Origin of the sequence: Paenibacillus sabinae T27 (genome assembly GCF_000612505.1) — a bacterium.
Lineage (GTDB): Bacteria > Bacillota > Bacilli > Paenibacillales > Paenibacillaceae > Paenibacillus_AQ > Paenibacillus_AQ sabinae.
In genome coordinates this window covers 4,965,686-5,023,356 of the sequence record NZ_CP004078.1, presented here as the reverse complement: position 1 = coordinate 5,023,356, position 57,671 = coordinate 4,965,686, and the positions used below count along the sequence as shown (strand labels likewise).

The 57,671-nt window shown below is 52.5% G+C and carries 47 protein-coding genes and 1 pseudogene (2 of these 48 running past the window's edge); 31 read left to right on the top strand and 17 right to left on the bottom strand.

Going from position 1 to position 57,671, the window contains the following annotated elements; translation table 11 throughout:
- The 5 genes and pseudogenes from PSAB_RS23140 to PSAB_RS26405 all read left to right on the top strand — a co-directional run.
- On the top strand, positions 1-154 hold the end of the coding sequence (locus tag PSAB_RS23140) for a MetQ/NlpA family ABC transporter substrate-binding protein (RefSeq protein ID WP_025336934.1). Its footprint begins 701 nt before the window's first position; the window shows 154 of its 855 coding nt (coding positions 702-855); the start codon falls outside the window, past its left edge; it ends in the stop codon at positions 152-154.
- A gap of 22 nt (positions 155-176) precedes the next feature.
- Positions 177-545 carry a glycoside hydrolase family protein gene (locus PSAB_RS25610; RefSeq protein ID WP_084266598.1) on the top strand — a complete coding sequence of 123 codons (369 nt, stop codon included), beginning with the start codon at positions 177-179 and terminating at the stop codon, positions 543-545.
- Positions 546-663: 118 nt separating this feature from the next.
- A complete protein-coding gene (locus tag PSAB_RS23135) occupies positions 664-2,016 on the top strand; it encodes an RNA-guided endonuclease TnpB family protein (protein ID WP_025336933.1) in 1,353 nt (450 codons plus the stop codon).
- Positions 2,017-2,103: 87 nt separating this feature from the next.
- A pseudogene (locus tag PSAB_RS26410) lies at positions 2,104-2,454 on the top strand (glycoside hydrolase family protein); the annotation flags it as partial.
- A 45-nt stretch (positions 2,455-2,499) separates the two neighbouring features.
- Complete coding sequence (locus PSAB_RS26405) at positions 2,500-2,961, top strand: glycoside hydrolase family 32 C-terminal domain-containing protein (RefSeq protein WP_264370912.1); 462 nt, start codon at positions 2,500-2,502, stop codon at positions 2,959-2,961.
- A 367-nt stretch (positions 2,962-3,328) separates the two neighbouring features.
- Here the strand turns inward: PSAB_RS26405 and PSAB_RS23125 are convergent, their stop codons facing one another.
- A complete protein-coding gene (locus PSAB_RS23125; RefSeq protein ID WP_025336931.1) occupies positions 3,329-3,742 on the bottom strand; it encodes a hypothetical protein in 414 nt (137 codons plus the stop codon).
- A 1,377-nt stretch (positions 3,743-5,119) separates the two neighbouring features.
- Between PSAB_RS23125 and PSAB_RS23115 the strand changes: the two genes are divergently transcribed.
- From PSAB_RS23115 to PSAB_RS23095, 4 genes are all read left to right on the top strand, one after another.
- The gene (locus PSAB_RS23115) at positions 5,120-6,232 is read left to right on the top strand and encodes a S8 family serine peptidase (protein WP_025336929.1); all 1,113 of its coding nucleotides are present in this window, start codon (positions 5,120-5,122) and stop codon (positions 6,230-6,232) included.
- Between the two features lie 12 nt (positions 6,233-6,244).
- Positions 6,245-6,994, top strand: a complete 750-nt coding sequence (locus PSAB_RS23110; RefSeq protein ID WP_025336928.1) for an ABC transporter ATP-binding protein — start codon at positions 6,245-6,247, stop codon at positions 6,992-6,994.
- Positions 6,991-8,907: an FtsX-like permease family protein gene (locus tag PSAB_RS25230; RefSeq protein WP_084266597.1), complete on the top strand. Its 1,917-nt coding sequence runs from the start codon at positions 6,991-6,993 to the stop codon at positions 8,905-8,907. The genes PSAB_RS23110 and PSAB_RS25230 overlap by 4 nt, the downstream gene beginning before the upstream one ends.
- 336 nt (positions 8,908-9,243) lie before the next feature.
- Positions 9,244-10,104, top strand: a complete 861-nt coding sequence (locus PSAB_RS23095) for a transglutaminase family protein (protein ID WP_025336927.1) — start codon at positions 9,244-9,246, stop codon at positions 10,102-10,104.
- Between the two features lie 137 nt (positions 10,105-10,241).
- Here the strand turns inward: PSAB_RS23095 and PSAB_RS23090 are convergent, their stop codons facing one another.
- Entirely contained in the window at positions 10,242-10,745 is a 504-nt protein-coding gene (locus PSAB_RS23090; RefSeq protein ID WP_025336926.1) for a GNAT family N-acetyltransferase, read from the bottom strand.
- A 114-nt stretch (positions 10,746-10,859) separates the two neighbouring features.
- On the opposite strand from PSAB_RS23090, the gene PSAB_RS23085 reads away from it, so the two are divergent.
- From PSAB_RS23085 to PSAB_RS23055, 7 genes are all read left to right on the top strand, one after another.
- Positions 10,860-11,918 carry a LacI family DNA-binding transcriptional regulator gene (locus tag PSAB_RS23085; RefSeq protein WP_025336925.1) on the top strand — a complete coding sequence of 353 codons (1,059 nt, stop codon included), beginning with the start codon at positions 10,860-10,862 and terminating at the stop codon, positions 11,916-11,918.
- A gap of 232 nt (positions 11,919-12,150) precedes the next feature.
- Positions 12,151-12,915, top strand: coding sequence for a hypothetical protein (locus PSAB_RS23080; protein WP_025336924.1), 765 nt, complete (start codon positions 12,151-12,153; stop codon positions 12,913-12,915).
- Between the two features lie 201 nt (positions 12,916-13,116).
- On the top strand, positions 13,117-14,067 hold the full coding sequence (locus tag PSAB_RS23075) for a sugar kinase (protein WP_025336923.1): 951 nt from the start codon (positions 13,117-13,119) through the stop codon (positions 14,065-14,067).
- Between the two features lie 18 nt (positions 14,068-14,085).
- Complete coding sequence (locus PSAB_RS23070; RefSeq protein WP_025336922.1) at positions 14,086-15,363, top strand: MFS transporter; 1,278 nt, start codon at positions 14,086-14,088, stop codon at positions 15,361-15,363.
- Between the two features lie 163 nt (positions 15,364-15,526).
- Positions 15,527-17,218 carry a dihydroxy-acid dehydratase gene (gene ilvD / locus PSAB_RS23065; RefSeq protein ID WP_025336921.1) on the top strand — a complete coding sequence of 564 codons (1,692 nt, stop codon included), beginning with the start codon at positions 15,527-15,529 and terminating at the stop codon, positions 17,216-17,218.
- A complete protein-coding gene (locus PSAB_RS23060; RefSeq protein ID WP_025336920.1) occupies positions 17,206-18,171 on the top strand; it encodes a phosphoglycerate dehydrogenase in 966 nt (321 codons plus the stop codon). The genes ilvD and PSAB_RS23060 overlap by 13 nt, the downstream gene beginning before the upstream one ends.
- Before the next feature lie 58 nt (positions 18,172-18,229).
- Complete coding sequence (locus PSAB_RS23055; protein WP_025336919.1) at positions 18,230-18,895, top strand: bifunctional 2-keto-4-hydroxyglutarate aldolase/2-keto-3-deoxy-6-phosphogluconate aldolase; 666 nt, start codon at positions 18,230-18,232, stop codon at positions 18,893-18,895.
- 167 nt (positions 18,896-19,062) lie between these two features.
- On the opposite strand, the gene PSAB_RS23050 is transcribed toward PSAB_RS23055, so the two are convergent.
- On the bottom strand, positions 19,063-19,854 hold the full coding sequence (locus tag PSAB_RS23050) for an ABC transporter permease (protein WP_025336918.1): 792 nt from the start codon (positions 19,852-19,854) through the stop codon (positions 19,063-19,065).
- Between the two features lie 46 nt (positions 19,855-19,900).
- On the bottom strand, positions 19,901-20,887 hold the full coding sequence (locus PSAB_RS23045; RefSeq protein WP_025336917.1) for an ABC transporter substrate-binding protein: 987 nt from the start codon (positions 20,885-20,887) through the stop codon (positions 19,901-19,903).
- A gap of 532 nt (positions 20,888-21,419) precedes the next feature.
- On the opposite strand from PSAB_RS23045, the gene PSAB_RS23040 reads away from it, so the two are divergent.
- Positions 21,420-22,043: a TVP38/TMEM64 family protein gene (locus tag PSAB_RS23040; RefSeq protein WP_025336916.1), complete on the top strand. Its 624-nt coding sequence runs from the start codon at positions 21,420-21,422 to the stop codon at positions 22,041-22,043.
- Between the two features lie 36 nt (positions 22,044-22,079).
- Complete coding sequence (locus PSAB_RS23035) at positions 22,080-22,988, top strand: aldo/keto reductase (protein ID WP_025336915.1); 909 nt, start codon at positions 22,080-22,082, stop codon at positions 22,986-22,988.
- Between the two features lie 619 nt (positions 22,989-23,607).
- Here the strand turns inward: PSAB_RS23035 and PSAB_RS25855 are convergent.
- The 5 genes from PSAB_RS25855 to PSAB_RS23015 form a co-directional block, all read right to left on the bottom strand.
- A complete protein-coding gene (locus tag PSAB_RS25855) occupies positions 23,608-23,781 on the bottom strand; it encodes a hypothetical protein (RefSeq protein ID WP_158442615.1) in 174 nt (57 codons plus the stop codon).
- Entirely contained in the window at positions 23,771-25,273 is a 1,503-nt protein-coding gene (locus PSAB_RS23030; RefSeq protein ID WP_025336914.1) for an aminotransferase class V-fold PLP-dependent enzyme, read from the bottom strand. Before PSAB_RS23030 ends, PSAB_RS25855 begins: the two co-directional genes overlap by 11 nt.
- A gap of 143 nt (positions 25,274-25,416) precedes the next feature.
- Positions 25,417-25,893 carry a DsrE/DsrF/DrsH-like family protein gene (locus tag PSAB_RS23025; RefSeq protein WP_025336913.1) on the bottom strand — a complete coding sequence of 159 codons (477 nt, stop codon included), beginning with the start codon at positions 25,891-25,893 and terminating at the stop codon, positions 25,417-25,419.
- Positions 25,894-26,095: 202 nt separating this feature from the next.
- Positions 26,096-28,300, bottom strand: a complete 2,205-nt coding sequence (locus tag PSAB_RS24800) for a putative bifunctional diguanylate cyclase/phosphodiesterase (protein WP_025336912.1) — start codon at positions 28,298-28,300, stop codon at positions 26,096-26,098.
- A gap of 209 nt (positions 28,301-28,509) precedes the next feature.
- Entirely contained in the window at positions 28,510-29,181 is a 672-nt protein-coding gene (locus tag PSAB_RS23015; protein ID WP_025336911.1) for an acetate uptake transporter, read from the bottom strand.
- Positions 29,182-29,390: 209 nt separating this feature from the next.
- Here PSAB_RS23015 and PSAB_RS23010 point away from each other — a divergent pair, with 209 nt between their 5' ends.
- Together PSAB_RS23010 and PSAB_RS23005 are read left to right on the top strand one after the other, a co-directional pair.
- Positions 29,391-30,332, top strand: coding sequence for a 1,4-dihydroxy-2-naphthoate polyprenyltransferase (locus PSAB_RS23010; RefSeq protein WP_025336910.1), 942 nt, complete (start codon positions 29,391-29,393; stop codon positions 30,330-30,332).
- Positions 30,333-30,396: 64 nt separating this feature from the next.
- Positions 30,397-31,404: a Gfo/Idh/MocA family protein gene (locus PSAB_RS23005; RefSeq protein WP_025336909.1), complete on the top strand. Its 1,008-nt coding sequence runs from the start codon at positions 30,397-30,399 to the stop codon at positions 31,402-31,404.
- On the opposite strand, the gene PSAB_RS23000 is transcribed toward PSAB_RS23005, so the two are convergent.
- Entirely contained in the window at positions 31,382-32,995 is a 1,614-nt protein-coding gene (locus PSAB_RS23000; protein WP_025336908.1) for a response regulator transcription factor, read from the bottom strand. The two genes, PSAB_RS23005 and PSAB_RS23000, sit on opposite strands and share 23 nt — an antisense overlap.
- A 644-nt stretch (positions 32,996-33,639) precedes the next feature.
- On the opposite strand from PSAB_RS23000, the gene PSAB_RS22995 reads away from it, so the two are divergent.
- The 3 genes from PSAB_RS22995 to PSAB_RS22985 all read left to right on the top strand — a co-directional run bounded on the left by PSAB_RS22995 (position 33,640) and on the right by PSAB_RS22985 (position 40,970).
- Positions 33,640-36,312: a glycoside hydrolase family 31 protein gene (locus PSAB_RS22995; RefSeq protein ID WP_051529814.1), complete on the top strand. Its 2,673-nt coding sequence runs from the start codon at positions 33,640-33,642 to the stop codon at positions 36,310-36,312.
- Positions 36,313-36,624: 312 nt separating this feature from the next.
- Positions 36,625-38,640, top strand: coding sequence for a putative bifunctional diguanylate cyclase/phosphodiesterase (locus tag PSAB_RS22990; protein ID WP_025336906.1), 2,016 nt, complete (start codon positions 36,625-36,627; stop codon positions 38,638-38,640).
- Positions 38,641-39,182: 542 nt separating this feature from the next.
- On the top strand, positions 39,183-40,970 hold the full coding sequence (locus PSAB_RS22985) for a stalk domain-containing protein (RefSeq protein ID WP_025336905.1): 1,788 nt from the start codon (positions 39,183-39,185) through the stop codon (positions 40,968-40,970).
- A 73-nt stretch (positions 40,971-41,043) separates the two neighbouring features.
- Here PSAB_RS22985 and PSAB_RS22980 read toward each other — a convergent pair whose 3' ends face one another.
- Positions 41,044-42,741 (bottom strand): methyl-accepting chemotaxis protein, encoded by a 1,698-nt coding sequence (locus tag PSAB_RS22980; RefSeq protein ID WP_025336904.1) that lies wholly within the window; start codon positions 42,739-42,741, stop codon positions 41,044-41,046.
- 262 nt (positions 42,742-43,003) lie between these two features.
- Here PSAB_RS22980 and PSAB_RS22975 point away from each other — a divergent pair, with 262 nt between their 5' ends.
- Positions 43,004-43,453 carry a MarR family winged helix-turn-helix transcriptional regulator gene (locus tag PSAB_RS22975; RefSeq protein WP_051529813.1) on the top strand — a complete coding sequence of 150 codons (450 nt, stop codon included), beginning with the start codon at positions 43,004-43,006 and terminating at the stop codon, positions 43,451-43,453.
- Between the two features lie 160 nt (positions 43,454-43,613).
- On the opposite strand, the gene PSAB_RS22970 is transcribed toward PSAB_RS22975, so the two are convergent.
- Positions 43,614-45,413, bottom strand: coding sequence for an LTA synthase family protein (locus PSAB_RS22970; RefSeq protein ID WP_051529898.1), 1,800 nt, complete (start codon positions 45,411-45,413; stop codon positions 43,614-43,616).
- A 343-nt stretch (positions 45,414-45,756) separates the two neighbouring features.
- Here PSAB_RS22970 and PSAB_RS22965 point away from each other — a divergent pair, with 343 nt between their 5' ends.
- Both PSAB_RS22965 and PSAB_RS22960 read left to right on the top strand, forming a co-directional pair.
- Positions 45,757-48,060: an ATP-dependent DNA helicase gene (locus PSAB_RS22965; RefSeq protein ID WP_025336901.1), complete on the top strand. Its 2,304-nt coding sequence runs from the start codon at positions 45,757-45,759 to the stop codon at positions 48,058-48,060.
- An 80-nt stretch (positions 48,061-48,140) separates the two neighbouring features.
- On the top strand, positions 48,141-49,109 hold the full coding sequence (locus tag PSAB_RS22960) for a Gfo/Idh/MocA family protein (RefSeq protein ID WP_025336900.1): 969 nt from the start codon (positions 48,141-48,143) through the stop codon (positions 49,107-49,109).
- Positions 49,110-49,180: 71 nt separating this feature from the next.
- Here the strand turns inward: PSAB_RS22960 and PSAB_RS22955 are convergent, their stop codons facing one another.
- Positions 49,181-49,864 (bottom strand): CidB/LrgB family autolysis modulator, encoded by a 684-nt coding sequence (locus tag PSAB_RS22955; protein WP_025336899.1) that lies wholly within the window; start codon positions 49,862-49,864, stop codon positions 49,181-49,183.
- On the bottom strand, positions 49,809-50,231 hold the full coding sequence (locus tag PSAB_RS22950; RefSeq protein WP_025336898.1) for a CidA/LrgA family protein: 423 nt from the start codon (positions 50,229-50,231) through the stop codon (positions 49,809-49,811). The genes PSAB_RS22955 and PSAB_RS22950 overlap by 56 nt, the downstream gene beginning before the upstream one ends.
- Before the next feature lie 114 nt (positions 50,232-50,345).
- On the opposite strand from PSAB_RS22950, the gene cidR reads away from it, so the two are divergent.
- From cidR to PSAB_RS22925, 5 genes are all read left to right on the top strand, one after another.
- Complete coding sequence (gene cidR / locus PSAB_RS22945; protein ID WP_025336897.1) at positions 50,346-51,233, top strand: cidABC operon transcriptional activator CidR; 888 nt, start codon at positions 50,346-50,348, stop codon at positions 51,231-51,233.
- Between the two features lie 137 nt (positions 51,234-51,370).
- Entirely contained in the window at positions 51,371-51,607 is a 237-nt protein-coding gene (locus PSAB_RS26280; RefSeq protein ID WP_025336896.1) for an aspartyl-phosphate phosphatase Spo0E family protein, read from the top strand.
- Positions 51,608-52,025: 418 nt separating this feature from the next.
- The gene (locus PSAB_RS22935; protein WP_051529811.1) at positions 52,026-52,490 is read left to right on the top strand and encodes a MarR family winged helix-turn-helix transcriptional regulator; all 465 of its coding nucleotides are present in this window, start codon (positions 52,026-52,028) and stop codon (positions 52,488-52,490) included.
- Positions 52,487-54,292, top strand: coding sequence for an ABC transporter ATP-binding protein (locus PSAB_RS22930; RefSeq protein WP_025336894.1), 1,806 nt, complete (start codon positions 52,487-52,489; stop codon positions 54,290-54,292). The genes PSAB_RS22935 and PSAB_RS22930 overlap by 4 nt, the downstream gene beginning before the upstream one ends.
- Entirely contained in the window at positions 54,289-56,193 is a 1,905-nt protein-coding gene (locus PSAB_RS22925; protein ID WP_025336893.1) for an ABC transporter ATP-binding protein, read from the top strand. Before PSAB_RS22930 ends, PSAB_RS22925 begins: the two co-directional genes overlap by 4 nt.
- Positions 56,194-56,306: 113 nt before the next feature.
- On the opposite strand, the gene PSAB_RS22920 is transcribed toward PSAB_RS22925, so the two are convergent.
- The 3 genes from PSAB_RS22920 to PSAB_RS22910 form a co-directional block, all read right to left on the bottom strand.
- Positions 56,307-56,618, bottom strand: a complete 312-nt coding sequence (locus tag PSAB_RS22920) for an antibiotic biosynthesis monooxygenase (protein ID WP_025336892.1) — start codon at positions 56,616-56,618, stop codon at positions 56,307-56,309.
- Positions 56,619-56,666: 48 nt separating this feature from the next.
- Entirely contained in the window at positions 56,667-57,386 is a 720-nt protein-coding gene (locus tag PSAB_RS22915; protein WP_025336891.1) for a 3-ketoacyl-ACP reductase, read from the bottom strand.
- Between the two features lie 69 nt (positions 57,387-57,455).
- Positions 57,456-57,671, bottom strand: the 3' portion of a protein-coding gene (locus tag PSAB_RS22910) for an FAD-dependent oxidoreductase (RefSeq protein WP_025336890.1). The gene runs 1,332 nt beyond the window's last position; the window shows 216 of its 1,548 coding nt (coding positions 1,333-1,548); its start codon lies beyond the right edge, outside the window; the stop codon is at positions 57,456-57,458.

Here is a 57,671-nt window from a genome sequence, read left to right as displayed (position 1 = left end):
AGACGCGAATTCTCCTTACGCCAACGTAGTGGTGGTCCGCAAGGGCGATGAGAACCGCGAGGAAATCAAGAAGCTGGATGAAGCCCTGACAAGTCCAGAGGTCAAAAAATTCATCGAAGATAAATACGGCGTAGCCGTTGTGCCTGCATTCTAAGAGTTCTTAGCAAAAACAAACAATACGGCCGGTCAAGGGGTTCATCCTTGGCCGGCCGGTTTCATTTTGGCCCACCGCATGTTTCCTCAGAAAAAAGCTTCACTTCCACTTCATATCCGCTATCCGTTTTACTTCGGTTTTCCCGCACAACTTTTGGTATAGTACAGATGGCGGAAATACCTTTAAATATTATAGTATCGTCCAGCATAACCCAACAGGAAGTGCCGATTTTAGAGATCCTAAAATCATTTGGCATGAACAAACCAAAAAGTGGGTCATGCTATTGGCAGAAAGAGATAAAGTGGGATTTTATACATCTTCCAACTTAAAAGACTGGGAGTATACTTCTTCTTTTGTAAGACAGGATATTGGAATTATTGAACAGATTTAGTGTCGGAGTCCTCCACCTCTAAGCCAACAGCGAAGGTGGGGTTAGACACGTTCGTTTTACCAAACATACGTTCTTGTGTTATGCTAGACTCATAAACCTTGCGATGGAGGCGTATCTCATGAAGGTGGTCAAAACACTCAAACATCCGATTACGTCTCACCATCGCATGCTGGATGCGACTCTCCATGTATACCAAGAGGCGCTGTCGTTTTTGATTACAGTCATTCAAGAGCAGTTTATGGCCTTGAAATCGTTATCCACTCAAGCGGTGGTGACAGCGGTAGAACGGCTGACTCATCGTACCAGGCACAACCCGGATCCACTCTACACCGAGTTTGATCAACGCTTTTATAAGTTTCCTTCGTACTTCCGCAGAAGTGCCATTGCCGAAGCGTTTGGTATTGTGAAAAGCCATCATTCCCGTTTTGAGCTTTGGCAAGCCGAGCGGCAACACGCCCAGCAAGAAGGGAAACGCTTTTCGAAGAAACCTCCGATACTCCAGGCCCAGCATCAGGCGTTCCCTTGCTTGTACAAAGGCAACATGTTCATACGAACCTCTCATACGACAGCCAACATCAAAGTATTTCATCAAGGTGACTGGGTCTGGCTCCCCATTACCTTTAAGGGGCAAGACCTATTTAAACGTAACGTGTGGAGCATGAAAGAATGCAGCCCCACATTGGTTCGAACAGGAAAACGCTATGCCCTTCATATCGCTTATGAAGGGGATGTGAAGCTGACTCAGACGGAACCTTCCAAACAGCGGGTGTGTGCCGTTGATTTAGGATTAACGAATTCCGCAGTTTGTTCCGTGATGGACGCAAGCGGCACTGTCTTGGCGAGGACCTTTATCAACCAAGCCAAAGAGAAAGACCGGATGCGCCAAATCACAGGCAAACTGAAACAAGCCCAGCGACAATCCGGTATAGGTACAAAACCGAATTTCTGGCGGCGGATAAACGGCTTACAGACGCATATCGTCCACGATACCGCACATCAAATCCTCGCCTTTGCCCAAAAGCACCGTGCAGATGTCATTGTCATGGAGTATTTAGGAAAGATGCGTCTGCCTAAAGGAACGTGGGGAGCCAAGCGGTTTCGTGCCAAGCTCCAGTTTTGGGCGAAACGGTGCATCCAAACGAAAGTGACCGAGATGGCGCATTTCTTGGGGATGCGGGTTTCCATGGTCAATCCGGCGAATACCAGTGCGCTTGCTTTTGACGGCAGTGGATTTGTACAACGCAACACAAAGCGGGATGTTGCTGTATTCACAACAGGCAAAATGTATCACGCAGACCTTAATGCCTCGTATAACATCGGCGCACGATACGTGCTACGTAATATACAAAAATCCACATCTGAAATGAGGTGGTTGTCCTTGGAGGCCAAAGACCCTTCATTGGCAAAACGAACGTATTGGACGTTGGCTTCCCTCATTAGGGTGCAACAGGCACTGAGACTTCAAACATGAAGCTCCCAAGCGTGTGCAACCCTGTATCGATGCCAACAGAAGCCCCCACTTCAGGCGTAAGCTAAGTGGGGGAGAGTTCAATGTCCTGATCTTTTTCAGCTGAACGTCGATGACAATAGCGATAATAAAAAATGGGTCTTGATGATCGGGGGAAACGGGTTTAATTATGGTTTAACAACAGGCTCCAGTTACTTTGTAGGTGATTTTGACGGAAGGGAGTTTTATGCTGTAACTAATGTCAAATGGCTGGAGCAGGGCGCAGACTCTTATACAGGGGTTACTTGGGATGCTCCGTATACAAATGGGAACTTCCGGTACTTCATTTCGTGGATGAATAATTGGAATTACGCAGGGAAGCTCCCGTGGGATACGTTTAATGGAAATGCGAGTATTGTAAGAGAAATACGGTTAAAAACAGCACCTGACGGATTAAAGCTGGTGCAAAAACCAGTGTGGAACCTTCTGGACGATTTTCCTATAATTATGGATATAAGAGGAGGAGATATACACACGGGTCAAGAGAATATTTTTAAAGATTTTCATGGACGTTCTTATTCTATTGAGACCCAAATAGATGTTGCAGATTTAACGGAAGGAAAGTTTGGGTTTGCTGTTAGAGATGGGGACGGGCAGCATGCAGATCTGACCTATGATAAATCAATAAATGAATTTGTGTTTAATAGGGAATATTCAAGGATCAAGGTTGATGTTGAAGAGTTCAACAGACCGCAAAGAGTGATTGTACACCCGAAAGAGGGGAAAATTAAGCTGGAAATATTAGTGGACAGGAATGCCGTCGAAGTATTCATCAATGACGGGGAATACGTGCTAAGTAATTTAATATTAAATGATTTGTCTTCAGATGGATTGAGACTATGGACAGATGGACATGTACATTTAGATTACCTAAAACTAAGGAATTCTAGTGAAATTACGATCAGTTAGTGCACTAAAACATAAAATCCAACAACAATAAAAACAGAGAGCTTTGCCCTTATACGTCCACCTGAATGGTTTAGCCGTGGTGGCGTTGAAGTAGTCAATAAACTGAAACACTTTTTTCTGTAGATTCAACGTGCTGGTGAAGCTGATGCGCTTGAGCAGACTGTGAACCAAAATGCTGAACCAAACCTCGGTCTGATTCAGCCAGGAATAGTGCTTGGGCGTGATTGACACACCCACCCAGACAACGTCATGTAAATCCGTCGAAACGTTGGAAATCAAGAGCTGTGCCGCCTAAAGCGGAGCTTGGTCTGTCTGGCATGCTCCACCAAGCGTGAGGCTAGCCCAATCAGATTCTTAATGACCGTTTTCACCCGTCTGTGATACACCTCATGCGTACCGGAGCATCCGGCTCTTGCAGTGAAATTTGCCCGATGGCTCGTAGCAGACTATAGGCAATCAAGCCTGCATACTGCACCAAATCGTTCGTGGCGAATGTCCTCGAGGGCAAGCATTCCAGGTTCAGGTCGGTCTTGAGTTCGCTGTGAAACTGTTCGCTCGTCGCATGGTCACCGTAGAGCTGGAGCACTTGCCATGGCGAACACGTCAGTGTGGTGAAAAACACTTGCGCCTCGATCCGCGGCGTCAGCAGAAGTTGCCCGTCCGCTTCCATGGTTCGCTCAATGACGTGATAAACCGCGCGAATCGGACGTTTCAGCTTCTTGTCCGTCCACGCCCTGGTACCGAGGTAGACTCGTTTGCCTTCCCGTTGTTCATAGCACATGCCGCCCTCCCTGGCGATCAGTAGTCATTCTTCCGGCAATTCCCGGCACAGGCTGCGCTTGACGATGAAATCGACGTGTTCCGTGAGACACACGTTCAAATTCAACGAGCGCCAAACTGGAATGAGCGGTCAGCCATTCCACGGACTGATCCAGCTAAAAACGAACGGGAACCATAGAGTATCTCCAAGGTGAGGATGAGAAAACGTGAATTTCTTCCTGTTTTCTTCAGTTTACTTCACCGGAGTTTACTTTTCTAACCTTTTCAAAATTTTGTTTCACGAATTCAGGCTCATATTAGATTCTCGCTGAATACCAGGTAGAGGTCTTTCGAAGGAAGTGGCAGCCCTCTTCAGTCAAAAGGTTATGTAAGTGGGGATTTAGCCTTAAGGGAATTGACTGGGAAGATCAACTTGCTGACGGGATTATTCTTCTGCTGGTTCAAGTGGTTTGGCAGCATGCAGTATGAGTGCCAACTCAATTCTGTCAACGGTTTCTGCTTGCATCGTCGGCAGCAAGAAGAAATAGCGTTTATCTGATCCCCGTCGTCGGCTTCGTCATCTTGCTGACTTCCTCAATCCGAAGTTTATGTCCCTCCAAAATAAACCTGTCGATGGTCTACACCTTCATCGTTCTGCTGTTCTCCGAGCATTATCTCGCGTCTAGGGTCTCATCCTGTGCATCCCAATTTCGTGTTTGTATTAGGATATTATGGATGTGAGTTGAAGAAAGCGGGTGAAGGAGTGTAGGGAGACTTGAGCTGGAAGACATTAAGTAATGATGGTATACACACTGCTTTTTCCAAAAAAATGGTAATCGGAAAATAAAGAATAATTCATAGATCAACGCCTTTACATCGCTCTTAGGGCGACGGTAGAGGCGTTTTATTTATACAAAAAGAAGATTGGAAAAGTGTAAATAGATATTTTAATAAGCTGAGGTAACACTGAACGGAAAATTTATGTATACAACTACATTGACATATGGAACAAAAAAGGATCATAATCACCAAGATCCCAAATTAGATATTTAATGGGATTTAAACTAATATAGGAAAGAATGGTGGCTATCTGGATACTATACGAATAATACTTCGATCATGTGATTATGTGAAAGGCTACATGAAATGGATATTGGCAATTTTATTTATCGTTACTGTTAACGTAGTTTTGAATATCGTCCAGCCGATTCTCTGGGGAAGTATGCTGGAATCGGTCATAAAATTAGAGGTTGAAAATTTTATAAGACTGATCTTTTGGTTGCTGGCTTTATATGTTACCGAAGCAATTGGATTGTATTTCCAAACCTTTCTAAGCACCTATGTGGTATGGCTTTAGAACATTAGGAGACATTGGCATGATATTGGAAGCCAGTTTGGTATGAACGTAGCCTTGATTGATAATGGGGTAGCCATAAACAATTATACGCGGAAGTACGTGTCTTCATTTCTTGAAATGAATGAATCATTCATGGAGTTTGTTGAACAAACCTCTCATGTTGATCCGGCAAGCCATGGAAGTGTTTGCGCTGGTATTATCAGGAACTCAACGGACAGGGTGAATCTGCACAGTCTTAAAATACTAGACAAGAATCTCAGTGCAAGTGCAGCAAAATTAATTAAAGCGCTTGAATGGTGTCAAAAGAATCGCATAGATATTATTAATTTAAGTCTGGGCACGACTAACAGTAAGGATTTCATAGAGATTCGACGTTGCATCAAACAGTTGGTTTCTAATGGGATTATTATTGTTGCCGCGATAAATAATAGGGGTACTTACACAATCCCTGCTTCTATGCCTGAGGTTATAGGGGTGTGTTCTCACAATAGCGATGATATAAAGATTATCGAGGATTCCATCATTGGAATCGATGTTGCCGCGTGTTCAAACCATTGGATTAGTTTGGACTATGATAAGGGAATACATACGCCCTACTGCAATAGCTTTGCGGTACCTGCTGTAACAGGACTACTATGTCAGTGGTTAGGTAGAAGGGAAAGCAATAATGAAGTCCATTTTGCTGAAACTCTCGAGAAGGTAGTCCGAAGTAAGCAGCAATCAGTGGCCGGGTTCTCAGATGAATCTATGGTCAAACTTAGTCTCACTTCAAAAATCTTTCGCGATTTTGCCGATGCAAAGATTAGGAAAAAGGTTCCCCTGATCGAGATATCATGCAAAAACGAAGACTTAAGTGAACTCAATCGATTGTTCTATAATGACAATCTGTTCCCTGTAGCTCTTAGTGGAGATACGTCTATTGAAAATTTTAAAAAAAAGAAATTATATCACATAATTCAAAGCTTAAGCAGTTTCTTTGATTGTGACTTGTTTTTCTTGCATTATTTACCGACGCAGCTGAGTAGAAAAGACATATTTTTGAGGGTGGACGAGTCGGGCATCCATCTGACTTGTAAGAGACGATTCCAGAAACTTGAGATGAGCCTCCAATCTCTTAAAGAGGCCTATCAAACTATTCTAGATTTATTGACATGAAGGATGATGGTCATGAACGCTTTGGAAATGAGGCAGGTCTCCAAGAAGTATTGGATCCATACGAACCGGAACACCATGGTACTGAACAACATCGATATTGTCCTAGGGAAGAATGAATTCGTAGGAATAATGGGGACCTCGGGCAGCGGGAAAACTACTCTATTGAATGTGGCATCCGGTATCGATAAGTGCGATGGGGGAGATATTTTCATCGGCGGCCAGAATATCTGTGCGATGAAGAAGAATGAGCTATCCTTGTTTCGCAGAAACCATATCGGCATGGTATTTCAGGATTTCAATCTGCTCAGCAGCTTGACGGTCCGCGAGAACATTATGGTCCCTCTTATTCTGGACAAGAATACCGAGAAATTGGAGGGGGACGATGTGGAGCGTCTGGCCAAAATGCTGGATATTGGCTCTATTCTCGATCAGTATCCGTATGAAATTTCCGGTGGTCAGCAGCAGAGAGCCGCTATTTGCCGTGCAATCATCAACGATCCCGAGATCTTATTCGCCGACGAGCCTACTGGGAACCTGGATTCCCAATCCTCTAAAAGGGTCCTTTCCTATTTCGAGTTGATCCATCAGACCCGTGAAGCGAGCATTCTCATGGTTACGCACGATCCCTTTTCCGCCCGGCACTGTCAGAGAGTGATTTTTCTGCAAGACGGCTCTGTGCTTGGAGAGATCAGCAGACAGAGCAGCGATAAGGAGAGCTTTATGAATCGAATTCTGGATGTGTTGCAAAGAGGTCATATATGAAAACGATCGCTTTCAAAATGTTTAGGGCGAACATGCAGCAATATCGTCTATTCATCCTGTGCAATCTGGCATCCGTCGCAATTTCATACAGCTTCATCGCCATAGCTGCCAATAAACCTTTCAAAGACCCTACTATAGTCGATTCCATGGTTTCCAGTAATATTTACGCTCCGACGGCGCTGGTCGTTTTGTTCAGTTGTCTATTTATTCCATATACTCATAGCGTCTTTATGAAGGTCCGGTCGAAGGAGTACGGTATCCTGCTGACGCTTGGCATGACGGAGAGCGAAGCTAGGATTCAAGTCTTGATCGAGAATATGGTGCTGTGCGTCCTTTTTCTGCTATCCGGGTTAGGCGTGGGCACCCTGCTGTCTTTGTTTTTCTGGGGAATGATTCGGTATGGAATTGGAATCCATGGCATACAGATTAAGGTCTCCCTCGTAGCGTATAAAGTGACGGCGCTGTATGTGGGAGGTGTATTTCTGCTGTCCCTTGCCTTCAATCTTCTGAGCATGCTGAAGAGCACTATACTGGAGAAAATCAAATATACGGACAAGACGGAGAGTGGCGGCCGTGCCAAGGTGTGGCTGTGTGCGGCCGGCGTCGGCTTAACGGTGGCTTCCTTTGCCGTCATGGTTCTCTTTTATCATATCCACAGCAATATTTGGTTCGTCAGCTTGTTGGTGTGCGTGTTGGGCTCGGTACTGATTTTTTTCAATGGAGGCGCCTTGATTGATTACTACAAACTCAAGCGGCCTCAGTCCTACTTAAGGCAGCTCTTCCTGCTATCCGACATCAAATATTACTATCGCAAAAACCGCACGATCTTCTTTGTGACGAGCTGGATCTTCTTTGCAATCCTTTTCTTTATGATGTTCAGTCTGATCACTTATCCCAATTTCACTCATAATGCGGTTACCTATCACCCTTACCATATGGTCTATACGGAAATCACAGGCAGCTACCGACCACTGGGAGACAAAGATGTCCGGCAAATTGCAGAGTCTCATGGGAATCGGGTTATCCGGGAGGATAGCGTAAAATTTGTGAGGAACGAGCTCTACACGATCTTTGATGTTGCGGATATCGACAAGCTGTTGGCGAAGAGATACAGCGTTCAGCGGGGCTCGGTCCTCTATGTGTATCCATATGATGTTAAAGACGGCTATGAGCATGTGACGGACGGGAAGCTTGCCGACCTTCGGATCGATTCGCCTGAGGGCGCAAGATCCTTCTCTATCCAGGATTCTGTAATGGACCCTTTGTTCGGACAGATCAACAGTATATCCGACCGTATTTTGCTGGTCAACACGCAGGATTACTCCTGGTTTACTACACATAGCGACAGCTATAAAATCGGCGGGTTTCTGCACGCCTATAATTTTGCTGATTGGCGGCATTCGAAGGACATCGTAGAGGAGGTGGCGAAGAAGCTGCACAAGCAGAACGGGGGCGATCCACTAGATCGTTTTTATCAGGTCAGTTCCCGAACAGCGGCTTACCGAACGGCGCATCAAAGCTCCAATTTTCTGACGTTTGTCGTGTTGTATGCCTGTCTGCTGTTGTATTTCTCCGCTATTGCCATGATCCATTTCAAGTTGAAGATGGAATCCATGAGTGACAACAGGCGGTATCGAAGTCTGCACCGAATTGGATTGCTGGAAGATGAACTGAAGACCATGGTCGACCGAAAAATCCGCGTCATTTTTGGAGTCCCGTTTGCTTATGCCGCGGTCCTTACGATTGCGTATAGCTACTACACCAACAGCTCCTACGGCTACGGCCTGATCGGCCTGGCCTGTGGTGCTCTGACCGTATCGGCCTTTCTTCTGCTGCATGCTGCTGTATACCGCCGCTATTCTCAAAGCTCCTCCCGTCAGGCGACGGCAGGAATATCGCAGTTCAAGGGGTAGCCCATTCTATGTTGTTTTGTTGTAACCGAAGAACGATTTTGAACTACTCTTCCAGCCGAAACGGTACTGGGTTGCTTTTTACAGACACTGTATTCGTTTTACAGGGCTCTCCATATACAGCAGCAATGCGTTGCAAATATCTTCATGCATACGGGCGACTTGGAATGATTGTTTGTTCCAATTCTGATCAATAGAGTCCTTCGACTGCCGTTTTCGTCCATGGCTATTTCCTCCAAGCTGTGGAGAAAATATTGGAGTACAGTTATCATGGCGTTTGCAGGCCGCGCGTCTATGGGTAATGTACAACAGAATGCCTCAAAGGAGACGTTATGTCCGATGAACTATGAAATTGTGCATACGAATACGTTCACATATGAAACACAAGTCGATCAAAGCTTGAATACGATCCGGCTTAAACCCTTGACGGATGAAGTACAGCGGCTGCTGATGTACCGGGCGGAGATCACGCCGGCTTCCCTGACCCAAGAATATACCGATCTGTGGGGCAATCAGGTGGAGACTTTTTTTATACCCGAGAAGCATAATCTGCTGGAAGTGAAGACCACGTCGGTCGTGAGCATTCAGCGAGGTTCCTTTATCTATGAAATCCAGTATTCGAAGCGGATGCAGGATATTTTTCATTCCCAGCAATTCCGTCAGCATTATCTGTCCTTTCTGAACGAGACCGACTATACCCTGCTGCTCCCGGAGCAGTTGTCGGAAGTGAATCGCGGGCTGGGCGAGATGGACAATCCCGTGCAGTACGCTTTACGGGTCATGAGGTATGTATACGAAACGTTCACCTATTGCGGGGAGGTGACAAGTGTGAACACGCTGGCCCGGCAGGCTTTTGAGCTGAAAAAAGGGGTGTGCCAGGATCTGGCTCATGTCATGATCGGCATCCTGCGTGCGTGCCGCATCCCGGCCCGGTATGTCAGCGGGTATTTGTACGTCGGCGAAGATTCCGCCCTTAAAGGCGATGCGGCCACTCACGCTTGGGTCGAGGTGATGGTGCCCGGCATCGGCTGGGTCGGCCTGGACCCGACCAACAATGTGGAGGCGCTGGACAATCACATCCGCGTCGGAACAGGCCGCGATTATGCTGACGTCAGCCCTCTGCAGGGCGTTTATCGCGGAGGCAGCAGCACGCTGGACGTCGGCGTGTCCGTGACGCTGCTGGAGCATCCGGGGGAATGACGCCGGAACGGTGCGGGCGAATGCAGCTTGCGGTGCCGCTTGAGCAGGCCGCCGCTGTCCCTGCCCGGCCGCCGTCCCATCCCCCCGGCGGGGGAGAATACGGCAGTCGATTGGCACCGCGGGCGCGAACAATCGGGCTAACGTCCCGCCTCGTATTCCGGCCGTAAGATCGACAGGATATGTTCCGACTCGAACCCGTTTTCCGTCATAACGCAGTCTCGAAGTGTGCCCTCATAAACAAAGCCGACGGTTTCATAAAGATGCCGCGCTCGAACATTATGCTCCCGGACATCCAGCCACAGCCGATGAACCGGGGTGCTGCGAAAAAGCCAGCGGATAAGCAGCGGCAGCATCTCTTTGCCGTATCCGCGGCCCTTGCGCTCGATGACAATGCGCTGGATGCAGACGGAAAGATTAGCGTTTTGAAGGCCGGTTACGATCACGTACCCCGCCGGCTCCCCCATGTCCGTCTCGATGACCAGATGCAGCATCCCGGCATCATGCAGCGCGGCGCGGTGCTGCTCCGCCGTCCATTGGCCGATAAACGGCCGGTTGTCCTCACTTCTTTCAGCGGCCAGCACGAATTCCAGATCCTTCTCCTCGGTCTTCCTCAGCGAGAGGATATTCGAATGAATCCGCATGAGTCTCCCTCCTTTTTTGATAAAAATATAGCATATTAACAAAACTATAACTGTAAATCTTCGTGTGATATAATAAAGAATCTCCATAATTTTGAACAAGAATGAGGGCAAGCCATGGATTCCATCAATCAGCCCCCAAGGCCGCCGCAAAAGGCGACAATCGCCGATGTAGCCAAGGCCGCCGGGGTTTCCAAGACGACCATTTCCCGCTATTTGAGCGGTGACTATAAATCGATTTCAGATGCAACTCTGCAAAGAATTAAACAAAGCGTGAAAGAGCTCCGCTACCGCCCGAGCCGGCTGGCCCGGGGCCTGCGCCAGGACCGCAGCTATTCCATCGGCATGATCTTCGCAGACATTTCCAACCCCTTCTCCACCTCCGTTCTGAAGGGGGCCGAGGACGTGTGCACGAAACAGGGGTACAGCATGATTGTGTGCAATACGGATAACGATCCCGAGAAGGAAAAAAATTATATCGCGATGATGCATGCCCAGCGCGTTGACGGGCTGATCATCCACCCGACCGGACAGAACCTGGAGAATCTGCGGGAACTCTCGGAGGACCAAATTCCGATCGTATTGATCGACCGCAGAATCCCGGGACTTAAAGTCGATACGGTAGGGACAGATAATGAACAGGCCATGATCGAAGCGACGGGGCATTTTCTTGATCAAGGATTTGAGCGGATCGGCTTCTTCTCGCAGCCGATTCAGCGTGTCAGCTCCCGGATTGAGCGGGCCCAGACCTTTGTCCGGATTCTGTCTGCGGCCGGACATCCCAGCGTCGACGATATTTACGAATATGAGCCCCGGATTCAGGGGCAGTTCGACGAACAACTGGACCGGTTTATTGCCGAGACGCAGGGTCAATACCGCATGATTTTTGCGGTCAATGTAGTAACCCAGCTCAAATTGATCAATGCTCTGCAGAAGCGGGGGCTCCGCATCCCCGAAGATGTCGGCTTTGCCGGTGTTGACGATTCGGAGTGGGCGCCCGTGGTCGGTTCCGGACTCACAACGATTGCGCAGCCGACCTTTGAGATTGGCAATAAGGCGATGGAGCGGATTCTGGAGCGGATAGCCGGCGATAACGGACCGGAGCAGCATTTTGCCTTGTCTGCGAATTTGATCACAAGAGGTTCAACTCCATCAAGAAATGCTAAGATCCTGTGAACTGTATTGACGGAGGAGCCTCCCCTCATGTATCTTTATGCCAGTGGAACCGATACCGATAACCGATTCCATTCCTAATCGATTAGCGTAGGTTGTGAAAAGTGTCACTTAGGGTCGCTTGAATGATAAGCGGCTCATCTTTAGAAGTTGAATGGAACCGATACCGTTTATCGATACCATTGAGTTTTCTAAAGGTTAGAATGGCTATTTTTTGACTAAAGGAGAATTTGGGATGACTCAGGTATTTACGACGACGGCTTCCCTCGGCCCGCTGGCCGCAGACGGGGGACAAGAATTATGTGTCCCGGTAGCCATAGCCGCAGGATGCGCCGGTATTGAAATTCGCAGAGAGCTGTTCCGGGAGGAAACTCCCCGCCTGGACGATCTGAGTGACTTGATCAGGAAGGGCCAGCTTGTAAGCGTTTATTCGGCACCTATTGAGCTGTGGAAAGCGGATGGTTCGCTGAATGTGGAGAAGCTGGATGTTGTGATACCGGAGGCGCTGTCAATCGGAGCGGTATGGCTCAAGACTTCGCTTGGGCATTACAAATCCGGAGTGTCGGATCTCGAAGGGCTGAAGAAGTATTGGAATAGCCTTGTTTCCGACTCGGACGCTTTGGAATTGACGGTTGAGAATGACCAAACTCTTCATGGCGGTAATGTAGCAAAGCTTCGTAAGTTTTTTGAGGATTGCCAAGAAGCGGGGCTGTTTATCCAGATGACCTTTGATATTGGCAACTGGAACTTTACCGAAGAAGAAGCCATGAAAGCGGCGGCGGAACTAAATAAATATGTCGGCTATATTCATTTAAAACATGTAGAGAAAATCGATGGGAAACTGGTAACTCTGGGACTGCCGGAAGATAAAGATAGCCTATGGCGTAGCATTCTGGACCTGCTCCCGCGCGATGTGCCGCGCACAATTGAGTTTCCAGTTGAAGGTGAAGATGTTGAAGGGGTTCTGCGGAAGTATGTATCCATGATTTCGGAGGCGTAGCCTTTACGCTTCCGAAGCGGGTGCGAATCGCACCAAGAAAGAAAACGCTGTCAATGTGTTGGTCTTCGATTTCAAAGCAAGTTTTGCGAAGTGCACACTGAAAGCAGATGCTGTCAAAACTTTTGGTCTACGCTTCCGAAGCAAGTTTTGCGAAGTACAGACTGAAAGCAGATGCTGTCAAAACTTTTAGGAGGAATGGTTATGAAATCATGCGATGTTGTAACATTCGGAGAAGCCATGGCTATGTTCATCGCTGATCGTCCGGGCGAGCTGCATCAAATTGAAAAATTTACGAAAGCTCTGGCCGGAGCAGAAACAAATGTCTCGATCGGTCTGGCCCGACTCGGCTTTGGCATGCGGTGGATCAGCAAAATCGGAAACGACGCATTTGGTAAATTCATTGTCGAAGCTCTCCGCAAAGAGAATGTAGATGTGGATGCGGTGTTTGTAGATGATCGTTATCCGACGGGATTCCAGATGAAATCCAAGGTGCTGGACGGCGATCCGCAGGTTCAGTATTTCCGCAAAGGCTCTGCCGCCAGCACAATCTGCCCGGGAGATGTCGACATGAGCTTCTTTACCTCGGCAAAGCATCTCCATTTGACAGGGATTCCGGCAGCTATCTCGTCCTGCGCTCGCGAGCTCTCCTTTGAAGCGATCAAAGCGATGAGAGCAGAGGGCCGGAGCATTTCATTCGACGTTAACCTGCGGCCGAAGCTGTGGGGCAGCGAAGCCGAAATGATCGAAACGGTCAACGCGCTTGCTGTTCAAGCGGACTGGGTTCTTCCGGGCATGGGAGAAGGCAAGCTGCTCACCGGTTATTCCAACCACAGAGATATTGCAGCCTACTATCTGGACCGCGGAGTACAACTCGTGGCTGTGAAGCTTGGACCGGAAGGCGCGTATTACCGCACTCCGACCGAAGAAGGCATTGTCGAAGGTTTCAAAGTGCAGGCTGTCGATACGGTCGGTGCCGGAGACGGATTTGCAGTAGGTTTAATCAGCGGTCTGCTTGACGGCCTGTCGGTAAGCGAAGCGGTACGCCGCGGAAACGCCATCGGAGCTCTTGCCGTAACAGCGGAAGGCGATTCGGAAGGTCTTCCAACCCGCGGACAGCTGTCAGCTTTTATGGAAGCATCCGTTATTATTTAATGAGGAGAGAATTGGAAAATGGAAAATAAATTGCTGGCTCCAAGCCGATGGTTAAAACTGATTCCTGTTATTTTTTTCACATATAGCTTGGCTTACCTGGACCGCGCCAACTACAGCTTCGGTTCGGCATCGGGTATGGCAGATGATTTGCACATAACACCATCCGCTTCTTCGCTGCTCGGAGCGCTGTTCTTCCTGGGTTACTTCTTCTTTCAAATTCCCGGCGCTACTTACGCAGCCAAGAGAAGTGCCAAGAAGCTCGTGTTCTTCTGTCTTATCTTGTGGGGCTCCTGTGCTGCTGCGACCGGTCTCGTCAATGATATCCGGGTCCTCTATGTCATCCGGTTTACACTTGGAGTCGTAGAAAGCGCTGTAATGCCGGCGATGCTCGTCTTCCTCAGCAACTGGTTCACCAAAAGCGAACGTTCCCGTGCAAATACGTTCCTGATTCTCGGTAATCCCGTTACAGTACTCTGGATGTCCATCGTATCCGGATATCTGGTGCATGGCCTCGGCTGGCGCCACATGTTCATCATCGAAGGCTTGCCTTCCGTAATTTGGGCCTTCTTCTGGTGGAAGCTTGTCAAGGACAAACCGGCCGAAGCCAAATGGTTGTCTGACGCTGAAAAGAAAGATCTTGAACAAGCGCTTCTGGAAGAACAAAAGGGTATGAAAGAAGTTAAGAACTACCGCGAAGCGTTTAAAAACCCGAAAGTTATTATGCTGTCTATCCAATATTTCTTCTGGAGTATCGGTGTTTACGGTTTCGTAATGTGGCTTCCTTCTATTATTAAAGAGTCGTCTGGTATGGGAATTGTCAATGCAGGCTGGCTGTCCTCGGTTCCGTACCTGGCTGCCATCATCGGTATGCTTGGCGTATCTTACTACGCAGACCGCACCATGAACCGCAAAGGCGCTGTATGGGTTTGTCTGCTGGTCGGCGCAATCGCCTTCTATGGTTCCTATTTGATCGGAGCTTCGAACTTCTGGCTTTCCTACTCGCTGCTGGTTATCGCCGGAGGAGCGATGTATGCACCTTATGGACCTTTCTTCGCGATCATTCCGGAGCTTCTGCCGAAGAACGTTTCGGGCGGCGCGATGGCGCTGATCAACAGCTTCGGTGCACTTGGATCTTTTGCAGGCTCGTACGTTGTTGGTTACCTGAACGGCTCCACCGGTTCGCCTGACGCTTCCTTTATCTTCATGTCGCTGGCGCTTGTTGTATCCGTTGTAATGACCATTGTTGTAAAAACGCCTAAGGGAAACGCTCCTGACGGTGAAAAATTGGCCGCTTAATTTCCGTTTGGAAGACACGGCGCAGGGTGTCATATTTGGCACAGCGCCGTCTCTTCCCTTTATGTATTATAAAAATGTGATAATGACATATTCGTTCAGAAAAAATCAAGTGGACAAAATCAAGTGGACAAAATCAAGACAGTAAAATGTGGAGGGAATTATAATGAGTAACCGAATTTCTACTATTTCGCCTTTTACAAGAGCGATTCTGAAAGCTCACCTGTGCTCTTGCGGCGTAGACTACTCCAAAATGGATAAGCCCGTCATCGCCGTTGCCAACTCCTGGAACGAAATCGTGCCGGGTCATGTGCATTTGCGCCAACTGGCTGACCGTGTGAAGGCAGGCATCGAGGCAGCCGGCGGTCTGGCTCTGGAATTCAACACCATCGCCGTTTGCGATGGCATCGCGCAAGGGCATGAAGGCATGAAATATTCGCTGCCTAGCCGCGAAATCGTGGCCGACAGTGTGGAAACGATGGTGAAGGCGCATGGTATTTTTGACGGCATGGTCGTCCTGAGCTCCTGCGACAAAATCGTTCCGGGCATGCTGATGGCAGCCGCTCGCTTGAACCTGCCGGGTCTTGTTGTGCTGGGCGGCGTAATGCCGAACCACATCAAGCCGAAGGAATCCAAAGCGGCAAGACGCGCATTCCTCGACGGCAAGCTGGACGAAAAAGGCCTGGTTGAAGTAACCAACCAATACTACCCAGGCCCTGGCGCGTGCCCGTTCCTTGGAACAGCCAACACGATGCAAGGTCTCTCCGAGGCGCTCGGCATGGCTATGCCGAATACGTCCTGGATGCAGGCATTGTCGGACGAGCAGCTGGATGCCGCAGAAGCCGCAGGCCGTCAAGCGGTCGAGCTGGTGAAGAAAGGCATTACGCCAAGCCAGATCATGACCCGCGAAGCGTTCGAGAACGCGATTTCCGTACTGCTGGCTATGGGCGGCTCGCTGAATGCTTGCCTGCATCTGCCTGCGATTGCGCATGAGCTCGGCATTGAACTGCCGATGACCCTGTTCGACGACATCAGCCGCCGCGTTCCGTTCCTGGCGGGTGTAACGCCGAATAACCAAGAATATACCACGAACGACCTGCAGCGCGCCGGAGGCATGAAAGCTTTAATGAAGGAACTCGGCGGACTGCTGCACACCGGTGCTCTGACCGTAACGGGCGATATCGTAGAGAACAATATTGCGGACGCAGAGGTGCTGGACCGCGATGTCATCCGCACGCTGGAAGAGCCGCTCGACAAGGAAGGCGGCGTAGCCGTACTGGTAGGCAACCTGGCGGCAGACGGCGCCCTGATCAAGCAGTCGGCGGTAGCTCCTGAGCTGAGAAGCTTCACGGGACCGGCGAAGGTGTTCAACTCCGAGGAAGCTTTCTCGGATGCTTATGAAGCGGGCCTGATTGAGGAAGGCGATGCGGTCGTTATCCGCTATGAAGGACCGAAAGGCGGACCGGGCATGCGCGAACTGCACCGCTGTACGGAAATCCTCGGCAAGTTCAAGCGCGCCGCGCTCGTTACGGACGGCCGTTTCTCGGGCGCAACATCGGGTCTGTCGATTGGTTACGCGAGCCCCGAGGCTGCTGAAGGCGGAACGATTGCTCTGGTACAGGACGGCGATCTGATCGAGATCGACATCGCAACCCGCAAGCTTCAGCTGCATGTCTCGGATGAAGAGCTGGCGAAGCGCGCGAAGCATCTGGAAGAGTTCAAGGTCGAGGCCAGTAAGCTGCTTCGTCTGTACGCACAGCATGCTTCCTCGGCATCCAAGGGCGGCGTGCGCGTAGTGTCCGAAGGCAACAGCGAATCGCAGGTCAGCAAAGAGGAGGTAACCGTATGCCAAAAGTAGTCGCACTTCCGCGTTCTTTCTCCCGTTCGGAGGAAGCGAAGGAAATGCTCCTTCAGGCTGGATTCGAGGTCATCTGGAATACGGAAGGTCGTCCGCTGAAGGAAGCGGAACTGATTGAAGTCATCAAGGGCGCGGACGCGCTCATTACCGGGATCGACGAGGTTACGGCGAAGGTGCTGGAAGCTGGCGCTCCGACACTCAAGGTCGTAGCCAAGTATGGCGTCGGCTATGACAACATTGATGTGGAAGCCGCGAACCGTCTGGGCATTCCGGTTACGATTACGCCGGGCGCTCCTACCCGCTCGGTAGCGGAGCTGGCGCTCACTTTAATGCTGAGCGTCTCCCGTCACATCCCGCAGATGAATGTGGGAGTAAGAGACGGGGGCTGGAACCGCATTACCGGCACAGAGCTTGGAGACAAAGTGCTGGGCGTCGTTGGTCTTGGCGCCATCGGAGCCGAGGTTGTGAAGCGCGCAGTTGCATTTGATATGAAGGTCATTGCATATGATGCCTTTGTCCGTCAGGATATGATCGACAAGTATGGCGTGCAGTACGTTACGCTTGAAGAGCTGTATGCGCAGTCCGATTACATTACCCTGCACGCTCCGGCGCTCCCGGAAACGGTCGGCATGATCAACAAGGAATCTCTGGCTCAAATGAAGAAGTCCGCGATTCTGATCAATACAGCCCGCGGAGATCTGGTCGTCGAGCAGGATTTGTACGAGGCGCTGTCCTCGGGACAAATCGCGGGCGCCGGACTGGATACTTTTGTTCAAGAGCCGCCTGCAACGCTGGACATCGTCGGCCTGCCCAATGTGGTGACCTCGCCGCATGTCGGCTCCAACACGGTAGAAGCTGGTTACCGGATGGCAAAAATGGCCGCGGAAGAAGCTATTCGCGCGGTGAATGGAGAAGCGCCTAAATTCCCGGTCAAGGTCCCGGTTAACAAGTAACGAGCAGACGGCCGGCAACCGGCCGTATCACGCTACATTATACAAAGGGGAACTGGATATGAAGAAACTGCGTATTATCAACCAAATACATGAGGGTGGCGTCGTTGCGGTACTCCGCGGGGACTCCCCTGAAGAAGTAGTGGAAATGGCGAAGCAATCGATCGCCGGCGGCATCAAAATTATCGAAGTTACGCTGACCGTACCGTTCGCACTGAGAGCGATCGAGAAGCTGGCCGCTGAATATTCTTCGAGTGCGCCTGCTGACTCCGATAAATATGCGGTGATCGGCGCAGGAACCGTGCTGGACCCTGAGACCGCCCGCGCTGCTATCCTGAGCGGATCGGAATTTATCGTTGGCCCGTCGCTGAATCCGGAAACAGTCAAGCTGTGCAACCGGTACCGTGTGCCAATCATGCCGGGGGTTATGACGGCGAAGGAAATTCAGGAAGCACTCGACCTGGGTGTTGATGTTGTGAAGCTGTTCCCTGGAAATCTGTATTCCCCGTCCATGATCAAAGCCTTTAAAGGTCCTCTGCCGCAAGCGAACGTAATGCCGACCGGCGGGGTTAACCTGGAGAACCTGAAGGATTGGATCAAAGCCGGAGCATTTGCCGTCGGTATCGGTTCCGACTTGACGACGGATGCCATTCGCGAGAAGGACTACAGCCTGGTTGCCAAGAAATCGGCCCAGTATATTGAAGCATTCAAAGCAGCGATTAAATAAGACTGCGCTCACTGAATAAGGTTGGCCCACCGTCATGTGAAATGGACGGTGGGCCAATTTTTTTTGAAATATAAGAATGTATAAGCCGGGCGCTTATCATTTTGGCTTATATTTCTACGAGAAACGTAACTGCGTCATAAAAAGACGCCGTCAGGAGTTTCTTCTTATCAGAACGTCTTTCCGGTATCCGGCAGCTCCTCCCGGTATCTGAACGTCCTTTTTTCCAGCGCCGCCAATGAATAATTGACCGCAAGTCCGAGCAGTGCCAGAACGATAACAATGGCGAACGTTTCCGGAGGTTTCACATTAGCCTGAAAGAAGTAGAGCTGATAGCCAAGCCCTGTATTGGCTCCCAGCATTTCGGCTGCGATCAGCACCAGAACCGAAGTGGTGGCACTTAACCGGATTCCTGTAAAAATGGAGGGCAGCGCTCCCGGCAAAACGACCTTTGTAAACAATGACAGTTTGGAAATTCCCATTGATCGTGCCGCTTTAATCAGGCTGAGGTCAGTCGATTTTACACCGGCGATCGTGTTCAGAAGGACGGCCCATAAAACCGCCCAGAAGATAACGGCTACTCTGGAAGTCTCGCCAATACCGAAAAAAAGAATGAATATCGGCAGCAGAGCCAGCACGGAAAGATTGCGGAAGGTTTGGAACAACGGGTCGATGAAGCGTTCGAAGCCTCTGTACCAGCCGATGAGGAGTCCAAGGGGAATGGAGAATGCGAGTCCCAGAATAAACCCGGTCAATGATCTGCGCAAACTGATAAACAGGTTCTCGACAAGCACTCCGGATACGGTAAGCTGCCATAACGCGACGACGACTTTGGTGAATGGAGGGAAAAAGACAGTGTTGACCAAGTGCAGCCGTGCGATAATTTCCCAAAGCGCCAAGAACAGAATGATCGACAGCAGCTTATATATAGAATTCCAGATTGATCTTAATACTTTGACCACTGCAAAATCACCACCATAGTAATAATAGATACTGAATGGTTACGAGCTACTGGGGCGCATACTCATTAGTAAAGATGTCGGCAGGCTGAATATCTCCCTTTTTCCACAAGCCGATTTGTTCGGAAATATCGAACCACTGTTTGATATAGTCCTGGTTAATGTCTTTGTCTTCATCGTACCAGAACACGCTGAGATCTTCCGGCTCCAGCTTCAACTGCTTGGCGACGATCCGCTTCGCTTCTTCTTGATGCGAATTTATCCATGGCCGCACCTTGGCGAGCGCTCTTGTAAAGCCTTTTACCACATCAGGATGCTGCTTAATAAAATCTTCGCTGAACCCGCGAACGGAAAGTCCGGCCCCGGGGGAATGCAAAATATCCCAGCTTGTAGCGATCTGTCGGATTCCTTTCTGCTTGAGCGCTATGCCGGCAAAGGGAGGATGCGAGGTCGTCACATCAACCAGCCCTTGTTCCAGCGATTGCTCCTGCTGCCCGGGCGACGGCAGAGTTGTCCAGTTTATATCCCCAGACAAATGCTGCTGGCTTAAATAGTATTTCAAGTAACCATCCGTGCAGGGAGCTACGTTCGAAATGGCTACTTTCTTCCCAATGATGTCGTTCAGCGAGTGGATCGGGCTGCTGTCCTGAACGAGGTATCTTACGTGGGGGAAATCTTTGTTGTCTACCATTCCGGGGGCGACAGCCAACATTTTGAGACCAGCCAGACGGGCCTGAGCTACATTCGGCGGATGGCCGCTGATAAATGCGTCATTTATCCCTTGGGCAATCAGCTGATATTCCGTTACTCCTTTGCCGAGCACTCCCGTATCTTCAATCTTGATGCCTTCTTCCTTAAAATAACCGAGTTCATCGGCGATCGTGATTTCATTGAACCCGGTCTGGGTCGCCACCCGAATCGGAAAAAGGCCATCGCTATCCGGTTTGCCGCTTGCGGCAGAATTGTCGTTCCCGCAGCCTGCGGAAATAATAAGCAGTACGGAAATAAGCAATACAAATGCAAAACGTCTAATCACTTGTTACAACCTCCAACTCATATTTTTATAACCGTTCAAGTCTGATCGCTGCTGATATCTGTCGGATTTGCCGCAAAAGCTACTTTTTCATTGATAAACCCCCTATTTATACTTTTATTCAATTATTTTACATCCATAGGCTGCAAAATATTGAGGGCTGGAACCAAGTGAGGAAACAAATACTCTTATGCTGCTCAAACAATACAAAAGGCCAAACTCAAGTCCCCTTTGCCAAAAAAGGGACCAAGCTCAGCCTCTAGAGAACCAGTCGGTTGCTGACTATTCATTTATTAAACCAAGTTATCTTATGCAAATTTAATGGGTTACCTTTTTATAATATAATTTGAGTTTGTATGTCAACCATATTTTGTACAATATCGAAAAAAAAGAAATATGTAAGGGGATTTTGTCAATTACCGGAAGAAATTTGTGTATAGGGAAGGGGAGTTTGCCGGAAGGGAAATTGATACAGTTATCATGTATAATAAGGCTGTTGAAATCATTGGAAAGATAAGGAGCACCTAAGGCTGCTATGTATGCATTGGATGTTATTTCCTGGCTTACCGAGGAGAATCTTCGCGGCATGCTGGAGCGTTACCGGTCGCTCGGTCCTTTTCCGGGGATTGTGCTGACCTTTATGAAATCTTTTGTTCCGCCGCTGCCAACCCTGCTTATCGTCGGCCTGAATGCCGCGGTGTATGGGTTGTGGCCCGGGTTTCTGTACTCCTGGATCGGACTTGTTGCGGGTTGTCTGGCAACTTTTCTGATCATCCGTAAAATCGCCTCCCAGCGCTTCTTGCGCAAATGGGCGCAGCGGCCGAAAGTGGCCAGGGGCATGGAGTGGGTGCGGCGGAGCGGTTTCAGCTATGTATTTTTACTGAGCTTGTTCCCGGTTGGGCCGTTCGTCGTTATCAATCTGGCTGCGGGGCTTGCCGGAATGCGGCTTCGCTCTTACCTGCTGGCTCTGGCCGCGGGCAAGGCTATCATGGTGTTCGCCGTATCGTATATCGGCAGTGATGCCGGAAGATTTATCCGAAATCCAGCGGAAGTTCTCTATGTGCTGCTGTTCGTTCTGCTGTCGCTGTGGGGCGTCAAGTCGATTGAGGGTTATTTTTCAAGACTTTCACACAGCGGGGGGAGACGGCGGAAGCCATAAGTCCAAATACTTGTTAAGAAAAGAGGAATGTGACGCATGAAATACCGCAAGCTTGGAAGCACGGGTCTTAACGTATCGGTAATCGGAGTAGGAACCTGGCAGTTCGGAGGCGAATGGGGGAAGGATTTCACCCAGGATGAAGTCGATGCCATGCTGGACAAGGCCGGCGAGCTCGGCATCAATCTGATCGATACGGCTGAATGCTACGGAGACCATCTCTCTGAAAAATTTATCGGCAGCTACCTGAGCCGCCGCAAACGGGAGGACTGGATCGTCGCAACCAAGTTCGGCCATCATTTCAGCGGCCATCTCAAGCGGGAGCAGCTGTGGAGCGCGGATAATGTGCTGAAGCAGCTTGACGACTCGCTGCGCGCGCTTCAGACGGAGTATATCGACCTGTACCAGTTCCATTCCGGCACGGATGCCGATTTCGACAACGACAAGCTGTGGAATATGCTGGACGCGCAGAAGCGGGCGGGAAAAATCCGTCACCTGGGTGTTTCCATCAGCACCGCGAATGACGGCGTTCATCAGACGTCCTCCGCTCCGGAGATCGGCGCCGAGGCGATTCAGGTGGTGTACAACCGGCTCGAGCGGCAGCCGGAAGAGAAGCTGTTCCCGCTCTGCAAGGAGCACAACCTTGGAGTGTTGGCCCGGGTTCCGCTGGCGAGCGGATACCTTAGCGGCAAATACAAGGCGGACGCGGTGTTCCAGGCCGGCGATGTGCGGGCGAACCATGATGCGAAGAAACGGGAGGAGCAGCTGCGCCTCGTTGCCGAAATCGCCGCGAATGAAGTTCCGGCCGGCCTCAACATGGCGCAGTGGGCGCTGGGCTGGTGCTTGCAGCATCCGGCCGTGACGAGCGTAATCCCGGGCTGCAAGAACGTGGAGCAAGTAGTCTCGAACGCACAGGCCGCGGATCTCGATATTGTGGCGAAGGGATAGTCTGGGGCCGTAAGAAGGGGCCGGAGGCCAGGCCGAAGGTTAGGCTGGACTTAGGAAGTGGGCACGATAGTGGGCCGGACTGGGGCGGGGCGTTGTGGAACTGAGTGGAAGCAGGGCTTAGCTGGGCTTAGCAGGGCTGAGCAGAACGTAGCGTGACGGAGCAGGACTTAGCAGAACGGTTCAGGACTGATAAGGTGGAAAAGTTCCCCTTTATTTGGCCTGAATAGGGCCTTTTCCGGGTATGTACTGGAAAAAATCCCTCTTAATTCCGCGTTTCAAGTGGATTGACGGGGAAGCGGGGAATAAGCTGGAGTTTTTCCTGTTCAGCGAGTAAAAGTGTGCTGAAATTTAAGAATAAGCGGGAGGATTTCCGCTTCATGGAGAGGCTTGCTTGGGGTCATGGGCATGCCCTCCAGCAAGAAGGCAAAAGAAAAAGACGAGCCGCAGAGGACAAGGTGGTTACACCATCCTCTGCGGCTCGTATGCATTGGGGGCCCTTAGGGAGAGAAGGGCCCCTCTTGATTGCAGCGGCAGCGCCGGGCTTGAAGGCCGGGCCTCCGCAACGCCGCAGGCCGCGTCCCGGCCGGCGCCCCGGCCGAGCGCCCAGCGCGCCTCCCGGCTACGCAGCACCGCAGGCCGCGTACGCCGAAGGGCGGCCCTCCTGCCGGAGCACCTGCACAGCGTCTGCGCCCTGCTGGTGCTCCGCCCTTGCGGCCGGCCCCGCGTCGGCCGTCGCTTTCCCGCCGGCCGCCAAGCCTTGCCGCTCCCCGCCCCCCGGCCACCTACAGAGCAAACAGCCGCTCCATATCCGGCTCCTCCTCGCTCTCCGAGCGGTGGCGCCAGCAGTTGGTCGCGGGGCTGTAGCGGTAGTCGGCCTGCCAGACCTCCCGCTGGCTGACAATCGCCTTCAGGGCCAGGAGGATGAAGGCGACGTCGCCCGAGGTCATAACGGGATGCAGCGACAGGCGCACCCAGCCCGGCCGCAGCGATTGATCGCCGGCACGGATCGCCTTGCCCATCTGGATGGAGGCTTCCTTGTCGATCGAGAGCAGGTAATGGCCGTAAGGGCCGGCACAGGAACAGCCGCCGCGGGCCTGAATGCCGAAGCGGTCGTTCAGCAGTCTGACGACGAGGTTAAAGTGCATATCCCGGACTGTCATGGAGACGACACCGAGGCGGTTGCGGACCGCGCCCTCCAGCACCGTGATTTCCGGTATCGCCTGAAGTCCGTCCAGCAGCTGAAGGCACAGCTCGCGTTCATGGCGCAGAATGCGCTCTGTCGTCATCCGCTCCTTCAGCCGGAGGCATAGCGCGGTGCGGATCGCCTGAAGAAAGCCGGGGGTTCCGCCATCCTCCCGGGCCTCGATTCCCCGGAAGTAGCTCGGAGCTTCCCACGGGCTCACCCAGGAAACCGTGCCGCCGCCCGGCTCGTCGGGCCGCCGGTTGCCGTAGAGGTCCGCACTAAATACGAGGACGCCGCTTGTGCCCGGCCCGCCCAGAAATTTATGCGGCGAGAAGAAAATGGCGTCCAGCCTCTCGAGCGGAGACGGCGGATGCATGTCGATGTCCGTATACGGCGCGCTGGCTGCGAAATCGACAAAGCACAGACCGCCATAGCGGTGCATGACCGCCGCCAGCTGCCGGTACGGCGTTTCGATGCCGGTCACATTCGAGCAGGCGGTGAACGAGCCGATCTTCAGCCTGCGGTCCCGGTACAGTCTCAGCGCGGCTTCGAGCCGCCGCGGGTCGGCGCTGCCGTCCGGCCCCGGGGGCAGGACGACGACCTCGCCGATGCTCTCCTGCCACGGAAGCAGGTTGGAATGATGCTCCATATGAGTGACGAAGATGACCGGCCGCTCCTCGGGCGGCACCACTGAAGGAGCTGCCAACCATTCGGGCAGCCGGAGCCCAAGCAGACGCAGAAGCTTGTTGACCGCCGCCGTTGTGCCGTTTCCGCTGAACAGAAGAACGTCGCGGGGACCGGCGTTCACATGCCGCTTAATAATTCGCACGGCTTCTTCGTAGGCCCGGGTCATCGTCATCCCCGTGGCGTTGGCTTCGGTATGTGGATTGCCGATCAAGGGGCCGAACTGCTCCTGTATTTTGCGCTCAATCGGTTCGTACAGGCGGCCGCTGGCGGTCCAATCGGCGTACAGCAGATGTTTTTTTCCGTAGGGGGTCGTTAGGGTGTGTCCCAGTCCAATCGTTCGTTCGCGAAATGGGCTAAAATACGCCTCCAATGATTCATCCGCTTCCGCGGAAGAGGCGAGGGTGGATCTAAGCACGGGCAGTCCCTCCAGACGGGTAGTGTCTTTGGCCTTAGTATATGCCCGTGTCAAAAATAGGTTAATGCCCAGCAACGATAGTCCTTCCGCTTGCCAAGGCGATTCAAGTATGTACCCTGACGGCCGGAAGGCCGCCGTGCATTCTAAATAAACAGCTGCAGATCGCTTTCCAGGGCATCTTTTAAGTAAGAGGCGGCGTCGATAATCTCCACTTCCGGCAGCAGCTCCTCGGGTTTGAAGCCCATAATTTCCACAGACAGCTTGCAGGCGTAGAATTTGATGTTCTTTTTGCGCGCGCCCTTCAGGAAATGAATCAGCTTCGGCGCCCCTTGGTCCTCGATCATTTCCTCCAGCATCATCCGGCCAAGCCCGCTGAAATTCATGCGCGACAGCGGAAGATGCTCCGGCCCTTTCGGGGTAACGACATCCATAAGCTTCTCGTAAATCGTTTTGTCTTCGAGCGTCATTTTTTCGGGATCGCGAACGAGGAACAGTCCCCAGAACGCGAAGAATATGGTGACATCCACCTCGATATCGCGTGCGCTGTTGGCCAGAATCAGACCGGCCATCGCCTTGTCATATTCACCGCTGAACATCAGCAGATTCATTTTTTTGCTCACTGCTTTGGCACCTCCGTAAGGGAATGACCTTAGTATGGGCCGGCAGGGCAAGAGTATCCATTTTTCACAATTTCACCAAAAAAAGCGAAAAAAGCGCCTGACGGCGCTCTTTGGCAGAAGCTTTCTCAATTCATTCCGTCTTCCGCGGAATCGCCCGCACGCCCTCATCATCTTCAAAATCCCTTCTGCTGTGGGATGGTCCTTATTCGATTGCCCGATTGCACTCTTCCATCATAGAAGACCCTGCCTTCATGGCCAGCTCGGGGCGTTTCAGCAGAGGTCCGATTTCGCATGCGGGAAGAGGACGGTAAAAAAGAAACCCCTGCACATGCTCGCAGCCGTGCGTCAACAGGAAGTCGGTCTGCTCCCGACTCTCCACGCCTTCGGCAATCAGATCGAAGCCGAGCTGCGAAGCGACATAGACGATCGATTTGATGATGGTCTCGTCGATGGAGCTTTGGCCGATACCGGTGATGAAGGTGCGGTCGATTTTGATTTTACTCACGGGAAAATGCTTCAGATAATTGAGGGAGGAATATTTGGTGCCGAAATCGTCGACGGATACGATAATTCCCCGGTCGCGCATTTGCTGCAGCAGCGGATAGTGCTCCTCCAGCAGGGCGGTGCTCTCTGTAATCTCGAACTCCAGGCAGTCAGGTGTAAGCCCGTAATGGTCGAAGATCGACATCAGCATCGGGATCAGATTGCGGTTATAGAACCAACTGTTGGAAATGTTGACGGAGGTGCGCAGAATCTGCAGCCCTTCCCGCTTCCATGCGGCAAGCTGCCGGCATACTTCATGAATCACCCAATCGGTCAATTGGGTCATCAGTCCGGCTTCCTCAACGGCCGTGATGAAATAGCCCGGCGGAAGCAGTCCCTTCTCGGGATGGTTCCAGCGGATCAGCGCCTCCAGACCGACGACATCGCCGGTGGCCGCGTGGACTTGCGGCTGATAGTGCAGCAGAAATTCACGGTTTTCCAGAGCGGAATGCAGATATTTGGCGATCAGCGTTTTTTGCTGAAGCTTCTCTTTAAGCTGGTCGTCAAACAGGTAATACCCTTTCCCGTCCGTCGCTTTGGCTTGATACATGGACATGTCCGCATACTTGAGCAAATCCTCTTTGGTTGTGGAGTGCTCCGGGTACAGTGAGATGCCGATGCTGGTGGAGAGGTTAAGGTGGGTACCGGCGATGATCAGCGGTTTGGCGGCGATTGCGCTGAGCTGCTCGGCCATTTGCGGGATTTGCTCCCGCGGCAGGTCCTGAAACAGCATGACAAATTCGTCGCCCCCGGTGCGCGCGAACAGCCTGCAGGGAAGACTGGCTTTATGTATTCGTCTGGCCAGGGTGCGGATGACCCGGTCGCCTGCCGAGTGCCCCAGCGTGTCGTTAATTTCCTTGAACCGGTTGAGGTCGAAGAAGAACAGGGTAAAGGTATGCGCAGGATCGGCCTCCTTGAGCAAGCGGTCAAATTCATCCATAAAAAACCGGCGGTTCGGGATCTCGGTCAGACTGTCGTAATAAGCCAGCTTTTCGTACAGCCTTTCGGATATGCGAAGATCGCGCGTGCGGATATTGACCACCTGCTCCAGCTCGCGGTTGAACCGTCTTTGCCGGGTGAGATAATACAGCACAGAGGCAATGATCGACAGGAAGGCAAAATCGACCAGCAGCACGCTGATGAGCGCGTTCCATTTTACACTGGGGCTCAGGCGGGTGTTGATCAGCCAGTTTTGGTTATAGAAACGGATCGGAATGCTGATCAAGGTGCCTTTGTCCTCCATATGGGTGCCGAACAGATAGGCATGATCCTTCCCGGTGATATACACTTTGGAATTGCTGCCCAGAAAATGGCTGATAATATCGTTAATGCGAAGCGTCACGGAGACGATGCCTTCGAACGAATTATTGTTAAACAGCGCTTGTCTGATCACCATTCCGTACTCGCCTTGGGCAAGCAGCCGCGGACCGTCAACCGTAATGGTGCGGGAGCGGATCGTCTCCTCGATCAACCCCGGTGTGGACAGCTTGGGTTCGAGCAGGAGGCTCTTATTGAGAATGGCGGTATTGCCCTCAATCGGGTACAGATAGCGGATGATGCCACCCGGCGCAATGACCAAATTCATCAGGTGGTTGGTGCTGTGGTAGGCGGTGGACAGGTATTGGTTAATCACATCCGGGTCGGCGCCGAAGCCGACGGTTTGGACAAAGGAGCTGACGCCTTTGACAATCGACGCTCTCTCTTCAATATTCGAAGTCAGCATGAAGGCTTGGGAAGATAAATCGGCCTTGGCGGCACGGTACTCCCGGTCAACCGATACCTTATAATAGTAGAATAACAAAATTTGAAGAATAGCGATAAAGACGAGGATGATCGTTACAGGCTTTTTCTTGAAGAAAGCCATAAACTGCCTCCGATCACGAATAAGTGTGCAGGCATGGCAACAAAATTCGTCAAAGTATTTTTAAATATAAGAATAGAATGTCACTAGAGGAGCCGCCCCGTCAATAGCATTTCACCCCTTCAGAGAACAAAAAAGAAACGGATGCGCGCGTCTGCCCGGGGTGGGATAAACACGAAGATCCGTTTGACTAAAGTTGCCTTGGTTTGCTCTTATTTTTTGAAAATGCGCAGCGGTGCGCCAACCGGGAGGAAGGTGCGTCCGAAATGAGTGTTCAGAACGGAAGCGCCGCAGCCGTAGAACGAAACGATGGCAATGCCAAGCTCCGCGAAGGCCGCCAGCCGGTGGGAGGCTTCAGCCGCGATATCGAAAGAACTGAGGGTCAGACCCAGAAACAGCAGATCGATCAGCGCAAAAATAATCAGCAGCACTTTATTCGTTTCGGTCGCGCCGATGGTCATGAACAGCGTGAAAATCAGATAGCCGAGGAACGCGAAGCCGAGCTGCTTCGGATCGATGGCATCGGCGAGCGCGGCCCCGAATACGCCAAGCTTGATCAGCCAGCTTCCAGCCATGCTGAACCAGAAAAAGGCGTAGGCTCCGAAAGCGGTCATACCAAAGGTGTTGTTGTGCTTGGCATCCTGGATGCAGGCAAACAGCTGGGCGAATGCGCCGAGGAAGACCGCCCATGGAATGACATAGCTCAGGCCATCCGTGATCTCAAGCTTTTGCGAAGAGGCCACCAGGGTGACGATTGCCAGTCCGAACAGACCGATCGCGCTTGGATCGGCGGTAACGATTTTGACGGACTGGGATGAAGAAGAATGAGGGGAATCGGTGCTCACGATTTTGCCGGAGCGGGAAGGGCCGGGTTGCGCTGACATAAACAATAAAGCCTCCAATACGGTTAAAATGTGGACTTAGTGGAATCGATTCCGGTACAAGTCAGCCTATGATACCACATCGCTTGGGGATTGCCTATAGCGAACATAAGGTTATCGAGTCGAAATTTGGAGGAACTTGTGACATTCAGTTAGTTGCTTGATGTATAATGAATAAATGAGAATTATTATAAACTGGGGGCAAGAGGTCGGTGAACGTACGAAGTTTTTTGAAACTGGTTGAAATTCAGACCAAAGTGGCGAGCATGATTCCATTGGCTCTAGGAACGCTCTATGCCCTTTACCGGTTTGAGCATTTTTACGTAGGGCACTTTGCGCTGATGCTGGTGTCACTGCTGAGCTTTGATATGGCGACAACGGCGATCAACAACTATTACGACTATAAAAAAGCGGCAAGAACGCACGGCTACGGCTATGAAACGCATAATGCCATCGTTGCTTACAAATTGAAGGAAAGCGTCGTGGTCGGGGTCATTATCTTTCTGCTGCTGCTGGCAGGCGGCTCTGGGCTGCTGCTTGTGGCGCAGACGGGGCTGCTTGTCTTTTTGCTGGGCGGACTGTCCTTTCTGATCGGCATTCTCTACTCGTTCGGGCCGGTTCCCATCTCGCGGATGCCGCTCGGGGAGCTGTTCTCGGGGCTGTTTATGGGCTTTGTCATCATCTTTATTTCCGCGTATATTCATACGGACGATACGGTGGCGGTGCTGGCTCTGGCGCAAGGATGGGTTCATTTTCAGCTGAATCTGACGGAAACGGTCTATCTGTTCTGGTTCTCGGTGCCGGCCATTCTCGGCATTGCGAATATCATGCTCGCGAATAATATCTGCGACATGGATGAGGACATCGATAACCGCCGCTACACGCTGCCGGTCTACATCGGCAAAGCCAATGCGCTCGCTCTGTTCAAACTGCTCTATTATGTGTCCTATGCCGATCTGGTTCTTTTGCTGATTCTTGGCGTCCATCCGCTGCTCGTGCTGCTTCTGCTGCCGACGCTGATCCCGCTGCATCGCAATCTGGCCAGGTTTGACGAAAGACAGGAAAAGGCGACGACTTTTGTTCTCTCCGTGAAAAACTTCATTCTGCTGACTGCGGCGCGTATCGGTGTTCTGGCTGTGGCCCTGCTCCTATAGGGCTGAGCTTGTCCTGACCTCTTCCGCCGCTAAATGAGTACGGATAAGAAAGGGGGGCGAAGAGATGCAACGTCAGCTTCGTTTTGGAGTGCTGGGCTGCGCGCAAATCGCGACAGGCACGATGATGCCGGCCATAGCCGAATCGAAATCGGGCGTTCTCGAGGCGGTGGCCAGCCGTGACCTATCCAGAAGCTCGCGTATCGCCCGGGAGCTCGGGATCAGAAAGGCCTACGGAAGCTATGAAGAGCTTCTTATGGACCCGGAGGTGGACGCGGTCTACATTCCGCTGCCCAATCACTTGCACCGGGAGTGGGTGATCCGGGCGGCGGAAGCCGGGAAGCATGTGCTGTGCGAGAAGCCGATCGGCTTAAGCGCCCGGGAAGCCGCCGAGATGACGGCGGCCTGCCGCAAGGCCGGGGTTCATCTGGCCGAGGCGTTCATGTACCGGCATCATCCGAGGTATCCGGTGTTGAAGGCGATCCTGCAATCGGGCGAAATCGGCAGCCTGAGAGCCATACGGGGTTCGTTTACCTATAATAATGCCTTGGATAACGCCAACGTCCGGTTCAGGTCAGCGTGGGGCGGAGGCTCGCTGTACGACATCGGCTGCTATCCCCTTAGCGCGGCGCGTATGCTGATTGGCACGGAACCGGAAGCGGCAACCGTGCATGCGCTGTTCTCGCCGGAGCATGACAACGTCGACATGTTGGCCTCAGGCCTTGTGGAGTTTCCCGGCGGCCTGAGCCTGATCTTCGAATGCGGGATGTGGGCCTATGAGCGCCAGCTTCTGGAGATTATCGGAACAGAAGGCCGCATCGAAATTCCGATGCCGTTTAACGCCCGGACGGACGACGCCGACTTCTATATATATGCAGGAGGCGGCGAACGGCGGGTGAATGCCCCCGGCGCGAATCCCTTCACCTGCCAGGTGGAGGACTTCGCTTCTGCGGTATTCGGCCAGACTCCTCCACTGTTTGAACCCGAAGATGCCGTCCGCAATATGAAGCTGCTGGAAGCCTGCCTGGCTTCCGCCGCCGGGCGAAGAAGGGTTACGCTGGACAGCGTGGATTGAAAGAGGACATTTTATGGACATACGACCCGGTTGTCTGGTGCCGTTCCCTATATTCGAGCGGAGTCAGTCCGGTTACTTTTTTGAATGCCTTGCCGAAATATTTCACGTCTTTAAATCCGGCGGCTACAGCTACATCGTAGATCCGGATATCGTTTTGAGTCAGCAGCCGTTTTGCTTCCCGGATTCGAAGCTCGATTAAGTAATCGATGAAATTACGGCCAGTCTGTTTTTTGAAATACAGACTGAAATAGCTTTTGCTGAGGTGAACGATATCCGCCACGCTCTGAAGCGTCAGATTCTCAGTGTAATGGGCCGCGATGTATTCCAGCGCCTTCGTGATTAACTGCCCTCCGTAGCCGTTATCGGCCACGGCCGGCATGAGAGACTGGCGGATTTCCTCCAGCTGATCCGTTAAACAGGATGCGAGCTGCTCCAATGTCTCTGTCCGCAGAAGGATGCCCTGCCGGTGGGGGAGGAGCCATCTGGAATCCGGATGCAGTTGATGAACGCCCGCAAGTAGCTCGCAAGCCTCCTGGCGCACTTGTTCCGGTTTCAAAGCCCCGTTCTTCCAGCGCTTCAAGGCTAACTCGACCGCAGAGGAGACCGGATCGCCGCCGCGGATCATTTCGAAGAAGAGGGACCAATCGTAATCGTTAGCAATGCCTGTATCTTTACCGGCGTTAAGCCCGGCATCTGGAGCCTTCACCTGGTACAAGCCGCCAAGCCCGTCAAAAAACCGCCTTTGACAGGCGGAACGGCTGTCGGCAAATCCGTGGAGAAGCTGGTGTGCGCCCTGCTTGACGGCGGTGCCTCCGGAGATCGAAATTCCTCTTTCGGCTTCCAGTATGCTTTTCCACTTGAGAATGGTCTGTATGTAATTCCCTTCATCCCCCGGAACGACCAGTAACAGGCTGCTGTCGGCCGCCTGCATGGCTGCGCCTTCCGCAATTTGCTCATAGAACGCTTCCTGTATTTCTTCCAATAGAAAATGGACATATAAATATCCATGGTTTTCGATCCATTCCTCGGCTTTGTCCAGCATGAGATAGATGCAGGCATACTGTCTGTCCATCCATTCCGGCGCCCAATCGGCAGAGGGGGAGGAGGACCTTTTCTGCACGATCCGTCTTTTGATCTCCTGTTCGAGACCTTTTCGTTTCCGATAGGACACGCTTTGCCGAAAATAATACAGCTCGAGCGCCCTTCTTCTTTCTTCCTCCAGAAGGGAGGTGCATTTGCGGAGGACGGCCAGAAGCTCCTCACTGTTTAAGGTTAACTTGAGCAGATAATCGACGGCCCCCGTTTTAAGCCCTTCCTTTACATATTCGAAATCGCTGTAGTGGCTGATCAGAATCACTTTGAGCCAGGGATACAGCTCGAGCGCCCGCTTCGTGAACTGAATGCCGTCCATCAAAGGCATTTTGACATCCGTAATCAGAATATCGAAGGAGCGTTCGCTCATGGCAGTCAAAGCCTCTGTCCCGTTGGCGTAATGGTCTTCTACGAGCATTCCTTCCTTTTCCCAGTCAATAATGGCACTGATGCCGCTTCGGATGACGGCCTCATCATCGACAATAAGAACTTTATACATCGTATTCCCCCTCGTGAGGCGAGACTCTTTTCGGATCAAGGCTTACCCGGTTTAATCTTACTGAATAGATAGTAGACTTCACAGAGTCGTATGAATCATGTTCCGAATGGAAGCGATCGGGCCAAATCACAGCATGGTGTATTATATTTAGCGAAGAGCGTAATATTTTACACCCTGTCAATGTTTATAGAGAAACAAGCCGATAATTGCATTTAATGCATATATTTGTTAATAAAAAGAAAACGGCAGCGGCATGGTGTAATTTATCAATATTTTTGAGATGAATAAGAGGTTGACGATTTATATTCTTTGCCGGTACAAACCATGGTCCTTTAGTTCTCCTCGACTACCATTTACCACCTTAATCCAATTATGAAGGGAATAAAAGGATGTTTATCCAATTCGTAAAAGAAGAGTTAAACAGGCCTAAAGTTAAGCCCCGCCCCGGTTTTCCCCCTTTGAATAATTCGCTTGAGGGTGACTGTCTGCTCTTCTGTGCAAACGGTTTCATATATTTTACAGGCGTAAGTCCCATTGTTGGTATCGAATTCTGTTGCTACCTTGGTAGTAGGCGCCGAAAACCCGGGAGTTTGACTTGATGAAGAGGAACTTTTTAATCTATCCAGAATAAGGAGTGAGATTTAATGCCGCGCAAAAAGCGTATGAAGAAATGGTCACGATTAATGCTGGCTACTACAGTTCTAGTATCAGGCAATGCCCTAACGCCTTTAGTTTCCGAGGCTGCAGTGCTTGTGGCTCCGCCCGGGGCACAAGTATGGGAAGGCAAGATGGTCGATGCGAATGGCAACGTGCAGCAAGTGCATGATGAAAGACCTTTGGATAAGAACAATCTGCAAAAACCGTTGACCGTGCAAGGGATCGAAAAATTGGACAACGGCGTCAAACTGAATTTAGGCGAAATGGAATCCTATATCCGCTTGCTGTCTTCCGATATTTCCAAAGTATCGATCGTTAAGAAAGGCGAGAAAGAATTCACTTCCGTCGGTATCGCGAAAACAGATTGGAAAGCTCCTGAATTCACAGTAACCGAAGATAACAAGAAAATTGTACTCAAGTCCGACAGCTTAACCGTAGACATCAACAAAAGCCCGTTCGGGATCAAATATTTGGATAAAGACGGAAACGTTATCAACGAGGACGGGGAGCAAGGCGTAGGGTATGAGAACGGTAAGCCATACGTGTTCAAGAAGACCGACAAAACCGAAGATTTTTACGGATTCGGACAGAAAACAACCGGCTTGAACCATCGCGGTCAAAAAATCGGAGTATGGAACCGTGAGAATCTGCCGGAACCCATTTCGAAATACACTTTCTCCTCCGTTCCTTTCTTTATCGGGTTGAAAGGCGACAAAGCATACGGCATTTTATTCGATAATACCTACCGTTCTTACTACGACATGGCTGCTGAAAGCGACGACTACTACTATTTCTGGGCCGATGGCGGAAAATTGACTTACTACTTCATCAACGGACCGGAAATGAAAGAGATCGTAAACCGCTACACGGATTTGACCGGAAAAATGCAAATGCCGCCGGAATGGGCGATGGGCTTCCATCAATCCGCTTGGGGCTATCATCAAAAGGATATTGAGCAAGTAGCTCAAACCTATCGTCAAAAAAACATTCCGATTGACGGCGTGATGCTGGACATCGAATGGATGGATGACTATAAAAACTTCTATTTTGGCGATAAATTCCCGGACCCGGACGGAATGAACAAAAAATTGAAAGATGCGGGTTTCCATTATACTTCCATCATCGATCCAGCCATTCGCGTACCTGACCCTGGACAACCGGAATATATTCCTTATACCGAGGGGACTCAAAAAGATCTTTGGGTTAAAAATCCGGATGGCACCAACTATTTGGGTAAAGTTTGGCCTTGGGGCGTCCCATCCAAATCCGTGTTCCCTAACTTCATGAAGCAAGAAACCCGCGACTGGTGGGCGAAATGGCATAAACCGGTCTTTGATAAAGGCGCAGACGGCATTTGGAATGACATGAACGAACCGGCTAACTTTAGTACGGTAGACTTTTGGTCGCTGCCGCTGGATCGAATTTTTGAAACGGACAATGGTGAAAAAGTAACGCATGAAGAGGCGCATAACGTTTATGCTCATACTGAGGCTCAAGCTACAGATGAGGCTTTCAAAACGAATAAACCGAACGTTCGTCCGTTTATCTTGACGCGTGCTTCGTTTACAGGTACGCAGCGTTACGCTACCGCAACCTGGACAGGCGATAACTGGAGCAGATGGGAAATGCTTAGAATTTCGATTTTCCAAGACGCGAATGTCGGTTTGACAGGTATGGCGATGGTCGGAAACGATATTGGCGGCTTTGCGAAAAAACCATACGAAGGCGTCGTAGCTACACCTGAATTGTTTGCTCGTTGGGTTCAGGTCGGGGCATTCTATCCGTTCTCCCGCGACCACTACAACAATGACGGCAAGAGCCCGATGGAAACAGACGCGGCTCATAGCTTGGCATGGGGCAGACAAGAACCATGGCAGTTCGGCAAAGAAGTTGAGGATATCAGCCGCAAGTACCTTTCCATGCGCTATGAATTGATGCCTTACCTTTACAACGCGTTCAAAGATGCGCATGAAAAAGGTAACCTTATTTTCCAACCGCTCGTGTATCAGTTCCAGCAGGACCAAAAAACTCATGATATCCAAGACCAATTCATGTTTGGCCAATCTCTGATGATGGCTCCAATCGTATACCAAGGAACAACGTCCCGTGATCTATACCTGCCAGCAGGTGCGGATTGGGTGGATTACTGGACAGGCCAAGAGTATAAAGGCGGCCAAACGATCCACAAAGACGCCGATCTTGGAACGCTTCCGATCTACGTGAAGCAGGATTCGATTATCCCGCGCCGCGAAGTTCAGCAGCATTCCGGGGAGAAGAAATTGACGAATCTGATTCTGGATACGTACGTGAAGGACTCGGCTTCCTACAGCTTCTATGAAGATGATGCGAAAACCGAGGATTACACCAGAGGCGAATTTAACATTACCGACTTTAACGTAGATCAAAAGGGCAACCACATTGAGTTCAGCCAGAACAAACAAACTCAAAACTACGCTTCCGACATTCAGTCCTACACTCTGAAGCTTCATAATGCCACGGCGCCGAAGAAAGTGGAGGCAGCCAATGACAAATATGCGGAAGCAGCCAGCTTGGACGAACTGGGTAAAGCAGCAAACGGCTACTTCTTTGACAGCGCAGAGAAAGTACTGTATGTAAAAATCCCGGTAAACGAGAGTCATAAAGTTAAGATTTTTAACTAAAACGCTTGATGTATAAGAGAAGCAAATGGACCAGGCATAATCGCCTGGTCTATTTGTGTTTGAACATCGCGATGATCAAATGTGGACATTTATTGAGGGGACCGAAAAAAGGGTACTAGTTCCAGTATTTACTTAGACAGCAGGGGCGGATACAAGGTAGAATACAGCTACAGTCGCTTCTGTGCGAACATCTCTCTTTTTATATACTCGCCTGCAGCTTTTATCATAGATTGCTATCCGCCAATAATCGTGCCAGCATTTCTGCCCAAAGAGAATAGGATCATTATTACTAACCGATGAAGAGGTTGACTTATGGATCATATGGGAATCCACTATAATGTATGGATCATGCTGCTCTCCTACGTGCTTTCGGTGACGGCATCCTACTCCGCTTTAAATTTGATCTGTCAAGTTCCGTCCTCAACGGCACGTACGCGCCGATTATGGCTTCTCGCGGGAGCCTGCGTTCTCGGAAGCGGCATCTGGGCGATGCATTTTGTCGGGATTTTGGCCGTCCGGCTGCCGTTTGACGTGCGTTACAGCGCGGGAAAAGTGATTATGTCGATGCTGGTTGGCATCGTGTTCTGTTATCTGGGACTGTCGGGTGCCCTGGCACAGCGGATGACCTTCCTGCGCTGTGCGGCTAGCGGTCTGCTGCTTGGCGCGGGGATCTCCATTATGCATTATGTAGGAATGTCGTCGATGAAGATGGAGGCGGAGATTCATTACTATCTGCCAAGCCAGAGTATTTCCGTCATGATCGCGTTCATCGCCTCGTTTATGAGCATTATGCTGATCGGCCGATTCAAGGATTCGCCCGGCTTCAACCGCTGGAAGCTGTATTCCGCGCTGCTGCTCGGCATGGCGGTAAGCGGAATGCACTATACGAGTATGCAGTCCAGTCATTTTGCTTACGACAGCTGGCTCGGCTCCAATCCATCCCTGCTTCAGACGGATGTCATTCTGCTGATGGGGGTGTCGCTCGTCACCCTGTTTATGTTCGGAATATCGGGCGGCGCCGTTTTTCTGGACAGGCATATGCTGGAGCGGATGGCCTACCATGATCCGCTGACGGGCCTGCCGAACCGCCATGGATTGGAACGATATTTCCGCAATTGGTTCCTGACCGGCCGTCCGGGGGCCGTGTTCTTTGTCGATCTGGACCGGTTCAAATCGATTAACGATACGCTGGGACATGATATCGGGGATATGCTGCTGCAGGAAGTGGCCTCCAGGCTGCTTCAGAGCGTCAGTCCCAAGGGGAATGTATTCCGTTTGGGAGGGGATGAATTCCTGATCGCCGAGCCGGATTTCACCCCGGAGGAGGCGGCGGAGGAAGCGAGCCGGATTCTTCAGGAGGTCAAGAAATCGTACCGGATCGAGGGCAATGACCTGTACGTTACCGCCAGCGTCGGCATCAGCATGGCGCCGGAGCACGGAACGGACCGCTCTTCTTTGATGAAAGCGGCGGATACGGCGCTCTATACGTCCAAGGATTCCGGCAAGAACAAATTCAGCATGTTCGACCAGGAGATGAACCGGCATCAGCTTAGGCGGATGTCGCTCGAGAAGGATCTGCGCAAGGCGCTGGCACAATCCGAATTCATGGTCGTGTACCAGCCGAAATGGGATTCCCTTATGAACGTAACCGTTGGCCTTGAAGCGCTGCTCCGCTGGAGGCATCCCGAGCACGGGATTATCTCTCCGGCCGAGTTCATACCGATCGCGGAGGAGACGGGGCTCATTGTCCCGATTACGTACTGGATGCTGCATGAGGTATGCAGCCAGAATATGCTCTGGCATACAGAAGAAATCGCCTCGGTCGCCGTATCAATCAATATGTCGGCGAGGATGTTTGAGTCGGAGAATCTGTATGAAGTCGTCGAAGAGGCCCTTGCGCGTTCGGGTCTGGCGCCGCAATATCTGGAGCTTGAAATTACGGAGTCGATCGCGATGAACAACATGGAGGAGACGGTGGCTCAGCTGTCCAAGCTGCGCAATCTAGGCGTCAGGGTATCTCTGGATGACTTCGGGACGGGCTTCTCCTCGCTCGGCAATCTGGATGAAATTCCGGTCAACACGCTCAAGATCGACCAGGTGTTCATCCGCAAGAGCAAGATGCACTCCAAGAAGGCGATTATCAGCAACATTATCGCCATCGCCAGCAACCTCAATATGGAGGTCGTTGCCGAGGGCGTAGAGACGCCGGAACAGATCGAGCTGCTGCAATCGCTGGGCTGCCGGGTCATGCAGGGGTACTATTACGGCCGTCCGATGCCGGTTCACGAGCTGGGCCAATGGTTTACGGAAAATGCGGCAGCGGTATAGAGCATTCAGTCAAGTAAGAACAAACAGCATCACTCATACATAATGAGGGCGGCCTGAAGGAGAGCTTCGGGCCGCCCTACGTGTATTTGGAGGCATATGGCTCTGTACGGGGGAGCGCCCGGCTATCCTCGTTCCATTGCCCTCTTTATCCGCTGAACCCCTTCCTTGATTATCCCTTCATCCAAGTGTCCATACCCCAGAATCAGGCGGTTATCGCCAAGGACTGCCGCAAAGACGCCTTCCTGCTCGAAAAGCTCCGGCAAGTTCTCCGGTAGCGGAAAGGAAAACTCCGCGGTCAGATGCAGACCGGCCGCGCGGCCGCATATGCGGACTTGCCCGGCAAAGTGGCGGTTCAGACTTTCCAGAACCGCGCTCGTATTTGCCGGAATTCTGCTGGTCTCGGGCGCGTCTATGAGGCGGAACGAATCCGGACGTCTTGACTCCGCATGTTAATATGCAACTTTTGGAAAATACCCGCGTCTAATTTATTGACTTTCGCTCGTTATGAAATGAATAATCTCCGCCTAAGGAGGCACTTAGCAATGAACAGCGTGCATAGGAGCAAATCCGGTTTCAAATGGACCGCCGCCTTCCTGCTTGTCATTCTTGTATCCGGCCTGATCCCTTCCCTCGGAAGAAGCGCGGCCGCAGAAGAAACGCCCGGCTCCACCGGCGAGCAGATTGTGCTGGACCCTGGCTTCGGGTACCGCAGCATCTGGGCGCCGCTGGCGAACGAACTGTTCAGGTCCAGTTCGGTCACCGCCTATCTCCCGACCCGCCTGCCGGACTCCGGCAAGCAGTACTATGGCATTTCAAGCAAGCTGACGGAGGAAGGCTATGCCATCCAGCTTTATAGAGCAGACAAGGCTCCTGACGCCGCCAGTAGCCTCCCAGACGCGAATTCTCCTGCGAGAAAGCCGGGAGACGTGCTGCTGGAAGCTTCGGCCGGAGCAGCTAAACCTTCATTTCCGCACGGAGATGCTCTGCTGCTCAGCAAGAACGGATGGACGGTATATACCGATTCTGACGGGGCGGCAACGGACAGCCGGAAGCGGCAGCTTGTTCAGGCTTTTTCCCAGGCCGTAAAGTTCGCTACGCCTTTGTCCACTGACGCCAAAGGGATCATTAACGTATCGGGCACCGGGAAGGACGCCGTTTACACCGCGTACTGGTCTTTTGACGGCAAGACAGGGTACACGTTCGTAAGCCATACTTCTCTGGCCGATTTCATTTCGGTGCTTTACAGCTTCCGTCCGGTCATTAATCTGCTGGATCAGGCCGATGTGGTGATGCTGCCCCTCAGCGTGGAAATGAACTGGCAAACGGGCCGCACATCCGCTTTTGTGCCCCGGGAAAATAAACGTATCGCCCTCAGCAGCGCTCCCGTCTTTGCAAACGGAAATTTGTATTTTCCCTTAAAGGATGCGATCGCCTTTATTCAAGGACATATGCAGACCGTTCCGTCGGAGAATGCCGTATATTTCTCAGAGAACGGATACTTTAATCAGCTTAAGCTCAATGTGAAAACCGGCCAGGTGTATAAAGGACGCCAAAAAATCGCCACAATTAAGGTTCGCAAGCAAAACGGCGTTATTCTGGTGCCGCTCCGCTTTTTAAAGGAATACCTGTGGCTTCCGTTCAGCTATGATTCTTCTGCGAAGACGGGTACCATCGAGTACAGCACCTGGTTCACGAACAACCGGCCTCTTAAGGCTTCCAGCGCTACTCTTTCCGTGTCGGTTCTCGGAACCGGGATCTTTTACTATGAGAGCAGCCGGATAAGCTCCTTTGGAACGTACAGCTATCAACAGAGCAAGCCACCGCAAGGCTATAACGGGCGAAAATATAGTCTGTATCAGGTCAGCATCCCACTTCTGCCCGGGGAGAATCAATTCATATACGGCGACTCCAGAAACGGCCGCATCATCAACTCGATCCCGGTGGACTCGAAGCTGACCGCGGCCGATATACCTTTCCGCTACAGCGGTTATCCGTCCTATGACTCCTTGAGCCTTGATCTGAAGCTGAGCTCAAGCGATGGAGCTGACTGGCCGGCGGGTTACGCCGAGACGTCCTCCTACGTCGATTTAAGCGGCACCCTGGAGGCCCGAGGCACTGGCTTCTCTTCCCTTAGGCTGACCCTTAGGCCGGTTAACGGCCGGGAAAGCAAAGCCGTCAGCTTTCCTGTAGGCAAGGATGGCCGTTTCTCATACCGGATCAAGCCGGACCAAGGAAAAGGCAGCTACGTCGTCACGCTCTATAATCCGCCGGGGACTATTCCAAAGGCTGATAGGGCCCCTATTGTCACCTTCATCGTTGTCGTGAAATAAGCAGTAAAACGCAGCAAAGCAGCATCGCCTGGGAGGCTGATGCTGCTTTGTTTACGGCTTTAGGCTTTATGCTTTACGCTACCTTGAACTGTTCCACGAGCTTCTGCAGCTTATCCGACAGGGAAGAGAGGAATGCCGAGGAAGCTTCAACTTCCTGCATGGCCGCAAGCTGCTGCTGCGAAGTTGCGGACAAGCTTTCCGCACCTTCGGCCGTCTGATTGGACACGCTGACGGTATTCTGGATCGCATCAACCAATCCACCGGCGATCTCGGTCAGCTGCTGCACCGTTTCGGAGATTTCCCGGCTTTGAGATGCCATGGCGGAAACGGCTTTTTCAATCTCCGTAAAGGATTCGCCGGCACTCGTCACCATCTCCGTACCGTGCTGCATCTCCACGTTCGAACGGTTCATCGTCTCTCCGGCCAGATCCATTTGGGCAACAATGAGGCCGAGCAGCTCGCCGATTTGCCGCGCGGAATCCCCCGATCGCTCCGCCAGCTTGCGGACGGAATTGGCGACAACGGCGAAGCCGCGTCCTTCTTCCCCGGCGCGCGCCGCTTCGATAGCCGCATTCAGCGCCAGCAGATTCGTCTCCGCAGCGATGCTTGCGATCGTGCCGACGATGCTTTCGATTTCCTTCGAGTGACCGGACAGCGTATGAATGATGCCTGACAGGTCGTCAATGCTCCCCCTCATGACCTTCATCTGCTCTGTCGTCGAATCCATGGATTCTCTTCCCGAACGGGCTTTATCGGCCCCGCAGACAGCGTCCTTCATTGCCTGATCGGCGTTAATCGCAATTTCGGCAATGAACCCGGACATTTCCTGTACCGCCTGATAACTGCTCTCCAAATGGCGAAGCTGCACCTGCGCGCCTTCCGCCAGTTCAATCGTGACGTTAACCGTATGCTCTCCCGAGCGGTTCGTCTCCTGGGCGCTGGCCGACAGCTCCTGTGAGGAAGAAGCGACCTGCAGGGAGGTATCGTTCACTTCGGTAATCAGCCTGCTCAGATTGTCTTTCATTCCATTAAAGTCGGCGGCCAGCTTGCCGATTTCATCTTTGCTGGTCAGGAGCAACGCTTCCTGCGTAAGATCGCCGTGGGCGACGTGATTAACGGCGCGGGACAGTTTGGTCAGCGGACTGACCATCCGGCGGATGAAAAAGTAAGCGATCAGGATCGCGGCGACCAGGATGGACGCGCCAATGATAAGAGGCTGTTTCATGATTTCAAGCGTTCTTTCCTGAACCAGCGGGCCGTCAAAGTTGATGGCCATCAGGGCGACAATCGGTTTCGTAGGGTCATGGTCTTGATAGATGGGGCCGTAGCCGGTTTTCAGTGAGGTTCCTTGGTATGTATAAACCTTGGAGTATGTAGAATGTTTCATGGTGGTAATCATTTTCTTGTCTTCGTCGTTTAAATAAAACGAATCTCCAGCCTTATAGCCTCTGGCCTTCAAATTCTTGTCGGCGGCGAGAATTTTTCCGTCCAGCGACAAAATAAAGGCTTCCTTAAAGATCGGCTTATGTCCGACGATCCAACTGATCCGGTCCTCGATTGCGCCAAGCTTGCTGGTGTCCCCGGCCACAAGAGCGGCGATCTGCGCGGGGTCAACAAGTCCCGTTGTAATATTGGCACAGCCTACAAGCTCGATACCCGCAGCCTCATCCAACTGATTATAGGCGGCGCGGTAGCCGAAGAATCCGATGGACGATCCCACAAGCAGAAGAACGAGCAGCATCATCCAAGTTAATTTTGTTGCCAATTTCATACGTTTCCCCCATTTAACTATACTGATTGTTATAGATTGTATTGCGTGATTATATCAGATTAGAGGATTCATTGGCTGTGTCCGATTACGCTGCCCTCTTAATATTAAATAACGGCTGCATTCATTTGAAAATTTAGCGAAATCCGATACTTTTTCATAAGAACGCTTTAATGTGAAAAAGAGGACGGTTCCTGGATGCTTTTCAGCTTTATCGCATTGAATGGAAGCGGTGCAAAATGGTACGCTAGAATGAGGATAATGAATGGAGCTGAAATGCAAAATGTCGCAAGAGACCGACCCGCTAGTGGAACGAATCGGATTATCGATGTGGAGGGTACAGCGAAAAATCATATCGGGAATGTCCCTTCAGAAGGAGCTGGGACTGACCTTTCCCCAGTTTGCACTCCTGAATATGATCTCCCGCGAGGGAAAAGCGAGGGTGGTAACGCTCGCCGAACGGATGGAGGTCAAATCGAGCGCGGTTACGGTAATGCTGGACCGCATGGATGCAATCGGTCTGATCAACAGGGAGCAGGACGAGAAAGACCGCAGGGCCGTAGTCGTATCGCTTACCGAAAAAGGCAGGATGACCTGCGCCGAAGGGCAGCGCCGCTCGCTTGTCCTGCTGGGTGAATACTTGTCGATCCTGACACCGGATGAGCTTCAGCGATTCGCGGATTATTACGACATGCTGGACAGGCAGGAGCGTTAGCTGCTTTTCTGCGGCGCCTGGAAGGTGATACTTAGCTGGATTAAAACAGGAAAAAGCCATGCTCCCCCCAGGGAACATGGCTTTTGGCGTCAAGGAGCCGCTGCAATCCGTGGCCGCTTCACCCGCCAGTAAAGCAGCGGGAGCGGCTGAAGAAGCGCGACTATTCGGACTTCTTCAGAGGCAGCTGGGACACATAGCTGTCGGAGAGCTGCAGCAGCCGGAGCGCCCGGTTGTATTCATCCTCCGTTGACGCTGGCGGCTTGTTGCTCAGCGCGATCGGATATTGGGTATTATCCTCAAAGCTGTTACCGGGAATAAGCAGCCCGGAGCTTGCGATAAACGAGCCAGAGGGCAGATAATAGCGCTCGGGCAGCAGGTTCCCGGTCTGGTTAACGATGTCCTGCCCGAAATGAAGATGATCTTTCAGGGAAACGCCCAGCAAATTGGCGGCCGTCGGCATAATATCGATTTCGCCGCCGACCTGCTCCAGCGTCTGCGCAGACAGCCCCGCGCCGTGAATGATCAGCGGAATATTGGTCATGTTGGCGTAACCGTACTCATGGCCGTAAATTTCCTTCATCAGCTCTTTGTCGTCGTGGTCGAGCGAGTAAATCGGCAGCCCCATGTGGTCGCCGTAAATCATAATCAGGCTGTTGTCCCAGAGGCCGGACTCTTTAAGCTCCTGAACCAGCTGGCCAAACGCGTAGTCGGCGTAATTTTGCGCCCGGATGTAATCACCGACAAAGGTGCCTTCATAACGCTCCGGCAGCTTCATTTTGTATTTTTCCTCAGGAATCGTAAACGGATGATGGGCCGACATGGAAATGATCTGGGCGTAGAACGGCTGGCCGCTTGCGCTCATTTCCTTCAGCTTGGCTGTCGTCTTGCGGTACAGCACCTCATCGGATGGCCCGAAGAAGAACACGTCCTCGTCGCCGAAGAACCGATGGTCGTAATACTTGCCCCAGCCAAGCGAGCTGTAGAGCTCGCCGCGGTTCCAGAACTCCACATCATTCGTATGGAAGGTGGCCGTCTGATAGCCGTTCTTCTCCATTAAGCGCGGCAGACTCGGCAGCACCTTGTCGACGTACATCTGGGTGGCCGCGCCGCGCGGAGGAATGTAATAGGACGTATTGACGACGAACTCCGCATCCGAGGTGTTGCCCTGGCCGACCATCTGATAGAAGTTCGGGAAATAGAGGCTTTCCTTCATCACGGCGTTAAGGTTCGGTGTAATCTCCTTGCCGTCGATCTTAAGCCCGATCAGGAAATTTTGCAGCGATTCCATCTGCAGGATAATCAGATTCTTGCCCTTGGCCGCGCCTTGAAGCTTCGGATTTGCGGGAACGGTAATTCCCTTGGCCGAGTCGACCGCTTCCTGGGTAATGTCGCTGGCTTTCACCAGGTCGATTTTATCTTGAGCGAAGATCGTATAGGCTTCATAATTGAGAATGCCCATTTCCTGGGCTTTCTTGATTTCATTCATGCTGGCTTTGTTCGGCAGCACATTGAACAGACACAGCGCGAGCGAAGCGGCGAACAGAGCCGAGAATTTCCGGCTGCCGCGCCCGAGGTTGATTTGCTCTTTTTTGTAGATCCGGCCGTTCCGGTTAAAAAGAAAATAATACCCCAGCACAAGGACATCCGCGAAAATAAGCAGATAATAAGGGTCCATCAGTGAAAATACGCTGTTGCGGACGGCGGTCACCTGATTGACCTGCTCAGCGGCATGGTAGGTGACGATAACGCCGTAATATTTGAAATACATAATGGCCGCGAAGAAAATCGCCGTTACCAGCAGATTAACCGTCATATAATAGCCGAGCTTGCGCTTGGACGCGAAGCGCTCAATCAGGCAGAACAGCGCCCAGGCAAAAGGAATTTCGGTAAGCAGCGATTTCCACGGCAGCAGAACATCAAAGATGACCGCCCAGGCCAGATAGCTCTTGAGAATAAGCATAATAGTGAAAAAAATAAAGGGTTTAACGATCCATCGTTTAATGTTAATAGATGTCACGGCTCCGCCTTCTTTCTCGGGTGTGAAGCGACCCTTCGCCCAAAGCAAATATTTAGCGCAAAAGACAAGAAATCGCCAGTATAAAATTCATTATGCCGCTATGTAAAAGGAATGTCAAAACAAGAAAAGGCGCGCCGCAAGATGCAAAACGGCATGCTGCGGATATCGGCGGTCTTTTCGGCCGGAAATGAACGGATAGCGGGGCAAAAGGGGAAAATCGAAGAAACGCGCAGCGTGAAACTTAGGAAAGGCTTAGCCGATTGGCTTGAGGAAGGAGAGGCTCGCTTTGGCTTCCGCCGTAACCATTTCAGTACGATCGCTGGTGGAATATGTGTACCGCAGCGGCAGCCTCGAATCGGGCTTCCGCAGCGCTGCCTCCTTGGCTGAGGGGACGCGCATACATCAGAAAATCCAGCAGCAGTATAAAGAAGGCGACCGGAAAGAGGTCTATCTTAGCGCGGAGATCCCCTGCGGAGAGCTGATTTTCACCGTCTTCGGGCGCTGCGACGGTCTGCTGCTGTCAGGCGACGGCAGCCTTACCGTTGAGGAGATCAAATCAACCGGGGGGCCGGAGCTGCCGGAGGAAGGGCGCGAGGTGCACTGGGCCCAGGCGCTCATATATGCACATATGATCATCCTGGAGCAGGAGCTTGAGGCGATCACGGTCAGGCTCACTTATGTGCACACCGCGACCGGGGAGCAGCGGAGCTTCGAACGGCTCGTGACCGCCGGGGAAGCGGCGGCTTTTGCGGCGGATACCGCGGCGGCTTACGCTCCCTATGCGTCACTTCTCCTTAAGCACGGGGAGCGGCGGACCGAAAGCATCCGCAGGCTGGAGTTTCCGTTTCCCGCCTATCGTGCGGAACAGCGGCGTTTTGCGGGCGCCGTCTACACCTGCATTGCGGAAGGCGTGAATCTGTTCGCCCAGGCGCCGACGGGCATCGGCAAGACGATGTCCACGCTTTTTCCGGCGGTCAAGGCGATGGGAGAAGGGCTGCTGCGCGGCCTGTTCTACCTGACGGCCAAGACCGTTACACGGATCGCCGCGGAGGAAGCCTTTGCCCAGATGAACGCCCGGGGCCTCCATCTGCATGTGGTCACGCTGACCGCCAAGGAGAAGGCCTGCTTCCGGGAGGAAGGGCTCTGCGGTGCGGAATACTGCCCTTTTGCCGAAGGGTATTATGACCGCATCAACGGCGCGCTGATGGATATGCTTGAGCACGAAACGCTGATGGACCGGCGGGTACTGGAGCATTACGCCCGCAAACATTCCGTATGCCCGTTCGAGCTGTCGCTCGACGCGGCTTATGCCAGCGACGCCGTGATTTGCGACTATAACTATATTTTTGATCCCCGCATCGCCATGAAGCGGCTAATGGAGGAAGGGAAGAAAGAGACGGCGCTGCTAGTCGACGAGGCTCATAATCTGGTCGACCGCGGCCGGGAGATGTTCTCCGCGGCTTTACGCAAGGCCCCCTTTCTTGCGCTGAAGCGGAGCTACAAGGCACGGAACCGCGCGCTGAGCGCGGCGGCGGGGGGCGTGAACGCTATGTTCATCGCTCTCCGCAAAGCATGCGGGCAGGACGGCACAGGTACATGGGCCGAGTATCCCGAGGAGCTTCCCGGGCTGCTGGAGACGTTTGTGCAGGAGGCGGAACGGGAACTGCTCCGGCCTTCGCAGATGCTCCTTACTGAAGAGAAGGGGGAGGAAGAAGGGCTGCTTGACGCCTATTTTGACGCCCAAGGCATGCTGCGCGCCTGCAAGATGTACGACGAGCGGTACATTACCTACGCGGAAAGCGGAAGGGGCGATGTCTTACTGAAGCTGTTCAATCTCGACCCGTCGCATCTGCTGACGCAGTCCTCCAAAGGCTTCCGCAGCCGGATTTTTTTCTCGGCAACGCTGTCGCCCCTTTCGTATTACCGGGATATGCTTGGCGCGGCAGAAGAGGATTACAGTCTGACAGTGCCTTCCCCATTCCACAAGGAGCAGTGGGAAATCAGCGTCCTGCCGGTGTCAACGCGGTTTCGCGACCGCGAGAAATCGTTAGTGCCCCTTTCCAAAGCGCTCGCGGCGATGGCCGCCCGGAAAGGGAACTATTTGGCCTTTTTTCCTTCCTACCAGTATTTGCAGGACGTATACGAGGTTTTTGCCGAGTCAGTCCCCGGGATCAGGACGCTGGTGCAGGGAAGCGGGATGAGCGAGGAGGAGCGGGAGAGGTTTCTGGCCGCCTTCCGTCCGGATAACGGAGAGACGCTGCTCGGGTTCGCAGTGCTTGGCGGGATTTTCTCGGAAGGGATCGATTTGCCGGGAGACCGGCTGAATGGCGTCATGGTCGTCGGCGTTGGCCTGCCCCAGCTCGGACTGGAACGGAACCTGCTAAGGGAGTATTTCAGCGCTCGGGGCAAGAACGGATTTCATTACGCTTACGTATTTCCCGGCATGTGCAAGGTGCTTCAGGCGGGAGGGCGGCTCATCCGCAGCGAACACGATACGGGAGGGATTATCCTTGCCGATGACCGTTTCCTGGAGCCCCCTTATGCATGGCTGCTGCCGGACGAATGGAGAGACTACCGGGTGCTGGGATAACGCAGTATAATTTTCACAAGAAGAAACCATTCATAGGTTTTGAACAAGGATCGATCACGGGAAACGGAGGGACTTGCGAAATGACGCTGAATATCGGAATGGTCGGAACCGGCTGGTTCGCCAAGGTGCATGCCGATTTGCTGGCCGGAATGGCGGACGTCAAGCTTCAGGCGGTCTGCGGCACCAGCAGGGAAAAAGGGGAAGAAATGGCGCGGCCGTACGCTGCGGAAGGCTATGGAGATCCCATTGAAATGCTGGATACCCATACGCTGGATGCGGTTTACATATGTGTGCCGCCCGGGGCGCATGGCGCGATTGAACGCACGCTGATCCGCAGGGGAATTCCCTTTTTTGTGGAGAAGCCGCTCGGGGTGAGCACGGAAATTCCGGCGAGTCTTCTTCAGGATATCCAGGCTGCCGGTCTGCTTACCTCCGTCGGCTATCATTTCCGTTACCAGGAGAACGTCAAGCGGCTGAAAGAGGCGCTGCAGGGCGATACAATCGGCATGGTCGTCGGTCAGTGGATGGGCAGCATGCCGGAGGCGCCGTGGTGGCGCGATCAGGAGCGGTCCGGCGGGCAGTTCACCGAGCAGACGACGCATATCGTCGATTTGCTCCGCTACCTGGCGGGAGAAGTGACGGAAGTGTACGCGATGTTCGGGAATCGGGTCATGCATGAGAAAAAAGACGGCGTCAGTGTCGCGGACGTGGGTACGGTGTCCCTGAAGCTTGCCAGCGGCATTGTGGCGAACATTTCCAACACCTGCGTTCTTCCGGGTGAGGCCTCAAGGGTCGGGCTCAGCTTCTACAATGACCGCGGCCTGCTCGACTGGAACCCGCAGCGGCTTCTTACGGTGCGGGACGGAGAGAGCACCGAATACGCCAGCACCGGCAACCCCTATGTATCCGAGAGCGAGGCGTTCCTTCATGCCGTCCGCACCGGCGACCGCAGCGGTATACTGAGCGATTACGCGGATGCCTACAAGACGCTGAAGGTTACATGCGCGGCTTTCGAATCGGCCCGTAAAGAGGCGCCGGTGAAGCTGTAAGTTCATAAAAAAAGACACTCCGCTTCAGCAAATTGCTCGAAGCGGGTGTCTGCGGCCCAAGCCGGGACGGCCTAGTGGAGGAAGACCGCGAGTAGTGCCGGCGCTACGGTTAGTGTAAACAGCGCCGTCAGAATCATCGCGATACTGGAAATGGTTCCGGTCAGCGAACTCAGCTCAAAGGCTTTGGAGGTGCCCATACCGTGCGCAGCGGTTCCCAGCGACACACCGCGCGCAACTTCATTGTCAATGCGGAAGAGGCGAAGGACCGTCGGTCCTATCAGCGTACCCAGCACGCCGGTCAGAATAACGAATACGGCCGTAATGCTCGGTATGCCCCCTATGCTCTGCGAGATGTTCATGGCGATCGGCGTAGTAACCGACCGGGGCACCAAGCTGGTTGCAAGATTGCTGCTCAGGTGCAACCAGTGGGCCAGGAGAACGGATGAGATTACCGCCATCATCGTTCCTGACAGAACGCCTGCCGCAATCTCTGCGGCGTGCTTTTTGAGCACCTTGAAGTTTTTATGCAAAGGGATGGCAAAGGCAACGGTTGCCGGCTGAAGCAGGTCGGTGAGCCATTTGCCTCCCGCATTGTAGGAATCAAAGGATACGCCCATCATCAGCAGGAAGCTGATAATCAGCAGCGGCGTAATGATCAACGGAGACAAGTATACTTTCGTCTTCACCGCGTAAATCTTTTTAGATATCAGATAGATTGCCAGAGTCAGAGCCAGAAACAGAATCCCGCTTAGCATGATGTCTTCCCTCCTTGAATTTGAAAATAAGGGCTGTCAGCAGTCCTGAACTAGTCATAACGATAAAGGTTCCCGCGAGGATGACCGCCAGCAGACTGAGACCGTCCGTCTGGAGCAATTTGGAGTAATTCATAACGCCGATGGCGGAGGGAACGAAGAACAGCAGCAGCTCGGCCAGCAGCCAGGTTGCTCCGGCTTCGACCCAGCTTAGTTTGATAACACCGGTCTCCAGCAGGATGAATAACAGCACCATGCCAATAATGCTTCCGGGAATCGGAAGATGTAACCAAGAGCTGAGATCCCCCATTATTAGGGAGAACACGGTCAGCGCACCTACCTGCAGCATACCAATCCATAGTTTTCTCATAAGGTCCGCCCCTTTCAAGCTATATTGAAATTTTACAATAATTATTTACATAGGTAAAATGAATATATCGAATAGATGACATTCCTTTTGTCTATATATAGGAGGTTTGACGCTTTGGATATCAGACAGTTGCAGTATTTTGTGGAAGCCGCCCGGCTGAACAGCTTCTCCAAGGCGGCCAAATCGCTGTATATTACCCAGCCCACCGTAAGCAAGATGATCCGGCAGATCGAGGAGGAGCTCGGGGCCGATTTGTTCTACCGGGAAGGCAAGAGCATCAGGCTGACTGATGCGGGTGAAATTCTGCTTGCCAAAGCGCAGAATATCGTCGTATCCTTCCAGAGCCTCTCGTCCGAACTGGACAGCCTGCGCAAGCTGAAGCAGGGCCATATCCGCATCGGTCTTCCGCCGATGGTAGGGTCCAATTTCTTTCCGTCGGTGATCGGCCGGTTTCACCGGAAGTACCCCGATGTTACCATCCGGCTGTACGAGGACGGGGCCAAGAAGGTGGAGAATGATGTGGACACCGGCTTTCTTGATATCGGCGTCGTCGTTCTTCCCGTGGATGAAGCCAGATTTCATGTGTTCTCCTTCGTCCGGGAAAGGCTGGAGCTGTTGGTTCCCGCCGGCCACCGGCTGGCGGACCGGAGCTCGGTGCCGCTAGCGGAACTGAAAGATGAGGAATTTGTGCTGTTCCGGGAGGATTTCGCCCTGCATGACCGCGTGATCACCGAGTGCGTCAAGTCGGGGTTTCAGCCCATGGTCGTGTACGAAAGCTCCCAGTGGGACCTTATCGCCCGCATGGTGGCGGCCGGTCTGGGCATAGCCCTGCTGCCGCAGACCATCTGCCGCGATATGGACCGGTCGCGCATTTCCATTGTCACGTTGACCGAACCGGAAATTCCGTGGCAGCTCGGCATGATTTGGCGCAGGGACCGCTATCTGTCTTTCGCCGCCCGCGAATGGATTTCGTTTGCGCGGGATCTATTAAAAGAGAGGTAACCGCTGGCAGATGCGGCCTCCCTTTTGGTGATGAAAAAAGTTGGAGCATCGACATAATTTTCTTTTTTTGCAAAATATGTTTTTTTATTATCTTGATATATAATAGAGTAGAAGGTATTCAGAGAGAAGGTGATGCAGTGCTTCAGGAATGTACACCCCAGAATGACTATGTAATCGAATGCCGGGAAGAGGAATTGTTCATAACGATCGAAAGTCTCCGGTGCCAATTGCTGGAGGTTGCCCAGCAGCGCAGTCTCAGCGACCGCACCGTGGTTGAGCTCAGCGAGCGCCTCGACAGTTATATTCTGCTTGCCCAAAATATAATGATGAAGAATCTTCGGAGCCGCAAGAATCAACTGCAGGCATATAGATAAAGACCGAACCCGGGAAGAGGGCTGATTAGCCGTGCCCATGCATCTTTTGCGGGGGAAATCGTCCCGTTAATCGCATAACTTACTGATAAATAAATACCTTCCTGCCCAATGCGGCGGGGGGGTTTTTTGAAATTTCATGCTTATTAAAAAGTCCTATATTTCTACGAGAAACGGGGCTGTCCCTAAGAGGACGGTGCCGTTTCTTCTTGCCTGCCGCTGGCGTGAGAGATCATGGCGTTCCGTTTACAAAAATCGCGATTTTGATAGCGCATACAATGTTTGACAACGGACTGGCGTGAAAATATAATTAGGAAGCCTAAATAATATACTATATAATTATTAGGAATGCTAAGTAAATGAAACGAAAAATCCGGCATACGGAGGGATAGCAATTGGGATAGAGGACGATCAGAACAAGGTGCCGCACAAGCTGCTGATTGCTTTGCAGCAGCTGCATCGAGCGAAGTGGACTCAGGCCGCGGAAGGGAATAAACCCAGTGAAATGACGCTCATGCTGTGCATCGCGAGGAATATCTGCTCGGCCAAGCAGGGACTGAAGGTGTCGGAAATCAGCCGTTTGCTGGGCCTGACTCCGCCGACGGTTACCCAGCTCATCAACAGTCTGGAAGCGAAAGGGATGGTTGTCAGGCAGGCGGATGCCAACGACCGGCGGGCCGTGCGCGTCAGTTTGACCGAACAGGGCGGCAAGGCTGCCGAAAGAGCCAAAGAGCACAGGACCGCGACCTTGAACAAGCTCGTGGACTTTCTGGGCGAGGAAGACAGCAACAAGCTTGCGGAGCTTCTGCTTAAAGTTCAGGCTTTTGCCCAGGAGCATAGGCTCGAAATAGAACGGTTACCCATGAACGGAGATGACGAAGGATGATTAAATTATTTAGATATTTGAAGCCTTTTTCGCTGCCGATTGCGGCAATTCTGCTGCTGGTGTTCTTGCAGTCGCTGGGTGATTTGTATCTCCCGACCCTGATGTCCGACATCGTCGACAAGGGGATTGTGCATCAAGACCGGGCTTTGATCTGGAGAATCGGCGGGTTTATGCTGCTGGTGGCGGGCGGAGGCGCGCTCTGCTCCATCGTGGCCAGCTTTCTGTCTGCCAAAGTGGCGATGGGCTTCGGTCGCAACACGCGCTCGCTCATGTTCAATCATGTCGAGAATTTTACGCTGACTGAATTTGACAAGCTGGGCACCGCATCGCTTATTACGCGGACAACGAACGACATTACCCAGGTACAGACGGTGCTTACGATGATGCTGCGCATGATGATCGGCGCTCCGATGATGATGATCGGCGGCATTATTATGGCGGTGTCCGAAGACGCCAAGCTGTCTCTGATCTTTGTCGTCGTGATACCGGTGCTTGCTCTGGCGATTGCCTATGTGGGCATGAAGGGGCTGCCGCTCTTCAAGGCGATTCAGGTCAAGCTGGACAAATTAAATCTGGTACTGCGCGAGCATCTGGTCGGCATTCGCGTCATCCGTTCCTTTAACCGGACGGAGCATGAGAACAAGCGCTTCAGCGCGGCCAACCGGGATCTGACGGATACGGCGATCAAGGTCAACAAGATTATGGCCTTGCTCATGCCGATGATGATGTTCGTCATGAACTTTTCCATGATCGGCATTCTCTATTTCGGCGGCATCCGGATTAATAACAACGACCTTCAGGTCGGCTCGCTTATGGCCTTCATTCAGTATGCGATGCAGATCATGTTCTCGCTTATTATGGTTTCCATGATGTTCGTGCTCATTCCGCGCGCTTCCGCTTCCGCGATTCGGATTAATGAAGTGCTCGATATGGTGCCAGAAATTTCAGACCCCGAAATCCAAGTGCCGGAAACACCGGATCTGGAAGATATGGCACCGGAAATCGCCGATCCCGAAGCCCGGGTCACTTTGCTGGATCAGCCGGACACAGCCGGGATTCGCGGCTATGTAGAATTCAAGAACGTCTCCTTCTCCTACCCGGGAGCGGAGCAGCCTGCCCTGTCGGACATCAGCTTCACCGCAAAGCCCGGCGAGGTCACGGCGATTATCGGCGGTACCGGCTCCGGCAAATCGACGCTGCTCAGCCTGATTCCCCGCTTCTATGACGTGGTTGAGGGCGAGGTGCTGGTGGACGGGACCGATGTCCGGCAGATGACGCAGGAAGAGCTTCGCGCCAAGACTGGTTATGTGCCGCAGAAGGCCGTGCTGTTCACCGGCACCGTCAGTGACAATATCCGTTACGGGAAAGAGGGCGCGACGGATGAAGAGATCCGGCATGCGGCCGGTATCGCTCAGGCGCTGGATTTCGTAACTGCGATGAAAGACGGCTTTAACTCGCAAATTGCCCAGGGAGGCAATAACCTGTCCGGCGGGCAGAAGCAGCGGCTGTCCATTGCCCGGTCGCTTGTTCGGAAGCCGGAGATTTACCTGTTCGACGACAGCTTCTCGGCGCTCGACTTCAAGACGGACGCCAGGCTGCGCGCGGCGCTCAAAGGAGAGACGACGGAATCGACAGTGCTTATTGTCGCCCAGCGGGTCAGCACCGTTATGGATGCGGACCGGATTATCGTGCTGGACGAGGGACGGATTGCCGGGATCGGCAGCCACAGCGAACTGCTTGCAAGCAGCGACGTCTACAGCGAAATCGTATCTTCGCAGCTGTCAGAGGAGGAAATTGCATGAGCGAGAACAATCAGGAATACAGACGTCCCGCGCAGCCGCCGCGCAGAGGGCCCGGACCCGGCGGGTTCGGCGGAGCGGGCATGATGATGCCGCCAGAGAAAGCGAAGGATTTCAAAGGAACGCTGCGGCGGCTGACCCGGTATTTGCGTCCGAAACGGTTGCAGCTTGTGGTCGTGTTGATTACAGCCATCCTGAGTACGGTATTCAGCATTCTTAGCCCCAAGATTATGGGGAAAGCGACCACCAAGCTGTTCGAAGGCGTCGTTGGCAAATTCAAGGGCGTACCGGGCGCGGCTATCGATTTTGGCTACATTAATGAAATTCTGCTGATCCTGGCCGGCTTGTATGTGCTGAGCGCTCTCTTTGGCTACATCCAGCAGTATATTATGGCCGGGGTGGCGCAGAGCGTCGTATTCGACATGCGCGAGGAAATCAACAGCAAGCTAGAACGGCTGCCGCTGAAATATTTCGATTCCCGGACGCATGGGGAGATCCTGAGCCGGGCGACCAACGATGTCGACAATATCAGCACGACGCTGCAGCAAAGCTTGACCCAGCTTATCACATCGGTCATTACGATCATCGGCGTTATCATCATGATGCTGACGATCAGTCCGTGGCTTACGCTTATCACCATTATTACGCTGCCGCTCAGCTTTGTCGCCATTATGGGGATTACCAAGCGCTCCCAGACGTATTTCGTCGGCCAGCAGAAATCGCTCGGTCAGCTGAACGGCCATGTCGAGGAAATGTACACAGGCCACCGGATCGTCAAAGCGTTCGGACGGGAGAAGGAATCGCTCCAGGATTTTGACAAAATCAACGAGCAGCTCTACGATTCCGGCTGGCGCGCTCAGTTTATGTCCGGCATGATCATGCCGCTCATGATGTTCATCGGCAATCTGGGCTATGTGCTGGTCTGTGTAGTCGGCGGAATCTTTGTCACCCGAAAAATGATTGAAGTCGGCGACATCCAGGCATTTATCCAATATTCGCGCCAGTTTACGATGCCGATTACCCAGACGGCCAACATAGCCAATATTATTCAGTCGACCATCGCTTCCGCGGAGCGCGTGTTTGAACTGCTGGACGAGGAAGAGGAAATCCCGGAATCGGCGGCGGCCTTGGCTGGCAGGACCGTTCATACGGAAGAAGGAGCGGTGGAGTTCCGCCACGTGAAATTCGGATACAAAGATGATTCGATTCTCATTGAAGATATGAATATCCGGGTTAAGCCGGGACAGACGATCGCAATTGTCGGTCCGACCGGAGCCGGCAAGACGACGCTGATCAACCTGCTGATGCGGTTTTATGAGCTAAATGGCGGCCAGATCCTGATCGACGGCGTGGACATTACCGACATGAAGCGCAGCGAGCTGCGGGGCAAGTTCGGAATGGTGCTTCAGGATACGTGGCTCTTTAACGGCACGATCCGCGACAATATCGCATACGGGCGCGAAGGCGCGACCGAAGCGGATATAGTGCGGGCAGCCAGAGCGGCGCATGCCGACCATTTCATCCGCACCCTGCCGATGGGCTACAACACCGTGCTGAATGAGGAGGCCTCCAATATTTCACAGGGTCAAAAGCAGCTGCTGACGATCGCCCGTGCCATTCTGGCGGACCCGGCAATCCTGATTCTGGACGAAGCCACCAGCAGCGTCGATACCCGGACCGAGGTCCAAATTCAAACAGCGATGAACACCTTGATGCAGGGCCGCACTAGCTTTGTCATCGCTCACCGTCTGTCAACGATCCGCGACGCCGATTTGATTCTCGTCATGAATCATGGCACCGTCATCGAGCAGGGCTCTCACGAGCAGCTGCTGAAGCAAGGCGGATTCTACGCCGATCTGTATAACAGCCAGTTCTCCGAAGGGGAGCTTTCCGATGCCGGGTAAGCGGGCGCTTTCGTGCTAGCCCGCCGCCGGTAGTCAGTAAAAAAAGCGCAGAAACGTTCCTCCCTTTCGGGGGCGTTTCTGCGCTTTTGCTGTTTTGTGTCCGTTCCGTCCTTTTACTGCTTTGGAGTACGGCTGAGAAGAAGCTCGTACTTGTCGAGCGACGCTCCGAGAATGGAGTCGTTGCCGCCCGCCCCCCGGTGGGAATTTCGGAAGGACTCGCTTGCGGTCCAGGCTTTGAATGCATCCTCGTTCTCCCATACGGTACAGATCTTCAGCTCTTCCGCGCCTTCTTTGGCGCTTGCATGCCATACCTCCATGCGCACAAAGCCGGGCATGTCCTGCACGCCGCCCGTTCCGGCGAACCGCTGGGCCAGCGCAGCTCCGGCACCTTCCTTGACCTTGATCGTATTCGTGACTACGAGCATAGCTTTAAGCCTCCCGCTAATAATGGATGAAGGATTGCGGATAACATTCTATTGCGGATTGGTCGTCCAGATGCCTGCCGTTTTGATGACTACGCGGTCCGGCAGCTTCAGCGCTGTCAGCGCCAGCTCGGCGACATCCTCAGGCTGCATCATCCGGTCTTCGTCGCCGATCGGCAGGCCGGCATTCACCGCCAGCGGGGTATTGACCGTGCTTGGCGTCAGCGCCACAACCCGGATGTTGAACTTGCGCACTTCCTGGAAGAGCGCCTCGGTCATGCCCATGAGTGCGAACTTGGACGCGCAGTAGGCGGAGCCTGTGGCGAAGCCGCGTTCACCGGCAGTGGACGAGACATTGATAATGTTGCCGGCCTTCTTCTCGATCATCGCAGGCAGCGCGGCGTGGGTAACGTAATAGGCGCCGAACAGATTGATGTCGATATGGCGTTTCCATTCTTCGGGGTCCATATCCACCAGCGTACCGAAGGTAGCGACACCGGCGTTGTTAATCAGGACGTCGAACGTGCCGAGATCGTTCTGGATAGCAGCCACAGCGCGCTCCGCTTCTTCGCGGACCGAAATATCGGCGATGGCAATGCTGACCTTCACATCATGCGCTTCGGTGATTGCGGCTTTCAGCGCCTCCAAATCGGCGGCGGTACGGGAGATCAGCCCCAGATTGGCGCCTTCCTTGGCGAGCGCCAGGGCCAGGGCTTTACCGATGCCTTTGCCGGCACCGGTAATCACTGCGGTTTTTCCTCTAAGTTCCATCTCTTTAGAATCACTCCTTTGATTTGGTTAAGTTTCTGCGTTTATTGAAGGAGAGGCCCAGGGCAGGCCTCACACATCCAGCTTCGTCAGCGGCTGAACCGCTGGTCCTTCGATCACTTCGCCGTCATAGGTGTAACGGGAGCCGTGGCACGGGCAATCCCAGGAGCGTTCACTCTCGTTCCAATCGCATTCGCAGCCCATGTGCGTACAGGTCCTGTCCACCAGGTGAATACCGCCCTCGGGGTCCTTGTAGGCGCCGACGCGCTTTCCATCGTGGCGGACAAC

Bases quoted from the DNA above. Each gene is read 5' to 3' on its own strand.
- PSAB_RS23005 (WP_025336909.1), top strand. From the start codon at position 30,397: ATGCAACGTCAGCTTCGTTTTGGAGTGCTGGGCTGCGCGCAAATCGCG.
- PSAB_RS23090 (WP_025336926.1), bottom strand. From the start codon at position 10,745: ATGCGGATTCATTCGAATATCCTCTCGCTGAGGAAGACCGAGGAGAAG.
- PSAB_RS23040 (WP_025336916.1), top strand. From the start codon at position 21,420: ATGTATGCATTGGATGTTATTTCCTGGCTTACCGAGGAGAATCTTCGC.
- PSAB_RS22930 (WP_025336894.1), top strand. From the start codon at position 52,487: ATGATTAAATTATTTAGATATTTGAAGCCTTTTTCGCTGCCGATTGCG.
- PSAB_RS23055 (WP_025336919.1), top strand. From the start codon at position 18,230: ATGAAGAAACTGCGTATTATCAACCAAATACATGAGGGTGGCGTCGTT.
- PSAB_RS22970 (WP_051529898.1), bottom strand. From the start codon at position 45,413: ATGCTTATTCTCAAGAGCTATCTGGCCTGGGCGGTCATCTTTGATGTT.
- PSAB_RS22950 (WP_025336898.1), bottom strand. From the start codon at position 50,231: ATGAGAAAACTATGGATTGGTATGCTGCAGGTAGGTGCGCTGACCGTG.
- PSAB_RS23035 (WP_025336915.1), top strand. From the start codon at position 22,080: ATGAAATACCGCAAGCTTGGAAGCACGGGTCTTAACGTATCGGTAATC.
- PSAB_RS23000 (WP_025336908.1), bottom strand. From the start codon at position 32,995: ATGTATAAAGTTCTTATTGTCGATGATGAGGCCGTCATCCGAAGCGGC.
- PSAB_RS23080 (WP_025336924.1), top strand. From the start codon at position 12,151: ATGACTCAGGTATTTACGACGACGGCTTCCCTCGGCCCGCTGGCCGCA.
- PSAB_RS22955 (WP_025336899.1), bottom strand. From the start codon at position 49,864: ATGCTAAGCGGGATTCTGTTTCTGGCTCTGACTCTGGCAATCTATCTG.
- PSAB_RS23125 (WP_025336931.1), bottom strand. From the start codon at position 3,742: ATGTGCTATGAACAACGGGAAGGCAAACGAGTCTACCTCGGTACCAGG.
- PSAB_RS23135 (WP_025336933.1), top strand. From the start codon at position 664: ATGAAGGTGGTCAAAACACTCAAACATCCGATTACGTCTCACCATCGC.
- PSAB_RS22995 (WP_051529814.1), top strand. From the start codon at position 33,640: ATGCCGCGCAAAAAGCGTATGAAGAAATGGTCACGATTAATGCTGGCT.
- PSAB_RS23060 (WP_025336920.1), top strand. From the start codon at position 17,206: ATGCCAAAAGTAGTCGCACTTCCGCGTTCTTTCTCCCGTTCGGAGGAA.
- PSAB_RS25230 (WP_084266597.1), top strand. From the start codon at position 6,991: ATGAAAACGATCGCTTTCAAAATGTTTAGGGCGAACATGCAGCAATAT.
- PSAB_RS22975 (WP_051529813.1), top strand. From the start codon at position 43,004: ATGGAGCTGAAATGCAAAATGTCGCAAGAGACCGACCCGCTAGTGGAA.
- PSAB_RS23115 (WP_025336929.1), top strand. From the start codon at position 5,120: ATGAACGTAGCCTTGATTGATAATGGGGTAGCCATAAACAATTATACG.
- PSAB_RS23070 (WP_025336922.1), top strand. From the start codon at position 14,086: ATGGAAAATAAATTGCTGGCTCCAAGCCGATGGTTAAAACTGATTCCT.
- PSAB_RS24800 (WP_025336912.1), bottom strand. From the start codon at position 28,300: ATGGCTTTCTTCAAGAAAAAGCCTGTAACGATCATCCTCGTCTTTATC.
- PSAB_RS22920 (WP_025336892.1), bottom strand. From the start codon at position 56,618: ATGCTCGTAGTCACGAATACGATCAAGGTCAAGGAAGGTGCCGGAGCT.
- PSAB_RS26405 (WP_264370912.1), top strand. From the start codon at position 2,500: ATGGATATAAGAGGAGGAGATATACACACGGGTCAAGAGAATATTTTT.
- PSAB_RS22915 (WP_025336891.1), bottom strand. From the start codon at position 57,386: ATGGAACTTAGAGGAAAAACCGCAGTGATTACCGGTGCCGGCAAAGGC.
- PSAB_RS23110 (WP_025336928.1), top strand. From the start codon at position 6,245: ATGAACGCTTTGGAAATGAGGCAGGTCTCCAAGAAGTATTGGATCCAT.
- PSAB_RS23095 (WP_025336927.1), top strand. From the start codon at position 9,244: ATGAACTATGAAATTGTGCATACGAATACGTTCACATATGAAACACAA.
- PSAB_RS23085 (WP_025336925.1), top strand. From the start codon at position 10,860: ATGGATTCCATCAATCAGCCCCCAAGGCCGCCGCAAAAGGCGACAATC.
- ilvD (WP_025336921.1), top strand. From the start codon at position 15,527: ATGAGTAACCGAATTTCTACTATTTCGCCTTTTACAAGAGCGATTCTG.
- PSAB_RS22985 (WP_025336905.1), top strand. From the start codon at position 39,183: ATGAACAGCGTGCATAGGAGCAAATCCGGTTTCAAATGGACCGCCGCC.
- PSAB_RS22960 (WP_025336900.1), top strand. From the start codon at position 48,141: ATGACGCTGAATATCGGAATGGTCGGAACCGGCTGGTTCGCCAAGGTG.
- PSAB_RS22990 (WP_025336906.1), top strand. From the start codon at position 36,625: ATGGATCATATGGGAATCCACTATAATGTATGGATCATGCTGCTCTCC.
- PSAB_RS23075 (WP_025336923.1), top strand. From the start codon at position 13,117: ATGAAATCATGCGATGTTGTAACATTCGGAGAAGCCATGGCTATGTTC.
- PSAB_RS22925 (WP_025336893.1), top strand. From the start codon at position 54,289: ATGAGCGAGAACAATCAGGAATACAGACGTCCCGCGCAGCCGCCGCGC.
- PSAB_RS22980 (WP_025336904.1), bottom strand. From the start codon at position 42,741: ATGAAATTGGCAACAAAATTAACTTGGATGATGCTGCTCGTTCTTCTG.
- PSAB_RS23015 (WP_025336911.1), bottom strand. From the start codon at position 29,181: ATGTCAGCGCAACCCGGCCCTTCCCGCTCCGGCAAAATCGTGAGCACC.